This window comes from Providencia sp. R33, from assembly GCF_019343475.1.
Taxonomy (GTDB): Bacteria; Pseudomonadota; Gammaproteobacteria; order Enterobacterales; family Enterobacteriaceae; genus Providencia.
The window spans coordinates 2,990,479-3,048,149 of record NZ_CP072453.1 but is presented as its reverse complement, the minus strand read 5'-3'; the positions used below and the strand labels follow the sequence as shown (position 1 = coordinate 3,048,149).

The window sequence follows — 57,671 nt, the reverse complement described above, 5'->3', positions numbered from 1 at the left end:
TTAAAGTTTAAAATATTTATTTGAAATGATATTCGTAATTTGACTTTCTATAAACGGTGGTATATTCAATTATAATCACCCTGATAACGAGTAATATCGATGAAAAAGCTATCATTAGTTTTAGTTGATGATCATCCAATTGTTCTCTCTGGATTGAAAGATACTTTATCACAATCATCAAATTTATCTGTTATGGGGGCTTTTACCCAAGACTCGGAACTATTTACATTTTTAAAACACAATACTGTTGATGTTATTGTGACTGACTATATGATGCCCAATAATACACTATCAAGTGACGGCCAAAATTATATTCAGTTTTTACGTCGTAAGTATCCAAGCATCGCTTTAGTCGTTTTAACTATGGTTTCTAACCCCATGCTCATACAGATGTTGTATGACAGTGGTGTAAGTGCTGTAGTTTCAAAAGAGGCTTCTTTGCAGGATTTGATGAAAGCAATAAAGTTAGCGGGGCAGGGCCAAGAATACCGCAGACCGGTTGCTGATTTAACCACAACATTAAAAAGCCGTAATGCGACAACGCTTGATGAACGCGTAAAAACGCTATCACCTCGTGAGTTAGAGGTACTACGACTATTTGTACAAGGCAAGCCCATTGTTGAAATTGCTAAGCTATTAAATCGAAGTGATAAAACAATTAGCTTACAAAAAAATGCTGCGATGCGTAAATTAGGTGTTGATAATAATCAGGCTTTAATTAGCTACTGTGTGACTCACCATCTGTTTGATTAAGTTTGTTGAGCCAGGTTATTAAATCATAGCAAATACTCAGGTCAAACCCAGTTGAATTTGCAGTTTCTAAATTTAATGATTTTTCAAATTTTAAAAGTTTATCAGCAAGCTCGTGCTCTTCTACCGTAATTAATGCTCCACGTAGTCGATGTGAGAGTTGCTTTGTTATTTCGATATCTTGGTTGCTTATCGCTTGGTTTAAAGCTTGAATGTCAGTGCTAAATTGTAAAATAACATTTTCCTTATCAGAGCCATGAAGTGGATTAATGGCTCTGATTACTTCATCTTCAGAAAAAGAGGAATGGTAGATAGGAAAAAAACGATTAAAAAGATGAACTAAAGTTTCTGATTCTATTGGTTTTACAATCCAAGCATCCATTCCTGCTTGTAGACAACGTTCTTCCTCTTCTTTTAGGCCATTTGCAGTTACACCGATGATTGGGCAGGTTTCCCCTTCAAGACGAAGCTGTTTTGCGAGTTCATAACCGTTGCGATATGGCATGTTGACGTCTGTAAGAATAATATCAACAACCTCATTATCCCAAATAACTAAAGCTTCCTCACCATCACTGGCTGTAAAAACGTGACAACCAATTCGTTCAAGCTGTTCTTGAAGAACGACTTGGTTTATTGGGTTATCTTCTGCAATTAATACTTTTAATGGAAATCGGCCAATCTGTGTCAGAGCACGGGGGATGGGACATATTAATGAGGTTGTTAAATGCTTATTCGTTTTTAATAAAAATAATTGTTGGTTGAGCTCGAGTAATCTGAAATGGTTTTCAGAGGCGAACCATGTTCTTCCAGCCCAATTTTCAGGTAATGAAAGCTGCTCTATTAGTATACCAACGGCGATAATAGATGAGGTATCCTCAGGTAAGCTATCTTGTGATAAATAAACTGTAGCTCCCCATTTTTTGAACCATTGAGCGAGATTTTGGGTGAGTAACGGATTGACGGTTTGAATCCAAATATATGTATTAGTTAAATCAGCCCAAATAGTTTCTTGTTTTCCAAGCTTAAGAGGCAGAGTTATAAGAAAAGAACTCCCATGTCCAAGTTTACTTTGCAAGCTTATTTGCCCACCCATTAATTTGACTAGATTTGAGCAAATAAATAAGCCTAGCCCTGTACCTCCGTATGTATGAGGTTCTGAGTGTGCTTGGTAAAATGGTTCAAATAGTTTTTTTTGTTGCTCTAAATTAATACCAACACCAGAGTCAATAACGCGAATTAATATATTGTCATTAGTGCTTGTTTTAAGTTCTACAATAATGCTACCTTTTTGCGTAAATTTAATCGCATTACTGAGTAAATTCCCAATAATTTGCTGTAGCCTTGCGGTATCTCCAATTCTATTGGATTGAATGCTAGGGTCTATAATCGTAAAGAGGGCTAGCTCTTTTTGTTGTGCTAAGCCTTGATATAATTGAACTATTTGTTGTAATAATTCTAAAAGGTCGAATGGTTGATTTTGAATTTGAATCTGGTTAGCTTCGATTTTACTGATATCTAGAATATCTCCGATTAACTGCATTAATAATTGTGATGTAGTGGACATGCGATTAATAAAATTAATTTGCTGAGAAGATAATGCGGTATTAGAAAGTAATTCTAACGTACCAATCAGTCCATAAAGTGGTGTTCGAATTTCATGGCTCATTGTTGCTAAAAATGACGATTTAGCTCGGTTGGCCTCTTCTGCTAACCGTTTGGCATCATCTAACTGCTTCTCAGTTTCTGCTTGTATCGTTATATCCGTAAATGCACATAAAATGACAGAACGTTGCTGATAATTTGTTGCTGTACTCACAATATATAGAACGTGATCTCCTGATTTTTGTGTTGTTTTAACATCTTTTTTCTTGGTAATAACATGTTTGAGAAGTTCTTGATATTCATTAGAGTTATGAGGCTGGGAAAGGTCGGAGATTTTAAGCCAATATTGTGCAAGTTCATTCGCGAAACGCAGTTGCTGAGTTTCTCGATCAATAACACATAGGCCAATAGGCGTAGTGGCAATAAGTGTTTGATTAAAAGCTTCGTTGTCTAAAATGATTTGTTGGGACTTAATGGCGGGTTGTAGAATTTTTCGTTGATACCAACGGTGGTAGCCCCAACCACAAAAAAAGCTAAAGAAAAGAGCTGTTATAAGACTAATGGGCAACCACATATTATCTTCAAAAAATGCCGCGTAGCTAATTCTGTAATACCCATCCCATTCTTCGTTTTTAGAGGCTAATTTAAGTACAAGTCCATCTTTGGTATAAGAAAGTCCTTCATTAGCATCATATGGTATTTTTGTATCACCTAATAGCTGGCCAAATTCATTATGAGTTAACCAAAATTGATGTGTCAGTGTTGGGTTTAGTATTTTTTCAAAAACGCTAATTCTGACTTGGCTTAGTAAAGAGACTGTATAAATATCTTTAGGTGATAATTGCGCATTTTTCCACAAATGTGTATCGAAACCAGCTGGGATCACACCGATAAGATTATTTGTAGAATCGGATTGCCTTATCCAAATAACAGTATCTTTTTCATGATTTTTTTGTGCATCTTCAAGCTGCTTTTTGATTGAGGGAAGGTTGATACGAATACTGTCAGTGACCGCATGAAATAATTCAGGGGATATTGATTCATTTCCCATAATTGTGCCAACGGAAGGAACGCTGATACTTATATGATCATGTTCATTAATAAAGAATACAGCAGCCGCAGGGTAATATGATCCTCCCCAAAATGTAGAATAAAAATCTGCTAAATATGCGCCAAGTGAAAAGAGTATGCTCGGTACTCGGGAGCACTCTAAACTTTCATTACAACCTAAGGTGAATGGCATCGCAACAATCGATTCTTTACCTTCCAGTAATCGTAAAGGCCATTTTTTAGGGGGGGTTTGGTAATTTATTGAGAAAGTTCGGCTTTCAACTAACTCTGATAAGTCTTGATTTTGCTGGTTTAGTGCAATTAAAAATTTTTCTTGTTCAAGTATATAGCCAATAAGTGTACTAAAATCTACCTCGAGCCGCTTAGTTTCTTGTTGAACAATTCGTTCTGCACTCCAAACTAGAGTTGCAATGAGAATAAACAGGAGAGGAAGAGCTACCGTTAATATACTATTAGTGCGCCCAGAGGTGCGTGTTATTCGCGAAAATGCCGTTGAAGAGGAATTGGTCATGGCGCTATTCTCAATGATTATAGGCAAACTCCATGATTTCCATCATAATATAAAATATAAATTGAACAATGATTATTTTTCTAAAAGTTAAACAATTGTTGACTGATAATAGTCTTTTAAGTCATCTAGTCCCCAACCAAACCCATCTAAATTTGATATATAGCGGGATAACTTTGGATGGCGGCTAATAATATAGAATAACCGATGGTAAAATTCTGGGAAGTTAATGCCAAGAATAAGAATAAATTTAAATAAAACATCGACAGTTAGAGCATTTTCGCCTCGTTCATAACGAGATAATTGCTGTTGACTGATACCTAGCTTGGTTGCAATGCTATTACCACTGATTCCTAGTTCAACTCTGTATTCCTGCAAGCATTTCCCCACTAATTGGCTGATGTAATATGTAGTGGTTTTCTTTTTCATTTTGATATTTCTCTCATTATTCTCGTTTGGTAAAGCTATGTTTTTATAGAATTATGACTATTCTTATTTTATATGGATATAAGGTATTCCTTAATTTTAATATTTGTTGTGAGTTGATTTTTTATTGATTGTTTTTATGAGTTATTTTATTTTTTATTTCTTATGGAATGTTTACTCTTATTGTATTTGAATATTTTTGTATCACAATAGATTTAAATAAAAAATGATATTGTGATTTTTTTTGTGAAAATATTTATTTTTTTAAAATAAAAACTTATGTTTATATAGCATGTTGAAATAATACTCCCTTGATTACTCATTATATGAGTGATTGGAATTTTGCCTTCTACTATTAGTGTTTCATTGATAAAGATAAAGTGGAGATTTTTGTCATTATGTAGATAGGTATTCAGATTACAGTGGCGGAGTAAAGCTAAATGTGAGTACTGAATTTAATAAGGCTTTTCTAAAGGCGCTTAGCCTAACAAGCATTTCTAGGCTAAGCAATTTAAATAATGGGTGAAACTTATTTGGTTACACCATGCGGATCCCTTCAAATGGGTTCCAGCCATCTAGCCCTTTGGTTTCTTTTATATAATAAGCGTAGTTTGCAATCATAGCCCAAAGTACTGAAATACCAACAGATAGCCCAGTATATGCTCCATTAGGAATGGTGCCACCAATCATAAAATCGATAATATTAAGTACCAGACCTAAGCCAATGGAAATGCCTAGCAGGACTAAACCCTTTTTCCATAAGCCTAAAATTAAAAAATAAATAATGCCAAAGAAAAAGGCAAAAAAGTTCATATTAATTAGAAGTCGTCCACTGAAAGACTCTGCTTTTAATGCGGCTTTAAACTCAGCTGTATCAGGTGCTCCGTGGGTATCAAAGAAATCAAAGCGCTTTTGCCATTTATTAGAATATTGTTTTTGTTCCATTTTTCATCCCTTACTGTTTTAAATAAATCCATAACGCAAATAATACTGTTAAAACAGCAATAAGCAGAAGAGAAAAAATCTTAAATTATTGATTTATAGATTATTCTTACTTGGTGCGTTTCTTTTATTAAGAAGGAATTGTAAGGTTGAGATATATGATTGGTTATTTTTTCTTTTCAAAATCAATTGATTGTATTTATTTTTTTATAACGCTGGTAATTTGACGCTATAAATTCATTTCAATTCAGTGAATGGTTGTAAATAAATATCTCAAAAACACTAATTTGGTGTATATAAAATATATTTCACTCACGTTTTACTCTTTGCGTGTGTATTTTTGTTTATATTGGATTTGTTGGTCTTTTATACTGAGTTATTACTGATTTTCGGATTTTTAATCCTGTTTGTTGATCTGCTTTTTTGTTGGAAATCGTAATGATAAATTTTTTGTTTTTTAATTTCTCATTTATATCAATGAGTTAATTAAATATATTTAGTTACATTCTTTGAGTGGAATACATACTTTAGAGATATCTGCGTACGCTTTTTATGGATAATATTTGTCTCGTTCCCAACAACAGATGAAAAATTTTAATTAAATAACTTTTAAATAAGGTATATAGAATGAATAAAACATTGATTGCATTATGCTTAGCATTAACGACAACTTCTATTTCTGCAATGGCTGCGGATGCAGGTTCAGGTAAAATTACATTTAAAGGAACAGTAAATAGCGGCGCTTGTACGATTGCTCCTTCTGATGTTAATAAAGAAGTTCAGTTAGGAAGTATTTCAGCAGCTAATTTATCAACTGTAGGTAATAAAGGCCCATTAAATACTTTCGAATTAAAATTACAAGATTGCCAATTAGACTCAGGTACTGCGGGTTCTCCATACTCTAAAGTGAAAATTGAATTTAATGGTCAGCCAGATACAACTAAACCTACATTATGGTCGAACGCCGGTAGCGCAGGTAACGTTGCAGTAGCGTTCTTTGATAATGAAGGAAAAGTAATTAAACCAGGTGATGTTTTAACTCAAACACTGAAAGCATCTGAAACAACAATTATTTTATCTGCACAAGCAGAATCAACAGGTGCAGCGACTTCAGGTAGCATCAACTCTGTCGCAAACTATGTATTAAGCTACGAGTAATATAGTCATTATGCTCAGTCAAAAGCTTTACGCTTTTTAGCGTAAAGCTTTGTATCCCTTTCTATTACTATAAGAGTGAAAACATGTATTTTAAGAAAAAAAATATAGGTTATATTATTTCACTCATTATATGTGGTGGATATTCTAACGCTGAAACTTTTAATGTGAATGCGCTTAATTTGTCTGTAGACGATAATATTGACTTAAGCTACTTTGAAAAAAATAGTTTAAGTGAAGGTTTGTATGAATCAGATATTATATTAAATGATAAAAAAATTATTCGTGGAGAAAAAATTAAGTTTGTTAGCAATAATGGAATTATTGAACCATGTATTACAGCGGAGTTAATAAAACGTTTTCCTTTAAATGAAGAAACCAAAGAAAAGCTAATATCATCTCAAGAAGATAATTGCATCAACTTATTATCATTCGATGAAAATGTGACCATCGACTTTAATGATAGCGAACAGGTCCTTGTTATTTCTATTCCACAAAAATACATGGAATTAAGTAACTCTTCGTGGGTTAGCCCTGAGATGCGTGATTACGGTATTGCTGGTCTCATTTTAGATTACACGATTAGCGATAATCATTTAGTTCGCAAAAATGAAGAAACACGTAACCAGTTATATGCATTCGGTAACGTGGGGGCAAATTTGGCTCAATGGCGTTTACGAGCAAGCTATCAATATGAAAATAAATTAGTAGGAAAAGAAGAGGGTGGCGGTAAAAAACGCAGTTTAGATTGGGAGCAAGTTTATGCTTTTAGAGATATTGCGAGTTTATCCGCGAAGCTATTTGCTGGGGAGATTTTTGTTAAATCGGACTTGTTTGATAGTGTGCGTTTCAAAGGCGTGAGCGTTTTTACCGATGAAAGCATGATGCCACCTAATCTCAGAGGTTATGCACCTCAAATTACAGGGATTGCTGCCTCAAATGCAACCGTCACATTATCACAAAATGGCCGTATTATCAGCCAAGTCAAAGTTCCAGCGGGTCCTTTTGTCATAAAAGACTTAAGTCAATCAGTTATGGGAACCATTGACGTCACAGTGGCAGAAGATAATGGTAAAGAAACGAAGTTTCAGTTTACGACAACTAATATCCCATTTTTGACTCGTAAGGGCCAAGTTCGCTACACCATGAATTTGGGCCAGTTATCCCCGAAAAATGGGAGCTTTGCCAACGATAATTTTATGACTGTGGAAAGCTCTGTTGGGGTATTCAATAACACCTCAGTCTTTGGTGGGTTAGTGGCGACGTCAGGGAATAAATATCAAGCAGTTAACGTTGGTATTGGTCAAAATATCGGTTTTTTAGGCGCTTTTTCTGTGGATATTACCCAATCTTATGCGGACACTTTATTGGGCCGTGAAAAAGGAAAAAGCTACCGCATTAACTATGCAAAAGATTTACCAAGTATTGATGGGCAGTTGACATTAACAGGGTATCGCTTTGCAGACAGAACCTTTAATTCATTATCCAATTTTGTTGAGCAAAATTTTGCAGACAAACAGGGATCTGATATCAATAAAGATAAACATGTATTTTCATTATCTTATGCTCAGCAATTACGTGTTATCAATGCAAGTGCGAATATCACGGCATCACGTAGGACATACTGGAATGGCAAACAAAGTAACTATTTTAGTTTAGGAATTAATAAGTACTTTGATGAAGGAATGATGAAAGGCGGTAATATTTCATTGTCCTTGAACCAAGTTCGTGGATCAAATGATAAAACAGATAACCAGATTTATTTGTCTGTAAGTAAACCATTAGGCTCTGAAAACCAAAATGCGTCAATGTCTTACTTCGCATCTTATAGTGACAATAATAAGCGCTATATGAACAACGTAAACTATAGCCGATATGTCAATAAAGATACGAATTATAATATTACAGCATCGACACAAGATGGATTATCAGAAGGGATAGTTAGCTCTTATATTTCGCACAGTGGTGATATAGGGCAAGTTCAAGTGACAGGATCGTTATCAGACTCTATGAATTCATTCAGTATGGCAATGAGTGGTTCAGTTACTGCGACACAGCATGGTATTACAGCTCACCGCTTAACGTATCGCGACCAATCTCGTTTGGTGGTTGATGTACCGAATGCAAAAGGTGTTGTTATTGAAAACGGTAATGCAACAACGAATAATCGTGGGTTAGCGACCATCAGTAATGTACCAACCTACTATAATATGGAATATAAGGTTGATGTGAATAACCTTCCAGATACCGTTAATATTGATGATAACGTTTTAGAGTCTACACTCACAGATGGTGCAATAGGCTACGTTAAAATGGATGCTGATATTGGCAAGTCATTAATAACAAGAATTAAACTAACTAATGGTCAATACCCGCCATTAGGTTCAGTGGTGAAAAATAACGTAACGGGTAAAGTTTCAGGCATTATTGCTGAATCTGGCATCGTGTACTTAACTGGGTTGAACATGGGCGATCAACTTAGCGTCAACTGGGGGGATGCACAAGCGTGTACATTCCTGGCTGACAGTCTTCTTGCCAAAAGCAGCAATTCAATTACTTGTCGTCACTAATGTGATTTAAATGGGTGAAAAAATGACATTATTTAAAAAAGTATTTTCCATTGTTTTGTTATCAAGCGTAATGAGTCAGGCATATGCAGTACTTGGATTAGATAGAACCCGTATTATTTTTAATGAAGCAGAGGGTGGAACAAGTGTCGTTGTTGACAATCAAGATCCTGCTTCTTCATTTTTAGCGCAAACTTGGATAGAAAACCAAAAAGGTGAAAAACTGACTAATTCGTTAGTTGCATTACCTTTTTTACAAAAAATTGGCCCTAAACAGAAAAAACAAATCAAAATTTCGTATATGGATGGGCAAAATACATTACCAACTGATAGGGAAAGCCTGCTTTATTTCAACATATTAGGTATTCCACCTCAAGGTAAAGAAGCGAATGCGGTTCAATTTACTATCCAATCGCGCTTAAAGCTGTTTTATCGTCCAAAAGGTATCGATTACAAAGTCTCAGCTGATAAGAATTTTCAACGTGATATGAAAGTGTCTAAGCAGGGCGGGAGCATTAAGCTAACTAACCCGACACCATTTAATATCATCGTGACGAATATTAATGTAGATAGAAGCAAAGATAATAGTTTCCCAGAGACAATTATTGCGCCATTTAGTGATACTACAGTGACATTAAAAAATCCGTCATGGAATAGTTTTGAAGTGGGTTATATTGATGATTTTGGTGGGTTGAAATTTAATAAATATCAATGTGATAGCGCTCAGAATTGTCAGTTGCAACCATTGGTTAAAAACCAATGAAAATCACAAAAAACAACTACGAATAAAAGCGCTACAAGGTATCTCAAAGAGGTTAAGTGTGCTGTCAAACACGGCTAGTTTGAGCTTATTGCAAAAATAATGTCTGCGAGCAACACTAAGGCTATCGTTTGCTTCTTTAGGAAAAGTCATGCCACCAAAAGAGGTTAAATGGTAGCCCATTATCATCTTTTGGTGTTTGCGTTGGTATGGCTCAATATAGCCAAGCTATGCCAACATCAGTGAAATGCTGGACGAATTCAATGGCAAACGCCATCTCATTGGCTCTTCATTGAACAAGACTTTAATGTATCCCCTCGAGTTCCAGTTTCTCTATCACTATTTTTTAGTGCCGTTTACTTTTGGATCCCAAGCCAAGGCTCTTTTATCTTACAATTACGATAATGTATATCAATGTATTAAATTGTGAGTTTCATTCAGAGCCCAGTACCACGCATTTATGCCCCTATCTTCAGTGTTTTTTTGCTTTTTAGGCGAATAGAAATTGTTCACCTCGATTTTCTCTCTTTTTTAAAAAATTTACCCCTGAAAAGCAATAATATTTTATTTGAATAATGGCGTATTTTATTTTTTAACCCAAAAACAGTCCAAAAAAATTGAAAACAGTTCCTCATACTCTTATCTTCCAACACGTTTTTTTCTCGCACATCGCAAAAAAATAGAAATAACAGTCATCACATCTAATTATGGTGACTCTTTTCATGGGGGATGTTTTTCCATATGTAAATAATGGTAACGCTTATATGGTGTAAACATGAACAACTCAATTGAGCATCTTTATGATTTAAAAAATCAATCGCTCTGAAAAAAATCGGAAAAATACTCTAAACCATAAAAATAAAGTCATTTTCTTCGGTTTAATTTTCACTTTAGCTCAACATGCTTTCGCGGGTAATTTTTTAGAAATAACAGCGGAAATAGAAAGCACAGGGGTTTACCTCAAAATTCATTAGATAATTTACCCAAAGATCGAGAGTCTATTTTCTACTTTAGTACACTAGCGATCCCTGGAGTATCACAAGAATTAATAAATAGTGATGCGGCACAATTATCTATAGGTACCCGTTTAGTTATTAAATTATTTTATAGACCGACTAAATTAAGTTACTCATCAGAAATAGCAATTGAAAAATTAAAATTTCCCACGAGTTCAAATGGTCTTTGTATTATAAATGATTCACCTTATTTTATTACATTAAGCAACTTGTCTATTAAAAATATGGTCATTAACGACGCTATTGGTTTGATGGTATCACCCTATAGCCAACAAAAAGTTTCTGTACCAAGCCGTTTAGAGCCAAATACAAAAATTGATTGGCAAGCGATTAATGACTACGGTGGGGATACCCAAGTTAATTCAGGCTCTATCATAGAAAATAAGGGGGGGGCATGTCAGTAGTAAAAAATTTATGGGCTTTCTTCTTTATTATCAGTGTTAGTGCAGCTCAAGCATCAAATATGGATACAGGATTTAATTTTTCGCCTGAGCGTATTATCTATTTAGAATCCAATAAAAAAGGCGTTATGGCTGGGTTAGAAAATGCAACTGCAGATTCGGCTTTAATTCAAGCACAGATTATTCCTTCTAATCCACTGACGGGCTTACCTGCGCTTGATGGTCAAAATGGAGAAAGCCCTTTTTTGATTACTCCACCATTACATCGCTTAAACACCAATGAACGATTTAATTGGCGGATCCAAAGAGTCAGTGATGGCAATCTAGCAAATGACAGAGAAACTATTTTTTATATCGCGCTAAGGGTGATACCAGATACATCAAATATTAAATTTCAATCAAGTGCAGGCCTTATTTTAACACCGACAATCTATTTAAAAATGTTATATCGGCCAAAAGCAATTGAAAATATAAATATTGGTAACCAAGTATCATCATTAAAATTCACACAAAATGATAAAAAATTAATTATTAAAAACCCGACACCTTTATCAATGACTTTCGCTTCATTACAGGTTGGCTCTTATTCCATTCCGATTGAGCGACTTAATCATAGTCTCCAACCTTTTGGAGAACTACAAATTGAATTACCCGCTTCTGTATCCGGAGAGATTACATGGCGAGTATTAAATGAGTATGGATTAGCAACAAAGCTTGAAGTGTATAATCAGGATAAATAGAACAATGAAACATCAATCATTTTTATTAAAACCTATTGCATTCGCGTTAGCTTGCTACTTATTTAGTGGAATGGCTCACTCTGCGCCTTATTTTGATCCGACTCTACTTAATTTACCAGAAGGTACCGATGTTAATGACATCGACCTTTCTGCATTTACTCAACCCGATATTGTTCAACCTGGGCGCTATGTTGTATCGTTACAAATTAATAAAGAAGATAAAGGCCAACATGAAATATTTTTTGCAGCTAATGATAAAGGTGAAGTTACACCCGAAATTACACCTGAATTATTGGAAAGTTTAGGTGTAAATATACAGTCTATTCCTAAATTAAAAGCATTACCCCATAACGAGCCAATCAATTCGTTAGAAACGATAATACCTGATTCTCAGGTACAATTTAATGTTGCTAAATTAAGTTTGAATTTAAATATCCCTCAAATTGCGATGCGCCAAAGTGAGAGAGGTGCTGTTCCTGCGGAGTTATTGGACCAAGGGATCCCTGCGTTTTTAATGAATTACCAAATAAATGGCAGTAAACAACAATACAATGGCAGTTCATCGTCTGGAAAAACCAAGAATCAATCTATTTATGTGAATTTAAATGGTGGCATAAATTTAGGTGCATGGCGCCTGCGCTCAAATTATCTTTATATGGATAATGAAGCTAAGTATGCGGGTAATAAAACCACCTACAACCAAAATCAATTTTCTAATACAACGGTTTCTCGTGATATCCACGCGTTAAATTCTGAAATCGTGATGGGTGAAACCAGCACTCAAAATGATGTACTTGATAGCGTGCCACTCAAAGGGGTTCGCTTGCTATCGAACGAGCAAATGGAAGCCAAAGGCAATCGCGGATTCGCGCCACAAATACGCGGGATAGCAAATTCGAACTCCCGTATTACCATCACGCAAAATGGAAATACCATTTACCAAACGTATGTGGCTCCTGGTCCATTTATTATTAATGATATTTATCCAACAGGTACCGCGGGTGACTTAGAGGTTTCCATACAAGAAGAAGACGGGAGTACTCGTGTATTTACCCAGTCATTCTCATCCCTACCGGTAATGCAAAGAGCGGGTGGTGCGAAGTATGAAATTTCTGCAGGGAAATATAATGGCGGAATAACACAAGGTTCCAAAGAGCGTAACTTTATTATGGGGACCTTAATTTACGGTCTACCTAAAGCTGTCACGATTTATACGGGAATGCTCGGTGCCGACCAATACTGGACAGGAATTATCGGAACCGGCTTCTCTCTTGGAACTTTCGGGGCGATGTCGATGGATATTACCCATGCTTCCACGAAAATCAATGATGAAAATAAGCAAGGCCAATCCTTCCGTGTTCGTTACTCTAAAAACTTATCAGAGAGTGGTACATCCGTTGACCTGACAGCATTGCGTTATTCGACAAAAGATTATTATAGTTTCGCGGATTTCAACCAAGCGGGTTACACCTTAAAAGATAATGCGGCACCATGGCTAGCAGGTCGACAACGCAGTAGTTTGCAGTCTTACATCAACCAGTCTCTGGGTGAATGGGGATCCGTTTATTTTCGCGGAATGCGCAGTGATTACTGGGGACGTAAAGAAACGATTACGACCTTAGGTATTGGCTATAATGGTTTCTATCGCGGTATAAACTATGGCTTAGACTACAGTATTAGCCGAAGCGAAGGAAAAGGCGACTGGCCTGAAAACAAACAAGTTAGCTTTAATATTAGCATCCCATTTAGTCTTTTTAGTGAAAATAAAGACGTCCAAAATATTTACAGTAACTTCCAATTGAGCCATGACAATTCAGGTAGAACTTATCAGCAAACTGGGATCAATGGTCAATTCTTAGATAATAAACTGACTTATCAGCTTAATGAAAACAGCGATAATCGCGATCAGAAATTGAATAGCTCAATTAACTTAGGTTACCAAGGCAATAAAGGTTATATCGGTGGTGGCTACAGCTATTCTAAAGAAAATCAATTGATGTATGTGAACGGTTCTGGTGGCCTTGTGGTTCATCAAGGCGGTATCGCATTGAGTCAATATTTAGGGAATTCTGCTGCAATTATTTATGCACCGCAAGCAGCAGGCACCACGATTAATAACGGCAGTACAACGGTAGACTCACGCGGGTATGCCATCGTACCTCACCTTTCTGACTATACCCAAAACATAGCCAGTCTCGATGTGAACACCTTGCCAGAGAATGTAGAAAGTAAAGAAACATCAATTAACTTGTATCCAACAAAAGGGGCGGTGGTCAGAGCTAACTTTAACACCGTAAAAGGCTATCAAGTTATGTTTACATTAACGAGCAAAAATTCTATCCCGATGGGTGCGATTGCTTCATTAAAACAAGATAGTGACACGCCTAATCACAATACAATATCCGGTATTGTGGGTGACAATGGCCGCGTTTATTTGAGTGGGTTACCAGAAAAAGGAATATTGGTCATTAAGTGGGGTAAAGATGACAATCAAACTTGTCATGCCCCATTTGATATTAGCACTTCTGCAGAAAATGCCTATTCATCTCTGCGTAATTTAAACCTGTCATGCCAATAAAAGAGATAAATAATATGACCGTCATGAATATTATAAAATTATTAAAACACTATCTTTTGCTAAGTATACTATTAGTGACAGCAGCGCCCAGTCTTTCAAGCACAATCCAAGTATTTAATGGCCGGGGTTTGATTGGTGTCCTTGGTAGTTATACGGCCAGCGTCACTCATGTCACCAATGGGCCCGCAGGAGACCCTTTAGGTAATTTCTATTATGTTCAATTATATAACCTCTATAACAATGCCATTAATTTATGCTCAGAAGGTTATGGTGTTCTAATGAGTATTGACGGGGTGAGAGGCATCCCCGTCGGTGACCGTGAAATCATGCTGGTCCCAGAATTCACGTTTGTTGATGACCGAGTAGTTCCCGCGAATAACTTTTACATTGATACCGTTACTGGGCATTTTAATGGCTGGGGCTCGGAAACAAACCAGCGTCTCGGAATTGGTGATTGCCTTTGGTCTCCTTACCAAACAACCCCGCAAACAGGCTCCATTCGTCACAAAGTAAAAGCGACTGGAAGGCTGTTAGTTTATGGTACAGGTAAACAAAAAAGTGGGACATATTACTTACTGAATGATATCGGTATCTCTATTCAAAATCCTGGAACAGGTTCCGTAGGTGAACGATTAGTATCCAAGGACGAGCCCATTGAGATCATTGTATCTGGCCTAACATGTACACTAAACACACCGACTTACGTCAACTTTGGCGCACAAAGTTCAGGGGATTATTATGAGGAATTGCTTGCCAGTGTGACGAATAATATGAATGTAACTTGCAATCAAAATAAGAACCCTTCAAACGCGACTATTGCGATTTCAGCGAACGTAAAACCTCAGTATTATGCAGGTAATTTATTCGATGTTAACTTATTAGATTCCAAAAATAAGCCAGGGGCTTTTGTTAGGTTGTTTGCCAAAAAAGGCTCAAACAATATCGCCATCCCCCTTGACCAAACGCCAATAGATTTATCAACAATATCATCAAACCAACCAACAACCAGTTTCAATAATGAGATTGTTTATGAGCTTTACTCCTATGGAGAAGGTACAACAGGTAAAGTCAGCGGTAGTGTAGAGCTCTCAATTATTATGCGTTAATCGTTCTTTCGCTGAACATCGTTTCAGCGAAGTTCTGATTGAATATGGGCTAAATGGCGAACCCTCGGTTTATTTTTATGAAAAATAGAAGGTAATCGTGTCGCCGTTTTCATTACTGGCTCGCTATTGTTTTGCAATCGTTTCAAAATTTAGCCACGCGTTTTTGTTCACAGGGGTCAATGCCATCAGCAATCAGCTTTCTTGCTTCAGCAGTGCTTCTGATAAAGAAACGTTAGGGGATAACCCTAACGCTAAGGTTTTCTCTTATCTAAATAACGATAGCGTAATTGCCAGTACTTAGAGTGCGCTATCAGTTAATTCCTAGGGTTTCGCGACCCAAATTTTAGCGCCAGTTAAAGCCATAGCTAGCTTCCTGAGGGATAACGCGGGTAAAAAATCCTGCCGAATTATCACATGCTTAAAATTATAGTCGCACAGTGATATTGCAGAGGGCTGAGTAGAATGGAAATCAGTTGAGCTGGCGTTTTGGGAGAGGGTGTTAATTTTCATTAACCTGAAAAGCAAAAACCCGCCTTTTGGGCGGGTTCTTTAAATAGTGGTGCCCGGACTCGGAATCGAACCAAGGACACGGGGATTTTCAATCCCCTGCTCTACCGACTGAGCTATCCGGGCAACGGGGCGCATTAAACCGTATTCAGCTGTTTGCGTCAATGAGTTTTTCATAAAAAAACGCATTTTTTTGCTGAATGTTTTCTTTTTCAGCAAAAGGTGGTGGTTTAACGCGCGAATGATGCTTTTTTAGCTTAGAGCACCTTTTTTCCGGCATAACGCAATCGTCAAAATATCTTCAGAAAGGTGTTGCGCTATTTCAACATCTTGAATGTCACGTTGAACTAACAATCTGTTTAAACACCCTTCAAGTACTAGCTCCATTTGATTGGCGACAAGCTCAGAGTCTTCAATATCGAGCTCATCTAATAACTCTTTGGTGAAGTTGAATGAATTTTCTTTTTGCAGACGGCTGAGTTGATGAATGGGGTGATCGGAATCTGGGTAATAATTACAAGCAGAGATAAATAAACAGCCTGGGAATCGCCCCTCACTGACTTTCTCTGAAAGTTGTTGGTAACGAGCCATTAGCTTCTGATGTGGGCCTAGGGCTTCATCTAGGAGGGTTTGGCGCTGCCAAATTTCAATTTGCTGCCCATGAAAACGTAGGCAATCATAAACAAGCGCTTCATCATCAGGCCAAAATTGGCGAATAGTCGAAAAATCAGATTCAATTTCACTGAGTAAATTTTCTGTTGATGCGGATAAACCCTGAATTTCCAATTGGTTTAATGCATGGCTTAAAATCGTTTCGCGTTGGATAGGCATTGTGAACTCCATCACCATGAGGTCTGTTTTTTTTCATCATAGCAATGATCAATGCTGAATTATAGCGGTTTACTTTGAGAACAACTCGTTGATAGGAAAGGTATGTAGCTTGAGGAATTATCATTTTTTGTGAAATATAATGATATTAAACATGAAAAACAGGAGGGGGAATTATCCCCCCTGAATCTAAATCAATGAGTTATTTCAAATTTAGATTGGAGTCTTAGTTAATCAAATTCACCTCTAGCGCAACATCGATATAGTAAAACTGAAAAATTTTCTTCATAAAATCATCGACATCATGCTTTCTTAGCTCAAGAGCTTGTAAAATATCCAACAGACCTTGCATGGTGATGGCATTTTTACCTCTTTCGTAACGAGAAACTTGCTGCTGGCTAATACTTAACCGTGATGCTAATTGCGCACCTGTTAAACCAACTGCTTTTCTACGGCGTTTTAAATAAGTTCCAATATAAATAGAAACATTGGTATTATCATTTCGTTGAGTACTTAACATTCCTCCTCCAAATAAATTAATGTTGACTAGATAAATTATTTTCATTAATAGGATTATTTTATATATAGTGCTCGCTTAACGAGTTTAAAAGAGAACCTGAACGGTTTCCTAGTACCTATTAAACAAGGATGAGTTTATTATTACCAATATTTATGGCGGATTAATTTGATGATATTAATAGATGATGCCTATTCGCAATACACAAAAAAAGAGTGCAATCGATTCATTTTTTGAAGTTATAATTCAAAAACAATTATTTTTTATCATATGGTCAGAATTATATTTCGATGTTTTGATTGATTATGGTTTTAAAGTTCTTGTTATTTTTGGGTTGATTTTAAGGGGTAAACCTAAATTTCGAGCAATGCATTCATTGTTTGTTACACTTATATTGAGGTTGTTAATATAAATGTTTCATTGGAAAGATTTGGTCTTTTTTATTCGTGTTTTATATCTGAATTTGGTATTTTTAATATATGCATGATGGCTGTTATTTATATATTTACATCGTTTATTAAATTGAAATTTAAATTCGTAATATGAAACTGAAATAATATTGAAGAATGTTCTTTGTAGGTTTTATATTGATTATTGCCACTCTCGTGACAATAAAAAACCCGTGAATGATTTCACGGGTTTTAGTCTACTCAATTTAATGAATAGGGCTAGAGCATCATTCCACCGAATAGGAAGCCGAAAGTAACGGCGAATGCGACAGCAATGGTACCTGGGATAAAGAATGGGTGGTTGAAGACGAAGCGACCAATGCGCGTTGTCCCAGTGTCATCCATTTGTACCGCAGCAACCAGTGTTGGGTATGTTGGCAGAATAAACAGGCCAGAAACCGCAGAGAACGACGCAATTGCAGTCAGTGGGCTAACACCTAAAGCTAGAGCCATTGGCATCAATGCTTTTGCTGTTGCGGCTTGTGAATACAGAAGCGCAGAACAGAAGAAGAAGATAACCGCTAACATCCAAGAATGTTCATGGATTAAGTCACCTGCAGTGGCTTTGATCCACTCGAGGTTGTGCTGTACGAAAGTATCACCTAACCAAGCAACACCTAAGATACAGATACACGCACTCATACCTGCTTTAAAGGTACTGGAGTTCAAGATAGCATCGGTATTGACACGGCAAAGGATAGTAATCAACGTTGCGACTGTCAGCATGATGATTAAAATCGCATTGGTGGTGTTCATCAATGGTGTTTCGACAATCCCTAAGCTTGGGCTATTGATGATGGCATAACAAACAACGCCAATAACACCGAGTAAGAACAGCAGAACAGAAGATTTAGCACCAGGTTTGATTTCTTTGACTTGGCTACCACGCAGTTCAATTAAGCCTTCTGCTAAACGTTTTTGATAGATAGGGTCATCAGAAAGTTTAGAGTTGAACGTCCAAGAGATAATAAATGACATCAACATAATCGCAAGGAAGGTTGATGGTAGTAAAATCCCTAGCAGAGTGATGTAGCTAACAGTATTACCAGCGCCCATCATTGCAGGGTTTTCCATGACCGATGCCATATAGACAACCGCAGCGGAAATTGGTGATGCAGTAATACCAATCTGAGCTGCAACGACAGCTGTTGATAATGGACGGCAAGGTTTAACGCCTTGCTCTTTTGCCACTTCTGCGATAACAGGTAGTGTTGCTAAAGAGATATTACCTGTACCAGCAAAAAGCGTTAAAAAGTAAGTAACGATTGGCGCAAGGATGGTGATGTATTTAGGATTGCGGCGCAGTAATTTTTCTGTTTGAGCAACTAAATAATCTAAACCGCCAGCAATTTGCATTGCAGAGATAGCGGCGATAACAGCCATGATGATGGAGATAACGTCAAATGGAATGGTCCCTGGTTTCACGCCAATTGCAGCGAGTACCAGTACACCAAGGCCACCGGCAAAGCCGATACCTATCCCACCAAGACGGGCCCCCAAAAAGATGGCCAGCAGAACAATAATAAATTCTACGGCTAACATAGTGTTTACTCCTCGACAAAATGAAAATTAAAATTATGAAACTGTTATGTTAATTATTTGTGTGTGCATGAATCAAAAAAGGCACGCTTTCCGATGAGAGGCGTGCCTTTATTTTTAAGTATTATTTATGATAAACATAAATTTTTTAGTCATCAAAACGTTTTGCTTTATAAGCTGGGTGTTTTAAGTTCTCAACAGAGAAAATATCGTCCAGCTCTGCTTCAGTCAGTAAACCGCGTTCAAGAACCACTTCGCGGACGCTCTTACCAGTTTCAGCACAGATTTTACCCACGATGTCACCATTATGGTGGCCAATGAATGGGTTCAAGTAAGTGACAATACCGATTGATTTAAAGACAAATGCTTCGCAAATTTCTTTATTTACGGTAATGCCACTAATGCATTTTTCTTGCAAGTTGCGACATGCGTTGCTCATCAGAGAGATAGACTCGAACATCGCTTGGCCGATTGCAGGTTCCATTACGTTTAACTGTAATTGGCCTGCTTCAGCTGCCATTGTTACACAGATATCGTTACCGATAACTTTGAAACACGCTTGGTTAACCACTTCAGGAATAACTGGGTTAACTTTTGCTGGCATGATAGAAGAACCTGCTTGTAACTCAGGTAAATTGATTTCTTTCAGACCTGCACGAGGACCAGAAGACAACAGACGTAAGTCGTTACAGATTTTAGACAGTTTCATTGCCAGACGTTTCAAGCCCGCGTGAACAGTGATGTAAGCACCACAGTCAGAAGTTGCTTCAATTAAGTCTTCCGCAGGAACGCATGGTAAACCAGTGACTTCTGCTAATTTCTTCACTGCTAGCTCTGAATAGCCCGGAGCGGTATTCAGGCCAGTACCGATAGCAGTTGCGCCTAAGTTAACTTCGAGCAGTAATTCGATGCTGCGTTTTAGGTTTTTCTCTTCTTCTTTCAGAAGGGTAGCGAAAGCATGGAATTCTTGGCCGACGGTCATTGGAACGGCATCCTGTAACTGGGTACGGCCCATTTTCAGAATGTCTTTGTATTCTTCAGCTTTAGCTTCAAAGCCTTTTTTCAGGTATTCAACAGATTCAATTAACTTCAGCACAGAATTATACACTGCGATACGGAACCCTGTAGGGTAAGCATCGTTAGTGGATTGGCTTTTGTTCAGGTGGTCATTTGGGTTTAAGAATTCATACTCACCTTTTTTATGACCCATCAGCTCAAGACCGATGTTAGCAAGGACTTCGTTAGTATTCATATTCAGTGATGTGCCCGCACCACCTTGGAATACATCAACAGGGAACTGGTCCATGCATTTGCCTTCATTTAAAACAACATCACATGCTTTGATGATAGTTTCCGCGATGTTACGCGGAATAGTGTGTTGTTCTTTGTTGGCTAAAGCCGCCGCTTTTTTAACCATAACCATGCCACGAATAAATTCTGGGACATCGTTAATAGTGCGGTCGCTGATATAAAAGTTTTCAATCGCACGCAGAGTATGAACACCATAATAGGCATCGGCTGGAACTTCTTTTTTACCTAACAGGTCTTCTTCGATACGAGTATTGTTTGACATGAGAACCTTCTTAATTAGATTACAGTTACTGTCCGTTTATGCGCTTTTTAAAAATCCATATATCGTAAAAACAAAACTTCACAGGTGATTAATATTGCAAAATAAAACTTTACAAGCGATTAACACCTTCTACTACGTTGTCAGCATTATGATCTACTGATTTATGGGTAGATGATATGCTTTTAAAGAAACAATGCCTTGAACCTAGATCACTATATAGTTTGATTTATGCAACAGATTTTACGTTGTGTGATGTTCGTCACAGATAAGTCTGGTTAATCAAAAAAAATTGTGAGTTGAAAAGCGTTATCTTTGCCCCAATTATTATGGCTATACTAAAGAAAAAAGCGAATATTGATAGTTGTCTCTTAGATGCAGTTCACAAAGGTTTTCCGAGGGGCGCAAAATTGTAGATAGCTTATTGAAATAAAGGAGAACTTGTGCGCTGGTTACCACTAATTCTGATATGTATTCTCATTTACATTGAGTCCGTCATTTTTGTGAGAGTGGCTTCTGAAGTCGGTGTTTTGATGACGCTGATTCTGGTGGTCTTAACATCCTGTTTAGGGGTGTCTTTGGTGAAAAACCAAGGCATGAAAAATGTCCTGCAAATCCAACAGAAATTAGCATCTGGCGAGAGCCCTGCAGCGGAAATGATCAAAAGTGTTGCGCTCGTTTTAGCTGGCTTTTTGCTCATCGTGCCAGGTTTTTTCACTGACTTTATTGGTTTATTGTTATTACTTCCACCAGTACAAAAACTTATTGTAATGCGATTAATCCCGCATATTCGTTTTTACCAACCTGGTGCGGGTTTTAATCAGCCAAGAAATGGTGGATACCAAAACGGTAATACGTTTGATGGGGAATTCCAACGTAAACAAGACGATCCGTCTTTTACTATTGATAACACTGATAAATCAGACTCATTAGATAAGGACGACCGTCCGAAATCGTAAGTCCTTCATATTTGTAGGGAGATAAAAAGAAAAATTTTTTATCTCCCCCCCTTGAAGTCCTAAGGTCTAGCCCCAATCTGCTCAAACATGGTACTAGTTTATTTAAGACATGCTGGTATCGTCCTTTTACCTAGTGTGGACTTTATTTATAGGAGAACTATTAATGAAAATTCGTCCATTGCATGACCGTGTTATCGTTAAACGTAAAGAAGTAGAATCTAAATCTGCGGGTGGCATTGTTCTGACCGGTACTGCGGCAGGCAAATCAACGCGTGGTGAAGTTCTGGCAGTAGGCCAAGGCCGCATCCTCGAAAATGGCGAAATTAAAGCGCTGGATGTGAAAGTTGGCGACATCGTTATTTTTAACGACGGTTATGGCGTGAAAGCTGAAAAAATCGACAATGAAGAAGTCCTGATTATGTCCGAAAGCGACATCCTGGCAATTGTTGAAGCGTAATTTTCACTTAAAACTTCTCAACGAACGAAAAGAATTTGAAGGAAAGAGATAATGGCAGCTAAAGACGTTAAATTTGGTAGTGATGCACGTACGAAAATGCTTCGTGGTGTGAATGTTCTGGCAGACGCAGTTAAAGTAACCTTAGGCCCTAAAGGCCGTAATGTTGTTTTAGACAAATCATTTGGCTCACCTGTTATCACTAAAGACGGTGTTTCTGTTGCACGTGAAATCGAATTAGAAGATAGATTCGAAAACATGGGTGCGCAGATGGTCAAAGAAGTTGCCTCTAAAGCAAACGATGCTGCGGGTGACGGTACAACAACTGCGACAGTTTTAGCACAAGCTATCATCACTGAAGGCTTAAAAGCGGTTGCAGCGGGTATGAACCCAATGGACCTGAAACGTGGTATTGATAAAGCGGTTGTTGCTGCAGTTGAAGAACTGAAAGCACTGTCTGTTCCATGTTCAGACACCAAAGCGATTGCACAGGTAGGTACTATTTCTGCAAACTCTGACGAAACCGTTGGTCGTTTAATCGCAGAAGCAATGGATAAAGTCGGCAAAGAAGGCGTTATCACTGTTGAAGAAGGTACAGGTCTGGAAGATGAGCTGGATGTGGTTGAAGGTATGCAGTTTGACCGCGGTTATCTGTCCCCTTACTTCATCAACAAACCAGAAACTGGCGCAGTTGAGTTAGAAAACCCATTCATCCTGTTAGTTGATAAAAAAGTTTCTAACATCCGTGAATTATTGCCAGTATTAGAAGGCGTTGCGAAAGCAAGCAAACCACTGCTGATTATTGCTGAAGATGTTGAAGGCGAAGCGCTGGCAACATTAGTGGTTAATACCATGCGTGGTATCGTCAAAGTGGCAGCGGTTAAAGCACCGGGCTTCGGTGACCGCCGTAAAGCAATGTTGCAAGATATCGCAACACTGACTAACGGTACTGTTATCTCTGAAGAGATCGGTATGGAGTTAGAAAAAGCAACGTTAGAAGACTTAGGTCAAGCTAAACGTATCGTGATCAACAAAGACACCACTACTATCATTGATGGTATCGGTGAAGAAGACGCGATCGCAGGCCGTGTTGCTCAAATCCGTCAACAAATCGAAGAATCTTCTTCAGATTACGACCGTGAAAAACTGCAAGAGCGCGTAGCGAAATTAGCTGGCGGTGTTGCGGTCATTAAAGTCGGTGCAGCAACTGAAGTTGAAATGAAAGAGAAACGCGCTCGTGTTGACGATGCTCTGCACGCAACTCGCGCAGCGGTTGAAGAAGGCGTTGTTGCTGGTGGTGGTACTGCGCTGGTTCGTGTTGCTGCTAAACTGGAAGGTTTGAAAGGCGACAATGAAGACCAAACTGTCGGTATTCGTGTTGCTCTGCGCGCGATGGAATCTCCAATGCGCCAAATTGTGACCAACGCAGGTGAAGAAGCGTCTGTGGTTGTTAATCAAGTTAAAGCAGGCAAAGGTAACGAAGGTTACAACGCAGCAACTGATACGTATGGCGACATGATCGACATGGGTATCTTGGACCCAACTAAAGTAACGCGTTCTGCTCTGCAATTTGCAGCGTCTATCGCTGGCCTGATGATCACCACTGAAGCGATGATCACTGACCTGCCAAAATCAGATGCACCTGACTTAGGTGGCGCTGGAATGGGCGGCATGGGTGGAATGGGCGGCATGATGTAAGCCATTTGGCAAACATCACGCGCCAATCACGATAATTCGTGATATAGCCTGAATAAGACCGGTACGGTGAGTTTATCTCGTCGTGCCGGTTTTTTATTGGAAATAATGAATATTTATTTGAGCGATATACGATTTATTTTTGCGTCAACGTTGCTTCGCGGGTTATATTTAACGTAAGGTAAGTGGTTTGATTGGCAAAGAATAGGGCAGGTTTTTGATTAATTTGTGGTAGACTCTATTCGGCTGGTGATGTGCGGCAATTGTGACGCAGTATGCGGATCACCTTCTAGCGATTTATGATAGATTGCTATCAATACCGTATTCGGCTAATAATTTTTCAAACCAGCTGCAAAACACAATGAAAAATGAGGGAAAACATGCGAATTAAAGTCTTGCTTGGTGCTGCTGCATTACTGCTTTTAGCGGGTTGTTCAACGTCAACTAACTTGACTGCGGCAGGCTCACAAGTTCGTTTTGTTGAGAATCAACCTGGAAGTGATTGCCAACTTCTCGGTCAAGTTGCAGGAACACAAAGCAACTGGTTGAGTGGTGTGAATAATGAATCAAGCTCAATGCGCAGCGCAGCGAATGATTTGCGTAATAGAGCGGCTGAAATGGGTGGAAACGTAATTTTTGGCGCGACGAGCCCAAGTGAAACCGTGTTATCTAGCTTTATCCCGCTAGACAGCAAAATGGTTGGCCAAGTCTATAAGTGCCCCTAACATGAATTAGCGACGCCCAAATAACCATTATTTGGGCGTTTTGCTGATTAGCTCTGCCTTAAATTGAGATCGAGCAGTGTTTTGCTAGGTTCTCCACCAATTTCCCGTGCAAGTTTAGGCACGAGATATCCTGATACCTTACTCAACAATTGTTGTATTAATTGGCGTGCTTCAATATCGCTCACTAAAAAGTGAGCAGCACCTTGTACTTTATCCAATACATGCAAGTAGTAGGGCAGAATTCCTGCGTCGAATAAGGCATTGCTCAAATTCATCAACGCCGTTACGTTATCATTGACTTGGCGCAGTAAAACGCTTTGATTTAATAACGTCACACCCGCTTTTTTGAGCTTTTGCATTGACTTGGTGAATGCCTCGTCAATCTCATTAGCGTGGTTGATATGCGTGACCATAACCACTTGTAAGCGCGAGCGTGCCAGTCTTTCGCATAATGCATCTGTGATCCGCTCAGGGATAACAACAGGCAAACGCGTATGAATTCTCAACCGGCTGATATGGGGAATATCCTCCAATCGGCTAATCAACCAATCGAGTTCATGGTCTTTTGCCATTAACGGATCACCACCAGAGAAGATGATTTCATTGAGTTCGGTGTGGTTTTTTATATAATCCACAGCCATCAACCAGTTATTTTTATTTCCTTTGTTATCTTCATAAGGAAAATGCCGGCGAAAACAGTAGCGACAGTTCACTGCACAGCCACCTTTAACGAGCAGTAATGCGCGGTTGTGGTATTTATGCAGTAAGCTTGGGATCTCATTATCCTGCTCTTCCAGCGGGTCGGTAGAAAAACCAGGATGTACATCAAACTCGGCTTTTGCAGTTAATACCTGCAATAACAGCGGGTCTAGTGGATCGCCTTTTTTCATTCGTGAGATAAATGGCATAGGGACACGTAATGGAAATAGTTGACGTGCCTCACGGCCTTCTTGCGAAGCAAGATGATTTTCCAAGTTAAGTATTTGTAGCAATTCATCTGGATTAGTGATTGCTTCTGCAAGTTGTTGTATCCAGACTTCTCTGGATGAGGTATTTTGAGTTACAATATCGACCATTTTTTGGCTATGCCATTTTTAGTTTATAAATTAGAGGATCACCATGGCTACTTATAGTACCAATGAATTCCGCTCAGGTCTTAAAATCATGTTAGATGGCGAGCCTTGTGTCGTTTTAGAAAGCGAATTCGTAAAACCGGGTAAAGGTCAAGCGTTCGCACGTGTGCGCATCCGTAAACTGATTTCTAACAAACTGTTGGAAAAAACCTTTAAATCTACTGATTCTGTTGAAGGCGCAGATGTCATGGATATGAACTTAACTTACCTGTACAACGACGGTGAGTTCTGGCATTTCATGAACAACGAAACTTTCGAACAGTTAGCAGCGGATGAAAAAACCGTTGGCGATAACGCGAAATGGTTAGTTGACCAAGCAGAATGTATCTTAACACTGTGGGACGGTCGTCCTATCGCGGTAACCCCACCTAACTTTGTTGAGTTAGAAATTACCGATACTGACCCAGGCCTGAAAGGCGATACCGCAGGTACAGGCGGAAAACCTGCAACACTGAGCACTGGCGCAGTTGTTAAGGTTCCACTGTTTGTTCAGATCGGTGAAGTTATCCGTGTTGATACTCGCTCAGGCGAATACGTTTCACGCGTAAAATAACGGCGTATCCTATACGGGATCGTTAAAAATAAAAAGCCGTGGACGAGTGCCACGGCTTTTTTTGCATCTTTTTTAGGTCTAACAGCACTTAAACCCACCTTTTCCGCCATAACGTGCATCTTGGCGCTCTTTAAAAAACTCCTCGTAGGTCATCGGAGTTTGATCAGGGTGAGTCCGTTGCATATGGGCGACGTAGTTGTCATAGTCAGGGACGCCGACCATCATTTTTGCCGCTTGGCCGAGGTATCTCGCTGCTTTTCCTAAGTTTCCAAACATAAATCCTCGTCATATTTTGTGTTGTAGCGGTGTTGGCTTCACTTGTTAACCCTAGTCACATACTGTTATGTATGCTCCTAGTTTCTCCTTCATATTTCACGCTGTTGCTGCGTTGGCTTCATTCGCTAACCCTAGTCACATACTGGAGTATGCTCCTAGGGATTATCTTCTTTGCCGCCTTGCTCCAACGTGAATTATTTTGGAGAAAGAGTATATGTCCTAAACAGTGACAAGCTTTTCCGCAAAAATCAATGATGGCGCGTATTGGCCACGATTTCTTCGTAGTTGGCTGGCATTGGCTCATATGGCACTTCATTCGCGGTTGGTTCACTTGATTTTAACGCTTTAAGCGCGGTGCGGATGGAGAACAGAGCCAGTAAAACCACAACAATCATAAAGAAAATCGTTAAGCCAGCGTCTAAACGGTTATTGAAAATCAACTGTGTGAGCTGAGATTCCGTATATTGTGCTGGAATATTACCGCTATCAATCATCGCTTGGAATTTATTCGCTACAGCTAAGAAACCAACACGGGCATCTTCACTGAAGGTCTTTTCCCAGCCAGCGGTCATGGTACAAATCAGTAACCAAGCCGTTGGGACGAGGGCAACCCATGCGTATTTTTGGCGTTTCATTTTGAACAGTACCACAGCACACAGCATTAACGCCATACCTGCCAACATTTGGTTTGCGATACCAAACAGTGGCCACAAGGTATTAATACCGCCCAGTGGGTCCACAACGCCTTGATGAAGGAAATATCCCCACGCGAGCACACACAGCGCAGTTGCAATCAAGTTTGCGGGTAAGGAATCTGTCCGTTTTAGCGATGGGGAAACGACACCCAGTAAGTCTTGCAGCATAAAGCGTGCCGCACGGGTTCCTGCATCAACAGCGGTTAAGATAAACAGGGCTTCGAATAAAATCGCAAAGTGATACCAGAAAGCTACATTCATCAGCCCGCCAAGCGCCCCATGCAGAATATAGGCCATCCCAACAGCAAGCGTTGGCGCACCACCGGCACGGGAGATAATACTGGTTTCACCCACTTCGCTGGCAATGGTGTTGAGCTGCTCAGGGGTGATTTGGAAGCCCCAACTACTGACTACTTGCGCGGCAGATGCGACCACATCTTCGGTGCCAGCTGGTGCTAACATCGCCATTGGGCTATTCATGGCAAAATACACGCCAGGGTCAATCACACACGCTGCGACTAACGCCATGATGGCAACAAATGACTCCATTAACATGCCGCCGTAACCGATGAAGCAAGCTTGGTTCTCATTAGCTAACATTTTCGGTGTTGTACCGGAAGAGATCAGCGCGTGGAAGCCAGAAACTGCCCCACAGGCAATCGTAATAAATAAGAACGGGAACAAATCACCCGCCCACACAGGGCCTGTACCATCAATATATTTCGTTAGTGATGGCATTTGCAGGTTTGGGTTTAAAATTAAAATACCAATTGCGAGGCCAATAATGGTCCCGATTTTTAAGAATGTCGAAAGGTAGTCACGTGGTGCAAGCAGCAACCAAACGGGTAAAACAGCGGCAACAAAGCCGTATCCGACTAACATCCACGTTAATTGCACGCCTGTGTAGTCAAAGTACGGTGCCCATGTTTCACTTTCAGCAACCCATCCACCTGAAATAATGGCGAAAACAAGGAATACGAGCCCGATAATAGATACTTCACCAATGCGACCTGGGCGAATATAACGGGTATAAATTCCCATAAAAATCGCCAGTGGAATCGTAAAGGCGACCGTGTAGGTTCCCCAAGGGCTGTGAGTTAAGGCTTTTACCACGATCATCGCGAGTACCGCTAAGATGATCACCATGATCATAAAACAGGCAATTAGTGCCAGCACACCCGCGGTATTGCCCATTTCTTCTTTGACTAACTCGCCAAGTGAGCGGCCATCACGGCGCGTAGAAACAAACAACACCATAAAGTCTTGAACGGCACCTGCTAATACCACCCCAGCAAGCAGCCACAGCATACCCGGCAGGTAACCCATTTGCGCAGCAAGCACAGGGCCAACTAAAGGACCTGCACCTGCAATCGCCGCAAAATGGTGACCAAATAACACTTTTTTATCTGTTGGAACGTAATCTAATCCATCATTATGGCGAATTGCGGGAGTCATGCGTGTTTCATCAACTTGCAGAACTTTTTTCGCAATAAACAGCCCATAATAGCGGTATGCAATCAAGTAAATACACACGGCTGCTACTACAATCCACAGTGCATTGATCTGCTCGCCACGATACAAGGCGATGTAACCGAGTGAAAAAGCACCGAGCAGAGCGAGCGCAATCCAAATAAATTGTTTACCCATAGCCATCCCCATCTGTTCAATGAATGATATTTGTTATTTATTTAAGTAAAACTGAGGAAGATATAGCCATAGTTAAGTTAAAGAAAAAGTAGCTAAAACGAGACACCTAATTGAAATTTGAGATAAATTCGAGAATTGCAGTGAACATCACTAATCTAAGAATATTTATTGGATTTTATCTGGTTTTGATCTAGCGAATAGTAACTGGATTGGATGGTTATCTGGATTTTGAATTTTTTGTGGTGTTTTCAACTAAAATAAGAAAAGGAAATAATAGAGCGAAAACGAATAGAGTGCATTGATTACCGAAAGCGAAAAACCGTCGGTAATCAAATGCATTATCTTAGGCGTGTCTTAAGCGTTGGATAATTTTTTTGCCAAAAAGTGTCGTAATAAGACCAAACATGATCAAAATTAAACCAGCAACTTGTATGCTATTAATGTGCTCACCGAGGAATAATGCACTGCTGCTTAAACCGAACACGGGTACCAATAATGAAAACGGTGCAACACGCCATGCTTCGTAGCGTCCAAGCAGTACGCCCCATAAGCCATAGCCGACAAAAGTGGATAAATACGCCAAATACAAAATCACACCGAGCACAGACCAATTAAAGCCAGATAACCCGTCGACAATGGCATCTTCACCTTCAAGGATCCATGAACTAATTAGGAATGGAATAATGGGGATCAGCGCGCTCCAGCTCACGAGTGACAAAGCACTGCATTTTTCTGTGCCTTCGTGTTGCATGATAATTCTGTTGGTAATATTCCCACAAGCCCATGATAAGCCAGCAATTAATGTGAAGGCTAAACCGAGCATTGGGATATCATCTAATCCGCCCGCAGTTGCACCATTGGCTAACACGGTCAACCCTGCGATAGCGATAAACATGCCAATGAAATGGGTTGGTTGTAGTGTTTCCTTTAAAATCATGGCCCCAAGTAATAAGGTGAAAAAGGCTTGAGATTGCAAAATAACGGAGGTGATCCCTGCAGGCATACCAACGCGGATGGCGCAAAATAAAAAGGCAAATTGGCCAAAGCTAATGGTTAAGCCGTACAACAATAATAATTTGAACGGAATTTTAGGCCGCTTGAAAATAAAAATGGCAGGAAAGGCAACAAAAACAAATCGTAATGCCCCAAGGAGTAATGGGGGAAGCGCTGTGACACCAAGTTTGATAATCACAAAGTTAACGCCCCAAATAATTACCACACAGAGGGCAAGTAATATATCTTTGAAACTCATGCTATTTTCTCGATGAATAGACCCGATAAGATTTCCTACTTTACCTTTGCTAGGCGCGCAGTGCGATGACAATGATGCTTATTGGCGAAAAACAGAATAAATAGGTTAAAGAAGATCGCCAATTTACGCTTATTTGTTATTTTTCGTTGCTTGAGTCTGTGCTGGCGAATGTTTATAATGAGAGACACATCACACGTATTCAGGACGACCTGAATCACGTCATTTAATTATGGGGACGACCCCGAGTTATTCATGGGAGTAACGACCATGGCATGGATCGTCCTTTTATTCGCAGGTTTACTCGAAGTGGTTTGGGCTGTAGGGTTAAAATATACTCACGGCTTTACACGCTTAACACCCAGTATTATTACGATTGTCGCGATTATCGCCAGTATGGGTTTATTAGCCTATGCAATGCGTGATTTACCTGTCGGAACGGCTTACGCAATCTGGACAGGGATTGGTGCAGTGGGTACAGCAATTGTCGGGATTATTTTCCTTGGTGAATCCGCCAATATGTTCCGCTTATTAAGCCTTGTTTTGATTATCACTGGGTTAATTGGCCTCAAAGTATCGAGTTAATGACTTAATATAAAAAACAGGCGGGTGAGGTAATAAGCCATCCGCCTTTACTGCTTTTTGGATACATCGTCAGGCATAAAATACTTAGTCCTTTTGCTCTCGGTCATGATAGCGAGATGGCCAAATTTCAGCCGGCGTGACACCTAAAAATTCAGCAATAATTCTTTCTCCTTTTGGCCAGCGCCTTGAAAGTGCGTTGTTCAGTGTGGACGAATTTAAGCCAACAGAACGTGATATTTCGGAAAGAGAAGATCCCTTTTTCTTTATTGCTGCAATGATATCAGCAGGGTGCCAATCTTTTTTCATAATATCTCCAGTGTTATTAGTTGAATAATGCTTGGTAGTTTTAAGAATAATATTACTGTATTTTTTATTTTCTTTTTTTTAATACTATTATTAAATTATACTTTGAATATTTTTTATTCTGTGATAGTGATATATATCCTTGGTTATTATTTTTTTATTAACATTTAATTATATTAAAAGGAATTATTATGGATGTTAAGGGTGATCTCTTGGAAAAAACGTGTTCAGGTTTAAAAAATACTTTTTCTAATTATTTTGATTGGAATGATATTGACTTGTCTTTTTCAAAAGTAGATATTTTAAATAGGCAGGTCTATACTACATCGAGTAATTATGATTGGGTTTTGATGTATTGGGATGCGGATTTGGATAAAGTGATTGGTGAGCGGCTATCGACAGGGATACAGTACTGGAGTAACTACTCAAAAGAATATATGAACACCTTATTAAGAACAGATAAGTGTAAACTAAAAGTGGATTTTTGTGCTAAATATGGAAGTGTATATGAAATTACGTCAATTAATTCTAAAAGAAAGTTATCGATAAAAGATATAATGGCAATATATAAATGCCGACCTATTATTTCTGATTATACTCACGGAGTATGGAAACAAAGTGATGAAAATTATTTACCATTAAGAAGCAGTTTAGATATACCAATAGAAGGTAAAAACAGTATTAATGACTTAGAAAGTGAAATTTTAGACATTCACCAGTATATGCGTTTTGGAAATATTCGCTTTACTCGAAAAGAAATTATTACAATAAGAATGTTACTATCCCATTGTAAAGTAAAAGAAATTAGCTATGCGCAGGGATGTTCAGAGGTGTGTGAACACAAACGAATTCAAAGGATTAAAGAGAAACTTTCTTGCCCTCATGCGTCTTCAAGTGGCTTATTTAGTGCATTAAAAGAAAATGGAATTACACTCGCCTGCTTAGAAACTTTAGTCAATTATCCTTAATTTTCAATGAATAAGATAGATGATGTATGAAATCTTAGGGATGATAAGGATAAAAAAATGAAATGGAAATTCAGGTTTGGTGCCGTCGCAGGTAATGCACTTGAATACTATGATATTGCTGTTTTTGCTGCAATATCAACTTATTTGAGCGCTGAACTAACAAAGTTAGGTTATGAGCAAGCAACAGAAATGGTTTGGGGTATATTTGCACTGCGTTTTTTAATACGACCTTTAGGCGGATATATTATAGGGCGCTATGCAGATACGGTTGGGAAAAAACCTGCTTTAATATTAACAAGCTTAATTACAGGTATTGCAACATTAATGATGGCTATATTACCTATTGAACTATTAGGTAACTATACACCAGTTGCTATATTAATATTACAACTCGCTTTGTCATTTAGTTTTGCAGGGGAGTATCCATCTTTAATTACCTACTTATTTAAAGATGCACATACTAGAGAGCAAGCAAGAGTTTCGTCTATTATTGTCGGTAGTTCTTTGCTTGGCGTTATTGCTTCTTTAGGTATTGTTTTAGTGTTAAAAAATACGCTGAATGAAGATATGATGCAATCAATAGGTTGGCGAATTCCCTTATTCATAGGGGTCGCAAATATATTAATGAGTTTTTGGTTTAGGTTTAATCTTCCAAATTATCAAGTGATTTCTAAAGATAAACAATCAATTAATTGGAAGAATGTGTTTTGGGTGTTTTTATTCACAATTCCTGGAACTGTTACATTTTATTCTCAAAGCCTATCAACATCATTGATAATAGAGCAATTAAAGATTGAAGAAATAAAAAACTATTACGCAATTTTATCGTCAAGTTTACTTTTACTCCTCATGTTAATATGTGGTTGGCTAACGGATAAATACAGTTCAGCTAAGCAGGTTTTTAATATTGGCGTTATATTAATGGTTTTCTGTTCTGCACCGCTTTATCTCATATTGCAAAAGAATAACTTATTATTCGTACTAATAGCTCAACTACTAATGTCTGTTTATTCAGCAATGATATTGTGTAATTTATCAGCAGTTCTCATCAGTAAGTCAAATGGGCAGGCGGCAATTTTAGGCATTGGTTATAATGGCGCTTCAGCTTCTCTTGGAGGGATCACGCCTTTAATTGTCGGTTACCTTAGCCAATATCACCTAGCTTACGTTGGGGCATTTATCGCTGTTTGTGGGTTATCGTATTTTATTTCCTATTTACTACCAAAGCACGCTCATACGTAGCTTTTTCTCCATTCATCCCCTCGTTCTATAACTTGGATGAGGGGATGAGCATTATTTTTTAGAATAACAAGACCACTACAAAACCCATGCTGTTCGGGCACCGACAGTGGTACTTTTATGCAATCGAGTATGGCTAAGGCAAAATGCATCAATGCCTGCGCTATGTTGTGAATACCATGCACCACCGCGCATTAAAGCACGTTCACCATAGTTACGCAGGTAGATTTGATCATCTGATTGTTTAACTTTGTAGGGTGCGAGACCCAATATCTTCAATAAAGTCGGAATTTGTTCACCTTCGGTCGTTCCAACCAATCGAAAAGGACTGTCCAACAGGCCCTGCGGGTAGCCTGAATCCGTTGGGTCACCATTAAAATGATGGATTTGTGCCGAGATTATTGGGGTGCCAGCATTGCCATCAAGTTTGGCTATTGGTGAATCATATTTTGCACTTGATGGGCTATTAGGGGGGATTAACTCACCACTGCTCATATCAATAGCTCGCCAATCTAACAATGCGTCATCAAGATGAATAGCGGCATCACTATTTTTTATGATTTGAATTTCGCCAGCAACTAGGCGAACCCCTGTTTGCCACTCCCAAAGGTTACCAACTAAATCGCTTATCCCTGAAAGTTGGTGATTATGGTACCAGCTTTCCCATTGTGCATTGGTTGGGGTTGTTGGTGTGCCTTGCAAATCGCCAGTCGCTAGCCCGTCAATTCGTGGAATAAATTCATCATGGTTAAAATAATTACGGCCGTAATCCGTATTACCATGAATAAGGTTATTATACTGATTAGCTAAGGCTGAGATGGCGCTCCACTCGGCGTTAGTACTGATATGACAGCCTTTACCTGATTGCTGCGCTAATGATTGAAATTGCGCTAAATTTAAATTGCATGCGGGTGGCTGATTGGGTTGGCTAATTAATTCACCATCTCGCAAACTTGCGCTGTAACAGGCGTAGAAAAAGGCATCAATAGGGCGCTCATTAATAATAAAAGCAGGATGGATACCAGTGCCTAGAGAGGAGCTAATTTCTTGTAAATCAAACTGGGGTACGATAAAGACATAGTTAGGCTGCCCTTTAGGGCTGTAAATAATGGTTCGTTGCCCATGGCTTTGTTTTTCAACTTGGGTTCGTAGTGGGTCAGGGGAATAAATTGTGGTCATCATAAGCCTCTGTTTTAAAGGGAAACCCAGTAGCCTTCTTGCCACTTGATGGGTAAGAACTGTTCAGTAAAATCTTTGAAAACCGTATTAACATCCAGATCAGGGAATATGCTAGGGTGCAACCAAGTCGCAAATTTTAGAGCGGCGATAAAGCCAAATGGGCTGTCGTAAAAAGTGTGCCAAATAGCATGGACATGCTGCTGTTTGACTGCATGCAATGTTTTAAAGGCATTACGCTGCATTAAAATTTTAAGCCTTTGTTTCGCTAGCAGTAAATCCGCTCCAGGGCCTAATCCTACCCAATTACCTTTCGGGTTATAGCCACTCCAATCGGTACCTGTAACAATCACCATTTGAGCTTGGGTGTGAATAATCGTCTCTTGGTTTAGAACGCCATATGTTCCATGAATGTATTGGTTAGCAATATTCTCTCCACCTGCAAACGAGAGAAACTGGCCAAAATTTCCGTTTCCGTAGGCTAAGCAACACTCTTCCGTAAAGCCCGCAGCACGCTCAAGGAGTACTTTTGGTCTTATAGGATTTGCATTAGCGAGGCGAGTTTTTACATTATCTAGCTGTGTTTTAATAAATCGATTGATGCGATTAGCCCTTTCTTGTAAACCAAAGACTTCCCCCATAATCGCAATGCTTTTCGGCGTATTAGTGAGTGGGTCAACACTCATATCGAGGGCAATAACAGGAATATTAGCGCGCAGTAAAAGTGTGAGAAGCCCATTGGCTTGTAAACCTGCAAATGTGCCTGTTGTCGTAAAAATAATGTTTGGCTTGAGCTCTAAAATCGTTTCCAAATTAGCCTGCGCCCCGCCAATCGCGGGGAGGTGGGGTAATTGTTCAATCTTAGGAAAAGCCGTACAGTATTGTTGGTAGCTACGCAAATCAGCAGTACGAAAGTTACTGGGAACAGCGACAAGTTTTTCCACAAACTTGGTCATTCCCAATGCGGCAAAGAGAAAAACCAGTGATGGGTCAGCCAAATAAATTCTCTGTGCATTTTCTGGGTAAGCAATAGTGCGTCCAAGGATGTCTGTCACCTTGGGCATTGCGGCTGCGACAACAGGGAAAGGTATTACACTTAATGTCGCCATTGCTAACCCCGCCTTAATCAAATTCCTTTTAGCACTTTCCATAAGTTGCTTACCTGTTGAATTAAAAGTAGTAATTAAGTGTGGCAAGTAACGTTCTATTCGTGCCAATACTGCAATAGGTGGAACTGGTGCAGCTCGCAACGTAGGATTTATTGGTGACATTACTGACAGTTAAACCCAGTTCCATACCAGTGAGTTCAGGGATTAATGCATCCATTTGGTACCTTGCGCTGATATCGCCAAGCCAGACTGCTGGTACTTTAAATGTATTGGTGTTGTCACCCCATGTTTCGCCTAGATAACGCACGCCAACGCCGACTAAAGCGCCTTCGAGGTAAGGGGAGTGAAAACGGTAGTCAACCCATGCGGAGCCGCTGTGTTTAGGGACTTGAACAGGGTATTTATTTAAGACTGAAAGGTCTTGGCTTTCGGTGATTTTATTGTCAGTAAAGGCATAGTTCACCATGATATTCACTGACGGTGTTAACGCCATACGGCTTTCAAAATGAACTCCACGGGAGCGAATTTTCCCCGTTTGATTATAGTAATCTGGGTTTAGCGGGTTATGGGTGGTGACATTTTTTTGTTCTAATTCATATGCGGCTACGCTTGCCATTAGGTTATCCGATTGGTATTTAAGCCCCATTTCGGCTTGTTTTGATTCAGTTGGGATAAAGGATTTTCCATCCGCATCCGTCCCTAAAACGGGGTCAAAGCTATCGGAGAAACTGATCCATGGCGAAAAGCCATTTTCAAAAGCATAGGTTAGCCCAACGCGTTGGCTCCAAGCGGAAGTGTCATTTTTTTGCGTTGTGTGAGAGAGGTTATTATCAGTATCTAAATAAGACCAATCATAGCGCCCACTCAGGATCAAATCCCATTGCTGCCAACTAAGTTGGTCTTGTAGATAAACCCCATAGCGATTAAAACGTTGGGTTGTTGATGTGCGGGAAACGGGGTAAGGTTTAAATTCAGGGTGATGAGGTTTCACCCATGGATCGAAACTGACGGTTTGCGAGCCCCACCAGTCTTTATCCAGTTTTCCAGTTTGAAAATCAAACCCAGTGAGTAACTCGTGGCGAATATCGCTAGTTTTAACTTTATAAACCAGTTGGTTATCAGCAACAAAGGTTTTTGATTTACTTGGTGAATCTTGGTAAACCGCAGTGAGTAACCGATCTCCCGCTAAGAAGCCGCGTGTGAAGTCTCGTTTAATGTGGGTATCTACATCAGAGTAGCGCATATTTTGTTTCAGTGTGACGGACGAGCTGACTTGGTAGTCAACTAATGAGGTCACTGACCACTGTGTACGTGTGGATTTTTCATGTTTGGGGTCACTGTAGTTTTGAGTGAAATCCAGCTTTCCATTTGGGTTCGGTAGCAAGCCAATTGCTTGAGCGGGCAAGGTATTATAGTGGCCAATGTGTGGATCATGTTGATATTGACTTAATACTGTCCAATTGAGTTTTTCATTAGGTTGCCATGTGATGGAAGGAGCGAGCAAGTAGCGAGATTGCTTCGAGGAATTCACTTGCGAATCCGTTGACAGCGCTAATCCATTCATTCGATATAGCAATGTTTCATCGTCATTCATGGTGCCAGTGGTATCAAATTTGACGGCATTGTTATCAAAATTGCCTTTTTGGAACTGAATTTGATGTGATTCATTGGCACTTGGGCGGCGTGATTGCATATTGATAACCCCCCCAGCCCCTCCTTGCCCATACAGTGCAGATGACGGCCCATGAACGGCTTCGATACTATTGAGTGTCCATGAATCAACTTGTGGCCCCCAAATTCCACTGTTGCCGATAACCCGTAACCCATCCAAGTAGTAATCGGCATCGAAACCACGAATTTTTGAAAAATCGATACCGCCACCAAAGGCGCCAAATTTTTCGCTGGTTACACCTGCGCTGTAGCGTAAGGCTTGGCTGATTGATTCAGAAGGCAGAGTATCCATTTGCTCGCGTTTAATCACCGAAACAAATTGCGGTGTTTCCAATAAGGTGGCTGAGCTTTTTGTGGCAGTAGATTGAGTTTTATTGGCATAGCCAGTAGGTTCCTGATCTTGGTTTTCTGCGGCGGTGACGACCAAGACGTCTGTTTTAGGTTTCGCATTTGCAGTATTTGAGCAAATTAGGGCGCAGGCCAATAAACTTAATGTGGAAAGCGTGTAGGTTCGATGAGTGAAGTTATGCATGCAATTTTAGCCAATAAAGTAAAAGAGAAATTTTATGGCGCTAGCATAGATCGGCGACCGACCATCAGTCAATCTAATTAATAATCATTTGCATTTAATGTGCGTAAATTAATTTATGTGATAAATGAGAAGCTATTTATTTCATTGATATTCAATAATAAATCTAGCCGTGCTCGGAATGGTTTTTGTTTGTGTATGAGATTAAAACAACGAGAGCTCGCTTGGGCGATTCACTCGCTGTATTTTTTATTTAATCAGTTGGCTAAATCGCTTATACAAAATTTCGCCTAAATTTTTTTGAGTATATTCATGGCTATTGGCGAGGTTGTCCACGGCGGCATGCATAGAGTGGTAAATCATGGTGGCAAGAAGGTCTGGAGGAAGGGCTGACCATTCTTGATTTTTTTCGCCAAGGGCTAAAATCGCTTTGATTTGCAGGACTGCGCGCGTTTCATGGTCATTACTGCGCCCGTGATATTCATCATGAAACAGCATGTCATGAACCTGTTGTTTTTCAACGTAATATTTGACACTGTTTTCGCACCAAGACTGGAGTTTTTGCGTCGCACTTTTTTGCAGGGCTAGCGCGTCATCAATATTTCCTAAATACCAATCCATATAGCGAGTGCGTAAGGCTTCCATTATGTCATTTTTTGACTGGAAGTAGTGGTAAAATGTCCCTTTTGCCACATCCGCAGAGCGCACAATTTCACTGACAGTTGTGTTGACAAACCCTTTAGAAAGAAAGAGTTTTTCCGCTGCATTCATCAGGTCATCAAGCCGTTCTTCAGCGGGTTTTGTTCTTGGCTTTTTAGGTGGTAGTGTCATCGGGTTTGTCTCTTAATGTCTTGTTCTAAAAAACAGTAGGAATAGTGCATCATAGCATTGAAAGGCGATGTGTTAAAAGTTAGTCCATTGAAAGTATGGCCTGCTTGGTTTTAGTGGTTAATTTTTGCTGAAAACGCAAATAAGCGAAGATCAAAAATAAATACATTAACGCCCCAATTAACCACACCCAGCCATCCCAAAACGATAATGTTTGGCCATAAATAAAGCTGAATAGTAGTGGGCCAACAACACCTGTGGCATTGGTTAAACTGACAAGAATACCTTGCAGTTTACCTTGGTTTTCTTGGTTCACTTGTGTAGACATTAACCCTTGCAGTGCAGGAAGGGCGATGCTGCCCCCGGCAAGCAGGATTAGTGTTGGGTAAATCATCCAGCCTTGGGTGAGCAGTGATAAAATCAAAATGCGTAGCCGTCTACCATAAAGCCCAGTAAAATCGTTGTTTTTTCGCTAAATTTTTTCGTTATTGCCCCTGCAACGAAAGCTTGAAATAACGCATGCATCACACCAAGCCCAGCCAACGATAACCCAACTTCCATGCTGCTCCATTGAAAGCGATTTTCGGTAAATAATACCCAAGTTGTCGCGGGGATTTGGCCTATTAATTGCGCCATAAAAAAGACGAATATTAGCAATGTAATTGGCTTTATGACTTGTATAAATGAGAAGGATATGACCTGAGATCTATGGGTATCTTCTTGTTCTATTTGAGCTTTTTTATCCTTGAATATCAAAAAGGTACCGATAAAAGCCCCTGTATTTAAGATGGCGGCAATGATAAACGGCAAATGGGGGGAATATTCACCTGCAAACCCGCCAATTGTGGGGCCTGCGATTAGGCCAACACCAAAAGCGGCACCTAGCCGCCCAAACCACTTAGTACGCTCATGAGGTGGGGTATTATCCGCAATTACGGAGGCTGCGACTGCGCCTGTTGCACCCGTAATTCCTGAAATTAGCCGCCCTAAATATAACATCCACAATGTGCTTGAGAGGGCAAGCAAGGTGTAATCAACAGCGGCACCTGCGAGAGAGAGTAGTAATATTGGGCGACGCCCCAGTTTATCTGACAGTTTCCCTAATATAGGAGCGAAAAAAACCTGCATGATGGCGTATAGCGCCAGTAGGATGCCGTAATGATTGGCTAAATTCTCAGCAGACACATATTCCCGCAATAATGCAGGCAGTACAGGCATGATCAACCCAATTCCCATGGCATCGAGGGCGGTAATGGTTAGAGCAGTAATTGCGAATTTATTCATTTTCATTTTCTCTATCACTGATAGAGTTGGAATGTATCCCTATCAGTGATAGAGTGTCAATCAGAAAATAAGGGGACAACCATGGCGCGATTAAATAAAGAGACCATTATTACAGCCGCTTTAGACTTACTAAATGAAGTTGGTATGGAAGGGGTAACAACGCGAAAGCTAGCTCAAAAGCTAGGCGTAGAACAGCCAACACTGTATTGGCATGTAAAAAATAAACGGGCTTTGTTGGATGAATTGTCTGTTGAAATGCTAAAACAGCACCATGACCATCCATTGCCGAAAGCGGGTGAAACATGGCAGGCATTTTTGCGAAATAATGCATTAAGCTTCCGTCGAGCGCTATTGAGCTATCGTGATGGTGCGAAAGTACACTTAGGGACTCGGCCTAGCGCGGAGCAATATTCCACGGTGGAAACGCAGCTGCAGTTTATGGTGGATAACGGTTTTTCATTAAAAAATGGCTTATATGCGATCAGTGCAGTAGGGCACTTTACATTGGGAAGTGTGCTTGAACAGCAGGAGCATAGCGCTGCCCTGAGTGAACGCGAAACGACGGATGAGAATGCAATGCCTCCGTTATTAAAATCGGCTCTTCAAATCATGGATAATGATGATGGAACCGAGGCTTTTTTATTTGGTTTAGACGCGTTAATTCAAGGGCTTAAAGCTTAAATTTAAAGTATGGCAAATAAGCGCAAAGCCATACCTTAAACGGTGGAAAGTTATTTAGCACATTGTTTATCTATTTGGCGTTTTCTATCGACTGCTTTTTGTGCCGTTTGCATCGCCAATTGTTGGTCTGCTTGCATTCTTTTTGCGAATGCTTCAGGGTCATTACCCACTAACTCATAGAACAATTTATACTCAAGCGGTGCAACACACTTACATTTTTTCTCAACAGCGGCTTGTTGTTTTGCCCGTTTTTTATCTACTGAAGATTGTGCTTCCCCTGCCATGGGCAAATAACTGTAGGTGTTTGTGCTGACACATTCATTATAGAAATCTTTTTCAGTTGGCATTTCATTAGCACTTTCATTTCCCGTGAAAAATGAATTGGCATGGGCGGGTAATATTATGACTCCAGAAAGAAACAGCGAAATAAACAATCCTTTAAATTTCATTTTATTTTCTCTTACCATGAGTGATATAAAAATAGAGAGGGTTAGTCTCTAACTTGTTTAAGTAAATATAATTAATTTAACCTATTGATTTAAACTGGATAAATTAAATTTTTATTATCCTTCACTTATCATAACAAGCCGATTTTTTATAACAACTAAGGTTAGTCTGAATTAAAATAAACACTATTTTAGAACAGGTAATATCTATTTTTGCGTAGTTTAAGGGTTATTTTCCATTAAATTCCATAATTAAAACTTAATTTTCTAGCCATAAAAAAATACCCCATCGTTTTCACGTATGGGGTATTGATTCGTTTTTAGATTATTGCGTGATTACAAGGTAAATACACCAATCAGGGCAATAACACTAATGATTGCAGATCCGCCATAGAAAACCCATTTTGTCGCTGGGACATGGATTTTAAAATCGTGCAGTGTGTGGTGGATACGGTGCATACCACACCAAACTGGCAGGATAATCATCAGTAATAAGAAAACACGGCCGATAAAGCTTTGGCTAAATGCCATGATGCGCTCATAGCTCAGCATTTCTGGTGCAACACCCAGTGGAATTAAAATTCCTAATAGAATGATGATTGCAGGGCCAATCACGGCGCTCCACATACCACCTGCACCAAATAATCCCCAGAAAATCGGCTCATCGGAACGTTTAGGCGTTAGATTCATCAGATTCTCCTTAGATTAAAATAACAATGCGATTGCTAAGATTGCCGCCGTAACAACAATCGTGAGAGCCCAGAAGCCTTTAACGATAGGCTCATCAGACATTTTCTTATCTTTCACAATAATACTGACGGCTTTTGGTGCAAGGTTGAACCACGTCGTGGTGTGCAGCAATGTCGCAGCCAGTGTAATGATGTTAATGATAAGAATGATTGGGTTGCTTAAGAACCCAACAAAACCAGCCCATGATTCTGGACCGCTTTTCAGCGCAAATACCCCATACAGGACTAAAATACTGAACCAGACCTGAAGGACGGAGGTACTTTCACGCATGATGTAAAAGCGGTAAAAACCCAGCTTTTGCCACCAGTCGCCCTTCATTTCTCTGACATAGGGTTTACGTTTCGTAGTCATGACTTCAATTCTCCTTATCGTGGCTTCAGCATGGCGATAACAAAGTCTTGCGCGCTGGCAACTTTCCCTTGCTGAATAGCACCAGCAGGGTCGACATGCTTAGGACAGACTTCAGAACAGTAGCCTACAAACGTACAGCTCCAGACACCATTGTCCCCGTTTAATAAGGTCATGCGTTCTTTCGCACCATGGTCTCGGTTATCTAAATTGTAGCGCTCTGCCAATGTGATAGCGGCTGGGCCGATGAACTCTGGGTTCAGTCCAAATTGTGGGCAAGCTGCATAGCACAGACCACAGTTGATACAGCCTGAGAACTGATGGTATTTGGCCATCTGTGCAGGCGTTTGCTTATTCGGGCCTTCAGAAGGTTTACGATCATTACCGATGATGTACGGTTTAATGGCTTCTAAACGCTCAATAAAGTGAGTCATATCAACAACAAGGTCACGTTCGATTGGGAAGTTACCTAATGGCTCAATTTTCATACCTTGCGGGTATTCACGCAGGAATGTTTTACACGCCAGTTTAGGCACTTTATCAACCATCATGCCGCAAGAACCACAAATCGCCATACGACAAGACCAACGGTAAGATAGGTCTGGAGCGAGGTTATCTTTGATATAGCCTAACGCATCTAACAAAGAAGTTTGCTCGTCGTAAGGGACATCATACGTCACCAAATGGGGCTCACTATCCGTTTCCGGATTGTAACGCATGATCTCCATTTTTAGGTGTTTCATATCATCCATTAGCTTGCTCCTTCTTCGCCTTATCTTGAGCTTCAGCTTCGGCACCGTAAACACGTTTAGCTGGCTGAGATTTCGTGATTTTCACGTCACTGTATTCTAAACGAGGGGAGCCCTCTGGGTTATAGAATGCCAAAGTATGTTTAAGGAAATTCACATCATCACGTTCAGTACAACCTTCGTCGAGACGTTGGTGGGCACCACGTGATTCTTTACGATTGATTGCAGAGTGAGCCATACATTCCGCCACATCTAGACCAAAGCCTAATTCAATGGTGTACAGTAGGTCAGTGTTAAAGACGCTACTATGGTCGGTAATTTCGACGTGTTTGAAGCGCTCTTTCAGTTCGGCAATCTTATCAACGGTTTTTTGCATTAATTCAGGTGTACGGTAGATACCGCAACCTTCTTCCATTGAAATACCCATTTCATCGCGAATTTTCGACCAGCTCTCTTTCCCTTTTTGGTTCATGAGTTTTTGCAGGTCATTTTCGATATCGCGTGTACGTGCTTCAATGGCGCTGGCATTTGCAGGGGTTGCTTCAGCCGCATGGCGTGCCGCTTCTTCACCCGCTAAACGACCAAATACCACCAGTTCTGCCAGTGAGTTAGAACCTAAACGGTTTGCACCGTGTAAGCCAACAGAAGAACACTCACCCACAGCAAACAGGCCTTTAATGCGCGTTTCAGTGCGTTGATCTGTTTCGATACCACCCATAGTATAGTGAGCGGTTGGACGAACAGGAATTGGGTCTGTTACTGGGTCAACACCCACGTAAGCTTTTGCCAGTTCACAAATGAACGGTAAACGCTCATGGAGTTTTTCTGCACCAAGGTGGCGAAGATCCAGATACACAACATCACCACGGTGTGTGCTGATGGTGCGACCTGCACGCCATTCGTGCCAGAATGCTTGGGAAACTTTGTCGCGAGGACCAAGTTCCATGTATTTGTTTTCTGGTTTGCCCAGTGGTGTTTCAGGGCCCATTCCGTAATCTTGCAGGTAACGGTAGCCATCTTTGTTAACCAGAATACCACCTTCACCACGGCAACCTTCAGTCATTAAGATACCTGAACCTGGTAACCCAGTTGGGTGATATTGCACAAATTCCATATCACGCAGAGGCACGCCATGGCGGAACGCCATACCCATACCATCACCCGTAACAATACCACCATTGGTGTTGTAACGATAAACACGGCCTGCACCACCCGTTGCCATCACGATAGAGTTTGCACGAATCTGAACTTTCGTACCTTCCATCATGTTGAGTGCAACGAGTCCACGAGCTTGACCTTCATCAACAATGATATCGAGAACAAAATGCTCATCAAAACGTTGAATTTGAGGGTATTTTAATGATGTCTGGAAGAGTGTATGGAGCATGTGGAAGCCGGTTTTATCGGCAGCAAACCATGTACGCTCAATTTTCATCCCACCAAAGCGGCGAACGTTAACTGAACCATCTGGTTTACGGCTCCACGGGCAACCCCATAATTCGAGTTGGGTCATTTCTGTTGGGCAATGTTCGACGAAATAATCGACGACGTCTTGCTCACACAGCCAGTCCCCACCCGCGACAGTATCATTAAAATGATAGTCATAGGAGTCATGAGCCTGAGTAACTGCGGCTGATCCGCCCTCTGCTGCCACGGTGTGGCTACGCATTGGGTATACTTTTGAGACCAGAGCAATCTTGATATTGGGATTTGCTTCAGCGGCAGCAATCGCTGCACGTAAGCCTGCGCCCCCGGCCCCGATAATCGCTAAATCGGCATTGAAGGTTTGCACTGCGCTTCTCCATTGTTCAAGTGTAAATTGATAAATTCTTTTAAATACTTTTGATAATTAGCTAGGTCATTTTCAATTCAATCTAATGTCAAATTGTCAAATCTCTCTTTTTTAATAGTAAATAATATAATAGCTAATAATGACTTATCATGCTGTGAATTATAACGAATAGTCCCAGAGATAAATTTGATATAGAGGGGGGTTTTGGGTGAATTTACCCACAAAGTGTGAGGTGCGTCATCTTTTTATAAAATGTTTTTACAATTGGCATTTTTTTAGTGTGTTAAGAGTGAATAAAAAGGAATTTCAAATAATTATCATTATTTTTACATAAAAAAATAGGATTAAAAACCGAGTAAATTGGTCGGGTTTTATTAGCGCTAAGAGAATAATACTGATATTTGCTGTGAAGATTTTAATTCATATTGAATATTAAATTGCGACTTGCTTCACTATTTATATAAGCACATTTCTTTATTTTTTAATTTGTGTTCTTTTAATCTTTGAGAAAGAGAATTGTTCCACTTTTCTATTAACAGCTTTGTCACATAATATAAGAAATAATCATGTTTTCTATCGTCTAGGATTCAGGGCATCAGCATGATCCTTCCTACTTATTTGAGATGTAAAAAACCGTTATTCGCAAAGGTTTGCTTAATCGAGTAAAGCCGAGGATAATCATGCCATCTTTACTCACCTTTAGTACGAAGAACACGGATTATTTCCTAGTGGTGTTTTGCACCAGATAAATGTGCTTTTACGCATAGGAATGCATTGTGCGTTGTTCGACAGGTGGGTACACTGCACGACTATGTTTATTTTGGAGTCATCTTAATGAGTGATATAGCGAATTGGCAGCCAACCGCCCCCATCGCTAACCTGTTACAGCGCGCAAAAATTATTGCGGAAATCAGACGTTTTTTTACTGATCGCTGTGTACTAGAGGTCGAAACCCCCGCAATGAGTCAGGCTACTGTGACTGATTTCCATCTTGTGCCATTTGAAACACGTTTTGTTGGCCCAGGTGCTGCGCAAGGCATCAATCTTTACCTGATGACCAGTCCTGAATATCATATGAAACGTTTACTTGCGGCTGGCAGTGGGCCGATATATCAACTGGGTAAAAGCTTTCGTAATGAAGAAGCTGGTAGACACCACAACCCAGAATTTACGATGCTGGAATGGTATCGCCCACACTTTGATATGTATCGCTTAATTAATGAAGTCGATGACTTATTACAACAAGTGTTGGAATGCGAAAGTGCGGAGTTACTTTCCTACCAACAAGCTTTTTTACGTCATTTAGATATTGACCCGTTATCCGCAGAAAAAAGTGAGCTGCGAGAAGTCGCTGCCCGCCTTGATTTAAGCAATATTGCGGATCACGAAGAAGATAAAGATACGCTCTTACAGCTGCTATTTACTATGGGGGTTGAGCCGCATATTGGTAAAGAAAAACCAGTGGTTGTGTATCATTTTCCTGCCACTCAGGCATCTTTAGCGGTGATTAGTACCGAAGACCATCGTGTCGCAGAACGTTTTGAGGTTTACTATAAAGGAATGGAGCTGGCGAATGGTTTCCATGAATTGACGGACGCCAGAGAACAGCGCCAACGTTTTGAGCAAGATAACCGTAAGCGTAAAGCAATGGGGCTATCGGTTCAGCCGATTGATGAGCACTTATTGGCGGCATTAGAACATGGCTTGCCAGATTGCTCAGGTGTTGCTGTCGGGGTCGATCGTTTGATTATGATTAAGTTAAATGCAGAAAGGATCAGTGATGTGATTGCTTTTCCTGTCACGATTGCATAACGGTTATCAAGCTTAAAGCTCGTTATATAATGCAGCCAAATGGCTGCATTATTGTTTCTACAAGACAAAAAAATTATTTTTGATTTTGTAAGAACTGTACGCCTAAATCTGGGAAATCAGTAAATGCGCCATCCACATCCGCTTGGTTGTAGATGATGTCATAAAGCTGTTGCCCATCTTTTGCGTATTTAGGTAGTTTATCGACACGAATGGTGAATGGGTGAACCGCCATGTTGTTTTCGTGGGCTTCTTTTACCATGCCATTGACTTTGATATTGGTTGGCGTGGATTCTTCACTGATTAGCATATGATAATCAGGGCCAATACCATCCGCATAGGTGGCAATTTCTTTCATTGCACCCGGTTTCATCATCCAATCGTAATTGTAATTGACCCAAGTCCCATCGGGTTTTTGCTCTTCGGTTTCATTCCAATCGGTATAAGCGATTAACTGGATGAGTTTCAGGTTCATACCCATTTCTGGCATCAATGTATTTTTAATGCGTTTTAGTTCGTTCGCATCGAAACATTGTAGATAAACGTTGGAATCTTTTTCAACATAGCCGTACTGTTTCAGCACTTCCAGCGTTTTTTTAGTGATATCTTTGCCTTCTTGGTGATGGAACCAAGGGGCTTTGATTTCAGGGTAAATACCAATATTTTTCCCAGTGGATTTATTTAAACCTTGAACAAATTCAATCTCTTCTTGGAAGGTATGAACACGAAAGTCTGATTTACCCATTGGGAATCGATTCGGATAGCTTTGTACATGTTTACCATCAACAATATCGAACCCTTCTGTGAATTTCAGAGACTTGATTTCAGGTAATGTGAAGTCAATTGCATAATAACGGCCATCTTTACGCGCTCTGTCAGGGAAACGCTCAGCGACATCCGTCACACGGTCAAGATAATGGTCATGTAGCACAACCAGCTCATTATCTTTCGTCATTACCAAATCTTGCTCTAGAAAATCGGCACCTTGTGCATAAGCCATCGCTTTAGCTGGTAAGGTGTGTTCAGGTAAGTAACCACTTGCACCACGATGGGCAATGACCACTTTGTTTGTCGCTTGCGCAGCTGCGGACACTGACATCACTAAAACCATACTTGCCACCAACGTTTTTAATGGAAAGTTCATGATTATATCTCCTTGGCACTTTTTGGATAAAAAAAGGGCCATATCATGATGATATAGCCCTCAGGTTTAGCGTTTATTCATAAACGAAATGTTTATTGAGAGTTCGCTAATTCGCGTTTATGTTTGCTTTCGCTAAGCATCACGATGAACAGCAGAACAACAGAAAGGGCTGAACCACCAATCATGACGGCGAAACCACCGTCCCAACCGAAGTAGTCAACGGTATAACCGACGATAGCACTTGCCGCGACCGAACCACCGAGGTAGCCGAATAGCCCTGTAAAGCCAGCTGCAGTACCTGCTGCTTTTTTCGGTGCTAATTCAAGTGCGTGCAAGCCAATTAACATGACCGGACCATAGATTAAGAAACCGATGATTAACATACATGCCATATCAACATTCGGGTTACCCGCTGGGTTCATCCAGAATACGATAGTTGCGATGGTCACCAGGATCATGAAGAACACGCCTGTTGCACCACGGTTACCGCGGAACACTTTATCTGACATCCAACCACACAGCAGTGTTCCTGGGATACCTGCATATTCATACATAAAGTATGCCCATGAGGATTTATCCATCGTAAAGTGCTTCACTTCACGCAGGTAAGTTGGTGACCAGTCAAGCACGCCGTAGCGCAGTAAATATACGAACACGTTGGCAATTGCAATCATCCACAGAAGTTTGTTAGGGAAAACATACTTCATGAAAATAGCTTTTGCTGTTAACTCTTCTTCATCGGAAGCTTTATAGTCAGCAGGATAGTCGTTTTTGTACTCTTCAATTGGCGGAAGACCGCAGGATTGTGGCGTATCGCGCATTAATGCAAACGCAATAAGGGCAACAAGGATCGCGGCAAATGCAGGCATATAAAGAGCGGCTTTCCAGTCGTTAAACCATGCCATACCGAGCAGGAACAGTAACGGCGGTAGACCACCACCAACATTGTGGGCACAGTTCCAAACAGAAACGATACCACCACGTTCTTTTTGTGACCACCAGTGAACCATGGTACGTCCACAAGGAGGCCAACCCATACCTTGGAACCAACCACAAAAGAACAGTAACACGAACATGACCATGATGCTCGATGTCGCCCATGGCACGAAGCCCATGATCAACATCACCGCAGCAGCCAGTATCAAACCAGCGGGTAAGAAATAGCGTGGGTTCGCACGGTCAGAGAATGACCCCATGATAAATTTAGAAAAACCGTAAGCAATTGAAATCCCTGATAAGGCGAAACCTAGGTCACCTTTAGAAAACCCTTGCTCAACAAGGTATGGCATTGCTAAGGCAAAGTTCTTTCGGACGAGATAATACGCTGCGTAACCAAAGAAAATACCCATGAAGATCTGCCAGCGAAGCTTACGATAGACTGGGTCTACCTTATCAGCTGGCAGCCTCTCTATATGAGGTGCTGGTTTAAAAATGCTTAACATATACGCCTCCGATGGCATGCTAATATTTATTTACACTTGATCGCTCTCAATGTTGAGAAAGATTGAGTGTTTATTATTGGTGAAGTAACAAAAACGAAAACAACCGAGTAATTTAAGAGCTTTTATTTTCTTAATTGCTCTAAATTGTATCCATTAGAAAACATTTTATCTGTAATCCAACGCACAATTATTGATTTTGTTTATGAGGTTGCATAGTAAATGACATTTGTGAATGGAATGGAACTAGAAATGTTAATTATTTTGTGACTTTCATCACGATATTGTTCTTTATAACACTGAAAATGTACAAATCGCTTTCGTTTTTGTTCCTTATCAAACATTGATCGCGTTTCTGCTCTATATTTAATAATAGATTATAAAAATAGAATCTATACTTATCGATTATAGAAATGTTTATTAATGTGAGGGATGCAACATGAATGGCTCATCTGTGACTGAAACGGATGTCATCATTATCGGTGGTGGCGCAACAGGTGCAGGAGTCGCTCGTGACTGCGCTCGCCGAGGTCTAAGAACCGTTTTACTTGAAAGGCACGACATCGCGACTGGCGCAACAGGGCGAAACCACGGTTTGCTCCACAGTGGTGCGCGTTATGCGGTAACTGATAGCGAATCGGCAAGAGAATGCATTGAAGAGAACAAAATCTTAAAGCGGATCGCCCATCATTGTATTGAGCGAACGGATGGCTTATTTATTACCTTGCCTGAAGACAGTCTCGATTATCAGCAAAAATTTATCACGGCTTGCCAAAGTGCAGGTATTGACGCAAATGCCATTGACCCCGCAGAGGCTATCCGTCTTGAGCCATCGGTCAACCCTGCCTTAATTGGTGCTGTTCGCGTACCTGATGGCACCGTTGACCCATTTCGTCTAACCGCTGCAAATATGTTAGATGCCAGAGAACATGGTGCAAAAGTACTGACTTACCATGAAGTTATTGGCCTTATTCGCGACGGTGATACTGTTCGCGGTGTCACTGTGTACGACCATCAGGCAAAAAAACAGTATGACATTTACGCCGAAATTGTCGTTAACGCAGGTGGGATCTGGGGGCAAAAAATTGCCGAATACGGCGAGCTAAAAATCAAAATGTTCCCTGCAAAAGGGGCATTGCTCATTTTAGGTCATCGGTTAAATAACATGGTGATCAACCGTTGCCGTAAACCTGCGGATGCGGACATCTTAGTGCCAGGTGATACGATTTCACTAATTGGGACGACTTCCACACATATTGAATATGACCAAATCGATAATATGTACGTCACTCCAGAAGAGGTCGATATTCTTATTCGTGAAGGTTCGATGTTATCACCCGCATTGGCGACAACGCGCATTTTACGTGCCTATGCAGGGGTTCGCCCTTTAGTTGCTAGTGATGATGACCCTTCAGGGCGAAATGTCAGCCGCGGCATTGTCCTTCTAGATCATGCAAAACGCGATGGAATGGAAGGCTTTATCACCATTACAGGTGGTAAATTAATGACTTATCGTCTGATGGCGGAGTGGGCGACGGATAAAGTCTGTGAAAAACTGGGGCATTCTGCAAAATGTACAACAGCAGAAGCACCACTTCCGGGTTCTCAACACAGTGCAGAAGAAGCCTTGCGCAACGTGGTATCCATTCCTGCGCCAATTCGTGGCTCTGCGGTTTACCGCCACGGTGACCGTGCATCTGCCATTTTAAGTACTGATCGCTTAGATAAAAGTTTAGTGTGCGAATGCGAAGCTGTAACCGCAGGAGAGGTGCGTTATGCCGTCAATTCGCTCACAGTAAACAACTTATTGGATTTACGTCGCCGTACTCGCGTAGGGATGGGGACTTGCCAAGGGGAGCTGTGCGCTTGTCGTGCGGCAGGTTTACTCAACCGATTTAATGTCACGACACCACATGAAACTGAGCAGCAACTTGGTCATTTCCTCAATGAGCGTTGGAAAGGCGTACGCCCCATTGCTTGGGGGGATGCATTGCGCGAAAGTGAGTTCACCAGTTGGGTTTATCATGGGTTATGTGGGATGAATGAAGCCACATTGGGCAAAGCATCTCAGAAGGAGGCGGATAATGAAATATGATGTCGTTGTGATGGGCGGCGGCCTCGCGGGGCTGCTTTGCGGTATTCGCCTAACCCAGTCTGATCTGTCTTGCGCAATGGTGAGTGCAGGGCAAAATGCACTGCATTTTTCATCGGGTTCATTGGATTTATTAACCCATTTACCCGATGGCCAAATTACAGAAAAACCACTGACAATGCTCGGAGAGTTAAAATCGCAAGCGCCTTTTCACCCCTATAGTTTGATGGGGGAAAACCAAGTTACCGAACTGGCTAGAATGGCAGAATCCATCTTGCAGCAAACGGGAGTTCGCTTAAAAGGTTCTTGCGAAGAAAATCATTATCGCATTACACCGTTAGGCCATAAACGTATGACGTGGCTGAGTCCCGAGTCAGTCCCTACGGTTGGATTACATCAAAAAATGGATGCCAGCAAAATTGCCATTGTCGGTATTGAAGGGTTCTTGGATTTTCAGCCGCAAATGGTGGCTGATGAGTTACAGCGTGAAGGGATACAGGCAAGTGCTCATTATGTGCATTTGCCACTACTTGACCGTCTACGCGAAAATCCAAGTGAATTTAGAGCGATCAATGTCGCTCGCTGGCTTGATAGACCGGAAAACATGGCGCAAATCGTTGAAGAAATTTCGCCATTAATTGCTGATGCAGAAGCTGTTTTTATGCCTGCTTGTATAGGACTGGACAGCGAACAACCGATGTTGGAGTTACAGAAACGACTAGGTAAACAACTGTATTTATTACCTACTTTGCCACCATCATTATTAGGCATTCGCCTGCATGAGATGTTATTACGCCAGTTTCGTCGCCAAGGTGGGATTGTCATGCCTGGGGATAAGGTTACGTCAGTGAATTATTCAGACGGCCGCATTGAGTCTGTGCAGACGCGTAATCACGGGGATATTTCGCTCAAGGCTAAACATTTTGTGTTGGCGACAGGTAGCTTCTTTAATAATGGTTTGGTCGCCGAGTTTGACCGTGTGTATGAACCGCTGATGAATTTAGATTTATGTGAAATCTCAGAGCGAGCGAAGTGGACTAATAAAGAGTTTTTTGCTTCCCAACCTTATATGGCCTTTGGCGTGAAAACAGACGAAAAGCTGCGGGCTCAAAAAGCAGGTGCAGCGATTGAAAACCTGTATGTCGCAGGTGCGGTACTTGGGGGTTTTGACCCATTAACCCAAGGCTGCGGTGCGGGAGTTTCAATGATTAGCGCATTATTTGCCGCGAATGAAATCATTAATGAAGTGAATAAAAACAAAGCGATGCAGGCGGAGGTGGCACAATGAGTATTCAAGATGCAAGCTTTGAAAGCTGTATTAAATGTACAGTGTGTACAACATATTGCCCCGTCGCGAAAGTGAACCCATTGTATCCAGGCCCAAAACAAGCGGGGCCAGACGGTGAGCGTTTACGCTTAAAAGACCCAATGCTCTATGATGAGGCACTGAAATATTGTACTAACTGTAAACGCTGTGAAGTCGCTTGCCCATCGGACGTGAAAATTGGTGATATTATTGCGCGTGCAAGAAATACCTACAGTCAGCAAAAGCCGAAAATTCGCGATGCAATTCTTAGCCATACGGATTTAATGGGCTCGCTTTCTACGCCGTTTGCACCAGTGGTAAATACCATCACTGGGTTAAAACCTGTGCGCCAAATTCTGGATAAAGCGCTAAAAATCGACCATCGCCGTGAACTGCCAAAATATTCATTTGGCACATTCCGTCGTTGGTATTCTAAACAAGCCGCAGAGCAAGCTAAATTTGAAGAACAAGTGGCTTTTTTCCATGGTTGCTATGTGAATTACAACCACCCGCAATTAGGGAAAGACTTAATTAAAGTCTTTAATGGCATGAACATTGGTGTACAACTGCTTAAACGTGAAAAATGTTGCGGTGTCGCATTGATTGCCAACGGGTTTATGAAGCAAGCAAAACGCCAAGCCAATGTTAACTTAGAGTCACTTCAGGAAACTATCCTCGAAAAACATATACCTGTAGTTGCGACGTCCTCAACGTGTACATTTACCATCCGTGATGAATATACCCATGTATTGGATGTAGACACTTCAGAAATGCGCGATAACATTGAGCTCGCAACGCGCTATATTTATCGCCTGTTAGAGCAAGGGCGCGAACTCAAACTGAAACATACCCCGTTAAAAGTGGCCTACCATACGCCATGCCATATGGAAAAAATGGGGTGGACATCCTACACGCTAGAACTAATCAAACGTGTACCCGGTGTTGAGTTGATCGTGCTTGATTCCCAGTGCTGTGGTATTGCAGGGACTTATGGATTTAAGAAAGAGAATTATGAAGTTTCACAAGGTATTGGTGCTGGGCTCTTCCGTCAGATAGAGGAAAGCGGCGCTGATATGGTTATTACAGACTGTGAAACCTGTAAATGGCAAATAGAGATGTCCACAAGTAAAAAATGCGAGCACCCGATTTCACTCTTAGCAAGGGCATTATAATTAACTGAATTGTAGGGTTGTTATTCTTTGTTTTAGCTCAGTTTAACCCAGTTGGAGATAGCATTTCGCTATCTCCTTTTTTATGCTTAATGCTGACGAACTAATTGTTTTTTTTCTGAATTCGCAAAGAAGTATTTCAAGATAAAATTCAGTAAAACGCCATAAGCAGGTAAGAAAAACAGCATGCAAATAAGTAACTTAAAGACGTAATCGACTAATGCGATTTCCACCCAGTTTGCTGCCATAAATGGGTCACTACTGCGGAAAAAGGCGATAAAGAAGAATGCGATGGTATCAATTAAATTACCAAAAAACATGGCGCAAGCAGGAGCAACATACCAACGTGCATTTTGACGTAATTTATTGAAAACGCTGACATCTAAAATTTGCCCAAGTACATATGCCATAAAACTTGCGGCAGCAATTCGCGCAACAAATACGTTAAACTCAGAGAGTGCGGTAAAACCTTGCCATTCACCTTGGAAAAATAGCGCAGAAATAACATAAGAAATCAGCAGAGCAGGCAACATTACTGCGGTAATAATTCGCCGAGCAAGCGGTGCGCCATAGATGCGGACGGTTAAGTCAGTGGCCAAAAAGATAAAGGGAAAGGTAAACGCGCCCCATGTAGTATGGAAGCCGAAAATATTAATCGGCAACTGCACAAGGTAGTTACTGGATGTAATAATTAAAATATGAAATAAAGATAGCCAAATTAACGCAGTGGCTTTTTGCTGCACAGTAAAATCAAACATATTGTACCTTTTTAGTCGCAATGGGGTGAGGGAACCCATGAAATTCATCCCTAAATCGGGAGTAGCGCATCATACGCCCGTTGCGCAACAAAAGCAAAACTGTTCATTCATCAACGCGCGTTTTATTATATAATCAATCTATTGATCTCTTTAAGAAGTCGTTTATATGTCTGATTTATTTACCAACGCAACCAAAACCCTTGATACTCTTGGCTTACGCTGCCCAGAGCCTGTGATGTTAGTACGTAAAACTGTGCGGAATATGGCAGAAGGCGAGACGTTACTGATTATTGCCGATGACCCCGCAACGACCCGTGATATTCCCGGTTTTTGCCGTTTTATGGAGCATGACTTGCTGGCAGTTGAAGCTGAAAGCGCCCCTTACCGTTATTTGTTGCGTAAAAAAGCCAGCGGGTTATAGGTTATTGTGTGAGAAACAGTGTGGCCGTTGCCATTAGGGGCGGCAGCTGTTCTTGCGCATGTATAGAGTTAAACAGTGAAAAGTAAGTTTTTTTAAATAGCCTAATTGATTATTTTTAAAGATGCTTAATCTATTTTGACGCCGAGTTTATCTCTTCACGGCTTAAGCCTGTACTGTTAATAATTAATTCTAAGTCGACACCGCTTTTTAAAAGATATTGAGCAGTGGTAAGTTGTTGTTCATAAGCTTCTTTTCGTCCTTCTTCAATGCCCTCTTTACGGCCTTTTTCTTGTAATCTCAGCGCAATATTCATGATAACCCCTTGATGTTTTTCTGTTGCTTCACTCAGTTGCTGAACAATATATTCAAAATGAATAGAGTCCACGGTAATAAAGAGATAATTAAGGATTGTGATGATGTCATCGTCATTATTATAGTGCTGGTTGAGCGCTTGAGCCAACAAAGGAACAACCCGTTGAAACTCATCGCGTAAGTCCTTGTGTTTCATTGCAAGCTCCATGACGGCGACTTTGCGATGATTGACGAGTTCATTGTCATCAATAACCGTGATATCAACAATGGGAAATGTTTTGCTATATAAATCTGATGCGACATCCGGCCAATGAAAGCAATGCGTCCAAGGTTGAGCATATGGATAAGGGCTCACTTTTCCGTGGTAAAATAATACAGGCACAACCAACGGTAGGTCTTTGTTGCCTTGTTGTAGATGCTGATTCATGGCTAAAAAAGCATAGTGCATCAACCGCCATCCCATGAGCTTATCAGGCGATGATTGGTGCTCAACTAACATATAAATATACCCATCACCTTGCTGTGTTTCGACGGTATACAATACATCTGAGAAACGCGAACGCAGCTGTTTATCAATAAAAGATGTGTTGGTTATCGCTAATGTGTCGAAATGGCATAATTGCTTAATATTGGTGGGAAGGTGGATATCAAAAAAGTCACGCGCATTGTCAACTTTAGACATAAACCCTTTAAAGGCGGCGTCATGGGGTGTTGAATTACGCTGTTTTACCATATCGATTTCCCACTCAACAGATAGCTTGTTTACGTGGGTAATTTTACGCAACTTTCGGACTCACAGATAAAAAGTTTGTCCTAAAATTACGCATGAGATGACAATTAACTAATTGTAATAATTGATTATATTAAGTTGTGATTCGAAAAAAAAGCGCCACATTGGGCGCTTTGCTTAGTTGATGAAACACTACTTTTTCACTTGAGGTAATTTTACTCGAAGTAACCGTACAGCATTCGCGGTTACAAGCGCGGTAGCACCTGAGTCCGCAAGCACTGCTACCCAAAGTCCAGTGATCCCGAGTAAACTGGTGACTAAAAATACGCCTTTTAGCCCAAGCGCTATCGTAATGTTTTCACGGATAATTTTCCGCGTTGCACGGGATAGCGCAATAATTTCTGGTAAGCCTGTTAAACGGTTATGAGTTAAAGCCGCATCCGCTGTTTCTAACGCGACGTCAGTACCACTGCCCATTGCCACACCGATGCTCGAGGCTTTCATTGCAGGGGCATCGTTAATGCCATCACCGACCATCATGGTGCTATGGTTGCGGTTTAGCTCCATAACTGCAGTCACTTTATCTTCTGGGAGTAAACCCGCACGGAACTCCATACCTAATTGACCTGCAATTGCACTAGCAGCACGCGGGTTATCCCCCGTTAACATCACGGCATTGACATTGAGCGCTTTGAGCATGCTCATCGCGTCACTGGCATCTGTGCGAAGTGTGTCTTGCAGCGCAGTTAAACCAATAACGCGGTTATCTTCCAATGTGACAACGACCGTTTTACCCTCAGCTTCCAATGCGTCAACTTTGCTTTGCCATTCATTTTCTAATGGAGTTTCTAAGCGATTTGGTGCACTAACCAGTATGCGTTTATTGTTAAGAACACCTTCAACACCTTTTCCTGCAAGCGCTTTACGGTCTTGTGCTTCAGTCACTGACAAAGACAGCTCTTCCGCTTTATTTACAACCGCTTTTGCCAATGGGTGGTGTGAACCAACCTCAACAGACGCTGTGATTTGCACTAATTCACTTTCGGTCATGCCATCAACAGGAACTAAATTAGTGACGTGAGGTTTACCTTCCGTCAGCGTCCCGGTTTTATCTAAGGCGATAGTGGTAATTGTGCCAAGCTGTTCAAGCGCAGCGCCACCTTTTATCAATGCGCCGCGACGTGTTGCTGTCGCAAGGGCTGAGGTTATCGCTGCAGGTGTTGATATCACAAGCGCACACGGACAACCGATTAATAGCAATGTTAAGCCGCGATAGATCCATGTTTCCCAAGGTGCAGAAAAGAAAATTGGTGGGATAATAATCACTAACGCTGAAATTAACATGATAATTGGCGTATAAATACGGCTGAAACGGTCGATAAAGCGCTCGATGGGGGCTCGACGTTCTTCAGCTTCCTCAATTAGCTGCAAAATACGGTCAATCGCATTCTGGCCTTGCTCTGAAACCACTTTCATTTGCACTGCGCGGTCAACAGATAAGCAGCCAGCAGCGACTTTTTCGCCAATGTTGCGTTCAACAGGAACGGATTCCCCTGTTAACGCACTTTCATCAAAGCTGGCAAAACCTGAAACTAACACGGCATCTGTTGGCAAG

At 40.6% G+C, this 57,671-nt stretch carries 48 protein-coding genes, 1 tRNA gene and 3 pseudogenes (1 of these 52 running past the window's edge); 23 read left to right on the top strand and 29 right to left on the bottom strand.

Annotated elements, in window-relative coordinates; all coding sequences use genetic code 11:
* Positions 1 to 99: 99 nt before the first annotated feature.
* On the top strand, positions 100 to 753 hold the full coding sequence (locus J6836_RS14300; RefSeq protein ID WP_219244670.1) for a response regulator transcription factor: 654 nt from the start codon (positions 100 to 102) through the stop codon (positions 751 to 753).
* Here the strand turns inward: J6836_RS14300 and J6836_RS14295 are convergent.
* The 3 genes from J6836_RS14295 to J6836_RS14285 form a co-directional block, all read right to left on the bottom strand.
* A complete protein-coding gene (locus tag J6836_RS14295) occupies positions 719 to 3,934 on the bottom strand; it encodes an ATP-binding protein (protein WP_219244669.1) in 3,216 nt (1,071 codons plus the stop codon). The genes J6836_RS14300 and J6836_RS14295 overlap by 35 nt on opposite strands.
* Positions 3,935 to 4,021: 87 nt before the next feature.
* Positions 4,022 to 4,360: a helix-turn-helix domain-containing protein gene (locus J6836_RS14290; protein WP_219244668.1), complete on the bottom strand. Its 339-nt coding sequence runs from the start codon at positions 4,358 to 4,360 to the stop codon at positions 4,022 to 4,024.
* A gap of 534 nt (positions 4,361 to 4,894) precedes the next feature.
* Entirely contained in the window at positions 4,895 to 5,302 is a 408-nt protein-coding gene (locus tag J6836_RS14285) for a DUF2628 domain-containing protein (RefSeq protein ID WP_219244667.1), read from the bottom strand.
* Between the two features lie 624 nt (positions 5,303 to 5,926).
* Here J6836_RS14285 and J6836_RS14280 point away from each other — a divergent pair.
* The 8 genes and pseudogenes from J6836_RS14280 (at position 5,927) to J6836_RS14245 (ending at position 15,622) form a co-directional block, all read left to right on the top strand.
* On the top strand, positions 5,927 to 6,457 hold the full coding sequence (locus J6836_RS14280) for a fimbrial protein (protein ID WP_219244666.1): 531 nt from the start codon (positions 5,927 to 5,929) through the stop codon (positions 6,455 to 6,457).
* 83 nt (positions 6,458 to 6,540) lie between these two features.
* Positions 6,541 to 9,024, top strand: coding sequence for a fimbria/pilus outer membrane usher protein (locus J6836_RS14275; protein ID WP_219244665.1), 2,484 nt, complete (start codon positions 6,541 to 6,543; stop codon positions 9,022 to 9,024).
* Between the two features lie 22 nt (positions 9,025 to 9,046).
* Complete coding sequence (locus J6836_RS14270; RefSeq protein WP_219244664.1) at positions 9,047 to 9,784, top strand: fimbrial biogenesis chaperone; 738 nt, start codon at positions 9,047 to 9,049, stop codon at positions 9,782 to 9,784.
* Positions 9,785 to 10,781: 997 nt separating this feature from the next.
* A pseudogene (locus tag J6836_RS23350) lies at positions 10,782 to 10,844 on the top strand (hypothetical protein); the annotation flags it as partial.
* A gap of 162 nt (positions 10,845 to 11,006) precedes the next feature.
* A complete protein-coding gene (locus tag J6836_RS14260; RefSeq protein WP_219244663.1) occupies positions 11,007 to 11,201 on the top strand; it encodes a hypothetical protein in 195 nt (64 codons plus the stop codon).
* Positions 11,192 to 11,938 carry a fimbrial biogenesis chaperone gene (locus J6836_RS14255; protein WP_219244662.1) on the top strand — a complete coding sequence of 249 codons (747 nt, stop codon included), beginning with the start codon at positions 11,192 to 11,194 and terminating at the stop codon, positions 11,936 to 11,938. The genes J6836_RS14260 and J6836_RS14255 overlap by 10 nt, the downstream gene beginning before the upstream one ends.
* 4 nt (positions 11,939 to 11,942) lie before the next feature.
* Positions 11,943 to 14,516 carry a fimbria/pilus outer membrane usher protein gene (locus J6836_RS14250; protein ID WP_219244661.1) on the top strand — a complete coding sequence of 858 codons (2,574 nt, stop codon included), beginning with the start codon at positions 11,943 to 11,945 and terminating at the stop codon, positions 14,514 to 14,516.
* A gap of 14 nt (positions 14,517 to 14,530) precedes the next feature.
* Entirely contained in the window at positions 14,531 to 15,622 is a 1,092-nt protein-coding gene (locus J6836_RS14245; RefSeq protein ID WP_255586234.1) for a hypothetical protein, read from the top strand.
* A gap of 148 nt (positions 15,623 to 15,770) precedes the next feature.
* On the opposite strand, the pseudogene J6836_RS22785 reads toward J6836_RS14245, so the two are convergent.
* From J6836_RS22785 to aspA, 6 genes and pseudogenes are all read right to left on the bottom strand, one after another.
* Positions 15,771 to 15,924 (bottom strand): annotated as a pseudogene (locus J6836_RS22785) (Arm DNA-binding domain-containing protein); the annotation flags it as partial.
* Positions 15,925 to 16,179: 255 nt separating this feature from the next.
* Positions 16,180 to 16,255, bottom strand: a tRNA-Phe gene (locus J6836_RS14235).
* Between the two features lie 126 nt (positions 16,256 to 16,381).
* On the bottom strand, positions 16,382 to 16,954 hold the full coding sequence (dicD, locus tag J6836_RS14230; RefSeq protein ID WP_425299726.1) for a division control transcriptional repressor DicD: 573 nt from the start codon (positions 16,952 to 16,954) through the stop codon (positions 16,382 to 16,384).
* Positions 16,955 to 17,183: 229 nt separating this feature from the next.
* Positions 17,184 to 17,477 (bottom strand): helix-turn-helix domain-containing protein, encoded by a 294-nt coding sequence (locus tag J6836_RS14225; RefSeq protein ID WP_219244657.1) that lies wholly within the window; start codon positions 17,475 to 17,477, stop codon positions 17,184 to 17,186.
* A 665-nt stretch (positions 17,478 to 18,142) separates the two neighbouring features.
* The gene (locus J6836_RS14220) at positions 18,143 to 19,465 is read right to left on the bottom strand and encodes an anaerobic C4-dicarboxylate transporter (RefSeq protein WP_219244656.1); all 1,323 of its coding nucleotides are present in this window, start codon (positions 19,463 to 19,465) and stop codon (positions 18,143 to 18,145) included.
* Positions 19,466 to 19,610: 145 nt separating this feature from the next.
* Complete coding sequence (gene aspA / locus J6836_RS14215) at positions 19,611 to 21,035, bottom strand: aspartate ammonia-lyase (protein WP_206083463.1); 1,425 nt, start codon at positions 21,033 to 21,035, stop codon at positions 19,611 to 19,613.
* 440 nt (positions 21,036 to 21,475) lie between these two features.
* Here aspA and J6836_RS14210 point away from each other — a divergent pair, with 440 nt between their 5' ends.
* From J6836_RS14210 to J6836_RS14195, 4 genes are all read left to right on the top strand, one after another.
* On the top strand, positions 21,476 to 21,991 hold the full coding sequence (locus J6836_RS14210) for an FxsA family protein (protein WP_219244655.1): 516 nt from the start codon (positions 21,476 to 21,478) through the stop codon (positions 21,989 to 21,991).
* Between the two features lie 163 nt (positions 21,992 to 22,154).
* A complete protein-coding gene (locus J6836_RS14205; RefSeq protein WP_206083465.1) occupies positions 22,155 to 22,448 on the top strand; it encodes a co-chaperone GroES in 294 nt (97 codons plus the stop codon).
* Positions 22,449 to 22,499: 51 nt separating this feature from the next.
* Positions 22,500 to 24,143 carry a chaperonin GroEL gene (groL, locus tag J6836_RS14200; RefSeq protein ID WP_219244654.1) on the top strand — a complete coding sequence of 548 codons (1,644 nt, stop codon included), beginning with the start codon at positions 22,500 to 22,502 and terminating at the stop codon, positions 24,141 to 24,143.
* A 377-nt stretch (positions 24,144 to 24,520) separates the two neighbouring features.
* Entirely contained in the window at positions 24,521 to 24,865 is a 345-nt protein-coding gene (locus J6836_RS14195; RefSeq protein ID WP_282560536.1) for a DUF4156 domain-containing protein, read from the top strand.
* 47 nt (positions 24,866 to 24,912) lie between these two features.
* On the opposite strand, the gene epmB is transcribed toward J6836_RS14195, so the two are convergent.
* Positions 24,913 to 25,941 carry an EF-P beta-lysylation protein EpmB gene (gene epmB, locus J6836_RS14190; RefSeq protein WP_219244652.1) on the bottom strand — a complete coding sequence of 343 codons (1,029 nt, stop codon included), beginning with the start codon at positions 25,939 to 25,941 and terminating at the stop codon, positions 24,913 to 24,915.
* 43 nt (positions 25,942 to 25,984) lie between these two features.
* Here epmB and efp point away from each other — a divergent pair, with 43 nt between their 5' ends.
* Positions 25,985 to 26,551 carry an elongation factor P gene (efp, locus tag J6836_RS14185; RefSeq protein WP_004258667.1) on the top strand — a complete coding sequence of 189 codons (567 nt, stop codon included), beginning with the start codon at positions 25,985 to 25,987 and terminating at the stop codon, positions 26,549 to 26,551.
* A 78-nt stretch (positions 26,552 to 26,629) separates the two neighbouring features.
* Here the strand turns inward: efp and J6836_RS14180 are convergent, their stop codons facing one another.
* From J6836_RS14180 to J6836_RS14170, 3 genes are all read right to left on the bottom strand, one after another.
* The gene (locus J6836_RS14180; protein ID WP_206083468.1) at positions 26,630 to 26,827 is read right to left on the bottom strand and encodes a YbdD/YjiX family protein; all 198 of its coding nucleotides are present in this window, start codon (positions 26,825 to 26,827) and stop codon (positions 26,630 to 26,632) included.
* Between the two features lie 248 nt (positions 26,828 to 27,075).
* Positions 27,076 to 29,169: a pyruvate/proton symporter CstA gene (gene cstA, locus J6836_RS14175; protein ID WP_219244651.1), complete on the bottom strand. Its 2,094-nt coding sequence runs from the start codon at positions 29,167 to 29,169 to the stop codon at positions 27,076 to 27,078.
* A gap of 343 nt (positions 29,170 to 29,512) precedes the next feature.
* Positions 29,513 to 30,421: an EamA family transporter gene (locus tag J6836_RS14170; protein WP_219244650.1), complete on the bottom strand. Its 909-nt coding sequence runs from the start codon at positions 30,419 to 30,421 to the stop codon at positions 29,513 to 29,515.
* A gap of 267 nt (positions 30,422 to 30,688) precedes the next feature.
* Between J6836_RS14170 and sugE the strand changes: the two genes are divergently transcribed.
* Positions 30,689 to 31,003: a quaternary ammonium compound efflux SMR transporter SugE gene (gene sugE / locus J6836_RS14165; protein ID WP_219244649.1), complete on the top strand. Its 315-nt coding sequence runs from the start codon at positions 30,689 to 30,691 to the stop codon at positions 31,001 to 31,003.
* An 84-nt stretch (positions 31,004 to 31,087) separates the two neighbouring features.
* Here sugE and J6836_RS14160 read toward each other — a convergent pair whose 3' ends face one another.
* On the bottom strand, positions 31,088 to 31,309 hold the full coding sequence (locus tag J6836_RS14160; RefSeq protein WP_219244648.1) for a helix-turn-helix domain-containing protein: 222 nt from the start codon (positions 31,307 to 31,309) through the stop codon (positions 31,088 to 31,090).
* A 188-nt stretch (positions 31,310 to 31,497) separates the two neighbouring features.
* Between J6836_RS14160 and J6836_RS14155 the strand changes: the two genes are divergently transcribed.
* Positions 31,498 to 32,274, top strand: coding sequence for a hypothetical protein (locus J6836_RS14155; RefSeq protein ID WP_219244647.1), 777 nt, complete (start codon positions 31,498 to 31,500; stop codon positions 32,272 to 32,274).
* A gap of 57 nt (positions 32,275 to 32,331) precedes the next feature.
* Complete coding sequence (locus J6836_RS14150; RefSeq protein ID WP_219244646.1) at positions 32,332 to 33,516, top strand: MFS transporter; 1,185 nt, start codon at positions 32,332 to 32,334, stop codon at positions 33,514 to 33,516.
* 75 nt (positions 33,517 to 33,591) lie between these two features.
* Here the strand turns inward: J6836_RS14150 and J6836_RS14145 are convergent, their stop codons facing one another.
* The 5 genes and pseudogenes from J6836_RS14145 to tet form a co-directional block, all read right to left on the bottom strand.
* Positions 33,592 to 34,695 carry a hypothetical protein gene (locus J6836_RS14145; protein ID WP_219244645.1) on the bottom strand — a complete coding sequence of 368 codons (1,104 nt, stop codon included), beginning with the start codon at positions 34,693 to 34,695 and terminating at the stop codon, positions 33,592 to 33,594.
* An 11-nt stretch (positions 34,696 to 34,706) separates the two neighbouring features.
* Positions 34,707 to 35,840 carry an ABC transporter substrate-binding protein gene (locus J6836_RS14140; RefSeq protein WP_219244644.1) on the bottom strand — a complete coding sequence of 378 codons (1,134 nt, stop codon included), beginning with the start codon at positions 35,838 to 35,840 and terminating at the stop codon, positions 34,707 to 34,709.
* A 19-nt stretch (positions 35,841 to 35,859) separates the two neighbouring features.
* Positions 35,860 to 38,001 (bottom strand): TonB-dependent siderophore receptor, encoded by a 2,142-nt coding sequence (locus J6836_RS14135; RefSeq protein ID WP_219244643.1) that lies wholly within the window; start codon positions 37,999 to 38,001, stop codon positions 35,860 to 35,862.
* Positions 38,002 to 38,247: 246 nt separating this feature from the next.
* Positions 38,248 to 38,829, bottom strand: a complete 582-nt coding sequence (locus J6836_RS14130) for a TetR/AcrR family transcriptional regulator (RefSeq protein WP_219244642.1) — start codon at positions 38,827 to 38,829, stop codon at positions 38,248 to 38,250.
* Positions 38,830 to 38,908: 79 nt separating this feature from the next.
* Positions 38,909 to 40,110: pseudogene (gene tet, locus J6836_RS14125) on the bottom strand (Tet(A)/Tet(B)/Tet(C) family tetracycline efflux MFS transporter).
* Between the two features lie 81 nt (positions 40,111 to 40,191).
* Here tet and tetR point away from each other — a divergent pair.
* The gene (gene tetR / locus J6836_RS14120; RefSeq protein WP_219244641.1) at positions 40,192 to 40,791 is read left to right on the top strand and encodes a tetracycline resistance transcriptional repressor TetR; all 600 of its coding nucleotides are present in this window, start codon (positions 40,192 to 40,194) and stop codon (positions 40,789 to 40,791) included.
* A gap of 50 nt (positions 40,792 to 40,841) precedes the next feature.
* Here tetR and J6836_RS14115 read toward each other — a convergent pair whose 3' ends face one another.
* The 5 genes from J6836_RS14115 to frdA form a co-directional block, all read right to left on the bottom strand.
* Complete coding sequence (locus J6836_RS14115; RefSeq protein ID WP_219244640.1) at positions 40,842 to 41,240, bottom strand: hypothetical protein; 399 nt, start codon at positions 41,238 to 41,240, stop codon at positions 40,842 to 40,844.
* Positions 41,241 to 41,573: 333 nt separating this feature from the next.
* Positions 41,574 to 41,927, bottom strand: coding sequence for a fumarate reductase subunit FrdD (gene frdD, locus J6836_RS14110; protein ID WP_206083482.1), 354 nt, complete (start codon positions 41,925 to 41,927; stop codon positions 41,574 to 41,576).
* Between the two features lie 15 nt (positions 41,928 to 41,942).
* Positions 41,943 to 42,338: a fumarate reductase subunit FrdC gene (gene frdC, locus J6836_RS14105; protein ID WP_004258617.1), complete on the bottom strand. Its 396-nt coding sequence runs from the start codon at positions 42,336 to 42,338 to the stop codon at positions 41,943 to 41,945.
* A gap of 14 nt (positions 42,339 to 42,352) precedes the next feature.
* Positions 42,353 to 43,087, bottom strand: coding sequence for a succinate dehydrogenase/fumarate reductase iron-sulfur subunit (locus J6836_RS14100; protein WP_210840142.1), 735 nt, complete (start codon positions 43,085 to 43,087; stop codon positions 42,353 to 42,355).
* Positions 43,080 to 44,876, bottom strand: a complete 1,797-nt coding sequence (gene frdA / locus J6836_RS14095) for a fumarate reductase (quinol) flavoprotein subunit (RefSeq protein WP_219244639.1) — start codon at positions 44,874 to 44,876, stop codon at positions 43,080 to 43,082. Before frdA ends, J6836_RS14100 begins: the two co-directional genes overlap by 8 nt.
* 834 nt (positions 44,877 to 45,710) lie before the next feature.
* Here frdA and epmA point away from each other — a divergent pair.
* Positions 45,711 to 46,688 (top strand): elongation factor P--(R)-beta-lysine ligase, encoded by a 978-nt coding sequence (gene epmA / locus J6836_RS14090; protein WP_219244638.1) that lies wholly within the window; start codon positions 45,711 to 45,713, stop codon positions 46,686 to 46,688.
* 73 nt (positions 46,689 to 46,761) lie between these two features.
* Here epmA and glpQ read toward each other — a convergent pair whose 3' ends face one another.
* Both glpQ and glpT read right to left on the bottom strand, forming a co-directional pair.
* Positions 46,762 to 47,829: a glycerophosphodiester phosphodiesterase gene (glpQ, locus tag J6836_RS14085; RefSeq protein ID WP_219244637.1), complete on the bottom strand. Its 1,068-nt coding sequence runs from the start codon at positions 47,827 to 47,829 to the stop codon at positions 46,762 to 46,764.
* Positions 47,830 to 47,921: 92 nt separating this feature from the next.
* On the bottom strand, positions 47,922 to 49,271 hold the full coding sequence (gene glpT / locus J6836_RS14080) for a glycerol-3-phosphate transporter (RefSeq protein WP_219244636.1): 1,350 nt from the start codon (positions 49,269 to 49,271) through the stop codon (positions 47,922 to 47,924).
* Between the two features lie 436 nt (positions 49,272 to 49,707).
* Here glpT and glpA point away from each other — a divergent pair, with 436 nt between their 5' ends.
* From glpA to glpC, 3 genes are read left to right on the top strand one after another with little or no spacing between them, the layout of a single operon-like run.
* Complete coding sequence (glpA, locus tag J6836_RS14075; RefSeq protein WP_219244635.1) at positions 49,708 to 51,363, top strand: anaerobic glycerol-3-phosphate dehydrogenase subunit A; 1,656 nt, start codon at positions 49,708 to 49,710, stop codon at positions 51,361 to 51,363.
* The gene (gene glpB, locus J6836_RS14070; protein WP_219244634.1) at positions 51,353 to 52,648 is read left to right on the top strand and encodes a glycerol-3-phosphate dehydrogenase subunit GlpB; all 1,296 of its coding nucleotides are present in this window, start codon (positions 51,353 to 51,355) and stop codon (positions 52,646 to 52,648) included. Before glpA ends, glpB begins: the two co-directional genes overlap by 11 nt.
* Complete coding sequence (glpC, locus tag J6836_RS14065) at positions 52,645 to 53,838, top strand: anaerobic glycerol-3-phosphate dehydrogenase subunit GlpC (RefSeq protein ID WP_219244633.1); 1,194 nt, start codon at positions 52,645 to 52,647, stop codon at positions 53,836 to 53,838. Before glpB ends, glpC begins: the two co-directional genes overlap by 4 nt.
* A gap of 86 nt (positions 53,839 to 53,924) precedes the next feature.
* Here the strand turns inward: glpC and J6836_RS14060 are convergent, their stop codons facing one another.
* Positions 53,925 to 54,593, bottom strand: coding sequence for a 7-cyano-7-deazaguanine/7-aminomethyl-7-deazaguanine transporter (locus J6836_RS14060; protein ID WP_219244632.1), 669 nt, complete (start codon positions 54,591 to 54,593; stop codon positions 53,925 to 53,927).
* 166 nt (positions 54,594 to 54,759) lie between these two features.
* Here J6836_RS14060 and tusA point away from each other — a divergent pair, with 166 nt between their 5' ends.
* Entirely contained in the window at positions 54,760 to 55,014 is a 255-nt protein-coding gene (gene tusA, locus J6836_RS14055; RefSeq protein ID WP_219244631.1) for a sulfurtransferase TusA, read from the top strand.
* Positions 55,015 to 55,144: 130 nt separating this feature from the next.
* On the opposite strand, the gene J6836_RS14050 is transcribed toward tusA, so the two are convergent.
* A complete protein-coding gene (locus J6836_RS14050; RefSeq protein WP_219244630.1) occupies positions 55,145 to 56,059 on the bottom strand; it encodes an Rpn family recombination-promoting nuclease/putative transposase in 915 nt (304 codons plus the stop codon).
* A gap of 189 nt (positions 56,060 to 56,248) precedes the next feature.
* Positions 56,249 to 57,671, bottom strand: partial view of a zinc/cadmium/mercury/lead-transporting ATPase gene (locus J6836_RS14045; RefSeq protein WP_219244629.1) — the 3' portion only. The gene runs 965 nt beyond the window's last position; 1,423 of the gene's 2,388 nt are visible here — the last part of the coding sequence; its start codon lies off the right edge, out of view; it ends in the stop codon at positions 56,249 to 56,251.

Excerpts from the sequence above, each read along its gene's own strand:
- J6836_RS14300 (WP_219244670.1), top strand. The coding sequence starts at position 100 with ATGAAAAAGCTATCATTAGTTTTAGTTGATGATCATCCAATTGTTCTC.
- J6836_RS14295 (WP_219244669.1), bottom strand. The coding sequence starts at position 3,934 with ATGACCAATTCCTCTTCAACGGCATTTTCGCGAATAACACGCACCTCT.
- J6836_RS14290 (WP_219244668.1), bottom strand. The coding sequence starts at position 4,360 with ATGAAAAAGAAAACCACTACATATTACATCAGCCAATTAGTGGGGAAA.
- J6836_RS14285 (WP_219244667.1), bottom strand. The coding sequence starts at position 5,302 with ATGGAACAAAAACAATATTCTAATAAATGGCAAAAGCGCTTTGATTTC.
- J6836_RS14280 (WP_219244666.1), top strand. The coding sequence starts at position 5,927 with ATGAATAAAACATTGATTGCATTATGCTTAGCATTAACGACAACTTCT.
- J6836_RS14275 (WP_219244665.1), top strand. The coding sequence starts at position 6,541 with ATGTATTTTAAGAAAAAAAATATAGGTTATATTATTTCACTCATTATA.
- J6836_RS14270 (WP_219244664.1), top strand. The coding sequence starts at position 9,047 with ATGACATTATTTAAAAAAGTATTTTCCATTGTTTTGTTATCAAGCGTA.
- J6836_RS14255 (WP_219244662.1), top strand. The coding sequence starts at position 11,192 with ATGTCAGTAGTAAAAAATTTATGGGCTTTCTTCTTTATTATCAGTGTT.
- J6836_RS14250 (WP_219244661.1), top strand. The coding sequence starts at position 11,943 with ATGAAACATCAATCATTTTTATTAAAACCTATTGCATTCGCGTTAGCT.
- J6836_RS14245 (WP_255586234.1), top strand. The coding sequence starts at position 14,531 with ATGACCGTCATGAATATTATAAAATTATTAAAACACTATCTTTTGCTA.
- J6836_RS14225 (WP_219244657.1), bottom strand. The coding sequence starts at position 17,477 with ATGTTAAGTACTCAACGAAATGATAATACCAATGTTTCTATTTATATT.
- J6836_RS14220 (WP_219244656.1), bottom strand. The coding sequence starts at position 19,465 with ATGTTAGCCGTAGAATTTATTATTGTTCTGCTGGCCATCTTTTTGGGG.
- aspA (WP_206083463.1), bottom strand. The coding sequence starts at position 21,035 with ATGTCAAACAATACTCGTATCGAAGAAGACCTGTTAGGTAAAAAAGAA.
- J6836_RS14205 (WP_206083465.1), top strand. The coding sequence starts at position 22,155 with ATGAAAATTCGTCCATTGCATGACCGTGTTATCGTTAAACGTAAAGAA.
- groL (WP_219244654.1), top strand. The coding sequence starts at position 22,500 with ATGGCAGCTAAAGACGTTAAATTTGGTAGTGATGCACGTACGAAAATG.
- J6836_RS14195 (WP_282560536.1), top strand. The coding sequence starts at position 24,521 with ATGCGAATTAAAGTCTTGCTTGGTGCTGCTGCATTACTGCTTTTAGCG.
- epmB (WP_219244652.1), bottom strand. The coding sequence starts at position 25,941 with ATGGTCGATATTGTAACTCAAAATACCTCATCCAGAGAAGTCTGGATA.
- efp (WP_004258667.1), top strand. The coding sequence starts at position 25,985 with ATGGCTACTTATAGTACCAATGAATTCCGCTCAGGTCTTAAAATCATG.
- J6836_RS14180 (WP_206083468.1), bottom strand. The coding sequence starts at position 26,827 with ATGTTTGGAAACTTAGGAAAAGCAGCGAGATACCTCGGCCAAGCGGCA.
- cstA (WP_219244651.1), bottom strand. The coding sequence starts at position 29,169 with ATGGGTAAACAATTTATTTGGATTGCGCTCGCTCTGCTCGGTGCTTTT.
- J6836_RS14170 (WP_219244650.1), bottom strand. The coding sequence starts at position 30,421 with ATGAGTTTCAAAGATATATTACTTGCCCTCTGTGTGGTAATTATTTGG.
- sugE (WP_219244649.1), top strand. The coding sequence starts at position 30,689 with ATGGCATGGATCGTCCTTTTATTCGCAGGTTTACTCGAAGTGGTTTGG.
- J6836_RS14160 (WP_219244648.1), bottom strand. The coding sequence starts at position 31,309 with ATGAAAAAAGATTGGCACCCTGCTGATATCATTGCAGCAATAAAGAAA.
- J6836_RS14155 (WP_219244647.1), top strand. The coding sequence starts at position 31,498 with ATGGATGTTAAGGGTGATCTCTTGGAAAAAACGTGTTCAGGTTTAAAA.
- J6836_RS14150 (WP_219244646.1), top strand. The coding sequence starts at position 32,332 with ATGAAATGGAAATTCAGGTTTGGTGCCGTCGCAGGTAATGCACTTGAA.
- J6836_RS14145 (WP_219244645.1), bottom strand. The coding sequence starts at position 34,695 with ATGATGACCACAATTTATTCCCCTGACCCACTACGAACCCAAGTTGAA.
- J6836_RS14140 (WP_219244644.1), bottom strand. The coding sequence starts at position 35,840 with ATGGAAAGTGCTAAAAGGAATTTGATTAAGGCGGGGTTAGCAATGGCG.
- J6836_RS14135 (WP_219244643.1), bottom strand. The coding sequence starts at position 38,001 with ATGCATAACTTCACTCATCGAACCTACACGCTTTCCACATTAAGTTTA.
- J6836_RS14130 (WP_219244642.1), bottom strand. The coding sequence starts at position 38,829 with ATGACACTACCACCTAAAAAGCCAAGAACAAAACCCGCTGAAGAACGG.
- tetR (WP_219244641.1), top strand. The coding sequence starts at position 40,192 with ATGGCGCGATTAAATAAAGAGACCATTATTACAGCCGCTTTAGACTTA.
- J6836_RS14115 (WP_219244640.1), bottom strand. The coding sequence starts at position 41,240 with ATGAAATTTAAAGGATTGTTTATTTCGCTGTTTCTTTCTGGAGTCATA.
- frdD (WP_206083482.1), bottom strand. The coding sequence starts at position 41,927 with ATGAATCTAACGCCTAAACGTTCCGATGAGCCGATTTTCTGGGGATTA.
- frdC (WP_004258617.1), bottom strand. The coding sequence starts at position 42,338 with ATGACTACGAAACGTAAACCCTATGTCAGAGAAATGAAGGGCGACTGG.
- J6836_RS14100 (WP_210840142.1), bottom strand. The coding sequence starts at position 43,087 with ATGGATGATATGAAACACCTAAAAATGGAGATCATGCGTTACAATCCG.
- epmA (WP_219244638.1), top strand. The coding sequence starts at position 45,711 with ATGAGTGATATAGCGAATTGGCAGCCAACCGCCCCCATCGCTAACCTG.
- glpQ (WP_219244637.1), bottom strand. The coding sequence starts at position 47,829 with ATGAACTTTCCATTAAAAACGTTGGTGGCAAGTATGGTTTTAGTGATG.
- glpT (WP_219244636.1), bottom strand. The coding sequence starts at position 49,271 with ATGTTAAGCATTTTTAAACCAGCACCTCATATAGAGAGGCTGCCAGCT.
- glpA (WP_219244635.1), top strand. The coding sequence starts at position 49,708 with ATGAATGGCTCATCTGTGACTGAAACGGATGTCATCATTATCGGTGGT.
- glpB (WP_219244634.1), top strand. The coding sequence starts at position 51,353 with ATGAAATATGATGTCGTTGTGATGGGCGGCGGCCTCGCGGGGCTGCTT.
- glpC (WP_219244633.1), top strand. The coding sequence starts at position 52,645 with ATGAGTATTCAAGATGCAAGCTTTGAAAGCTGTATTAAATGTACAGTG.
- J6836_RS14060 (WP_219244632.1), bottom strand. The coding sequence starts at position 54,593 with ATGTTTGATTTTACTGTGCAGCAAAAAGCCACTGCGTTAATTTGGCTA.
- tusA (WP_219244631.1), top strand. The coding sequence starts at position 54,760 with ATGTCTGATTTATTTACCAACGCAACCAAAACCCTTGATACTCTTGGC.
- J6836_RS14050 (WP_219244630.1), bottom strand. The coding sequence starts at position 56,059 with ATGGTAAAACAGCGTAATTCAACACCCCATGACGCCGCCTTTAAAGGG.